A 50,925-nucleotide genomic window follows, 5' to 3' on the forward strand; every position below is an offset into this window, starting at 1 on the left:
CCCGTTCCCGATCGGCGAGTGTGGCCTCGTACAAGGAGATGGCCTGACGCAGGTCCCCCGCCGCCTGGTAGGTGTAGGCGAGGTTGTTGCGGGAGGTCAAGGTTGAGGGGTGGTCGGCGCCCAGCATCCGCTCGTGATCGGCAACCGTCACCTCCCGCAGGGCGACCGCACGAGCAAGGTCGGCCAGTGCGTACAGGTAGTGGCTACACCAACTAAAAAGCTCCAAAAGCTCGCTAGAAGGACCGTCCTTGAGGTGGGCATGCCGATAGAGAGCATCGGTCTGTTCGATGAATACTTCAACGGCGCCGCGTGCAGCCCAGGTGTGGACGCCGTCGGGCAGGGTGGTGTTGAAGGCGTGCAGCAGGTTGGTGGCCCGGCTCAGGATGGCGTCAAAGTCACCGTGGTGGGCGGCGCGGTCGCGTAGGACGCGCTGGACCAGGCGGTGCACCAAGATAGCGGAATGGTCCTCGCTGAAGGCGATCAGCGAGGTATCGGCCAGGTCGGCCAGCAGGGTTCGTAGCTGTAGCGGCTCGCCGTCGGGGGTGCTCCAGGCTTGCAGGACCTCCAGGGGGACGCCGGCCGGAGACAGCACCGAGAGCATCTCCAGCAGGTCGTGGGCCTGGGGTAGTGCGGTCTCGGCCTGGGTGACCGACAGCAGGATCGCCCCGGCGGTGCCGGCCGGGTAGGCGTCGCCGTGCTGGGCGGGCAGATACTCGGTGACGGGGAAGCCACGCAATAGGTTCAGGTAGTCGCTGTAGCTGAGGCCCAGCCGGGTGATCACGGAGGCGGCCTGGGCCAGCGCCAGTGGCAGGCATCCCAGCTCGCCGGCCAGTTGGGCGACATCGTCGGCGTCCTCGAGGCCGGTGCGCCGGCGCAGGAAGGCGTGGGCTTGGGCGGTGGTGAAGACTTCGACCTCAACGGGTTGGAACAGGCGCAGGAAGGCGCGGTTGCGGGTGGTGATGAGCACGCGGGTGGCGCCGGTGGCCGGGCACCAGCGGCGCACCGCCGCGGCGTCGGTGGCGTTGTCGAACACCAGCAGTGCCGGCCGGGTGGTGGCGGCCAGCCAATTCTTGGCTCGTTCGGCGGCGGCCGTGGCGTCGTCGTCGGCCTTGCGTTCGCCGAGCCGTTCGGCCAGGGCGGCCAGGCCGGTCAGGAGCTGGTCGGTGGTCTCGGCGGCAATCCAGGCGATGACTGGCCAGCGCGCGGCCTGGCATGCCCAGGCGTAGGAGGCGGCCAGCATCGTCTTGCCCACCCCGGGGGTTCCGGCCATCGCGCAGATCACCGCTGCCCCGCCGGCCACCTGACCGCTCTGGCCGGGCGCGGGATCGCCGAGCAGGCCGGCCACGCGCTGCAGCAGTTGCTCGCGTGGCTGGAAGCCGGGCGGACATTGCGGGATGTCGCCCTCGACGATCTGGCCCGACTCCGGCGCAGGTGGATAGTGGTGGTGCTCGCTGTGGTTGATGATCTGGTTGTGAGCTGCTTGGTACACCCGGCCGTGCTCACGAGCGGTGCCGTCCATCTGGATGTCCAGCAGCTCTTGGGGATCGTCTGGTGGGGTGGTCATCGTTCGTTGATGGTCTGGTCGCCACCTGCCTGGTACACCCGGCCCTGCCCGGAGGCCTCGGCCCGCATCTGCACGTTCCGCGCGCCGCCACCGGTGGAGATGATGCCGGAGTTGCCGCCGTCAAGGGCGACCGCCCGCTCGCCCGAGGCCGACACTGTGGGCGGCGTGGTCTGCTGCTCGGCCTGTGCCGGGGCGTGCTCGGCGCGCAACTGCGCCCGCAACGCCACCACGGCGACCACCAGCGCGGCCGCCCCCAGCGCCATGCCGGTGAACATGCCGACCACGCTGGCCCGCTGATCCAGTACCTGCAGCACCTGGTCGGGTAAGTGCAGTGGATCGGCGAAGAACCACAGCACCCCGGCCGCCAGGCAGACTGCCAGCACCACGACTGCGGCGATCGCCACGACCCGCCATGACCGCGAACCCGGCGCATGTCCCGCCTCGGGCGACGTCTTCGTCATGTTTCCAGGGTGCCCCGAACGGGCGGTAGTGGACCAGAAGTGGCGAAGGCGTTACCGGCCCTCCCCAGCTTCTGCGAATCGGTCATTTCTGCGAGCACACAGTCACCGCCATCGCGGACAGCTACTTTGCGGCTCGTCGGATGTTCCCGACCCCCAGGGCCCGCTCGGCGGGTCGGCAGAACGCGCTCGGCAGCGTCGACCAGTCCACCAACGGCCTTTGACAAGCGCACGGGGGTCACCTCCACCGGAGAGTTCCTAGGAGGGAAGGGTGAAGCCTTCGGGTGGGGAGCCTTCGACGAAGAGCAGCCCGACGCGGGCCTTGCCGTCTCGGATTTGCCTGGCCCGCCGGTACTCAGGGGAGTCGTACCACTGCCGGGCACGGTCCATGTCGGGGAACTCGATGATCAGGAGCCGGGAGGAGGCCCAAGTGCCCTCGGCGGGTTCGGGCACGGGGCCCGCGACCAGGTAGCGGCCGCCGTGGTCGAGGATCGACCGCTGGGCAACGGGGGCGTAGGCCCAGCCGGCCTCCTCATCGAGCACATCGACGTTGGCGATGACGTAAGCAGGCATGGAAACTCCGTTTCATTCGGACACGGCGTGTACTTTTGACCCGCCGAAGGCTAACGCATCCCTGTAACCTGTTCAAGGTGGGCATCGAACAGAGCGAACGCGCCGGGGGCATGATGAGCCGCCGGGAGCGGCTGCGGGTGGAGACGAGCCGGGAGATCAAGACCATCGCGCTGCGGCAGATGGCCGAAGGCGGCCCGGGAGCGATCTCGCTGCGGGGCATCGCCCGCGAGATGGGGATGACCGCGCGCGCGATCTACAGCTACTTCCCCACCCGGGACGACCTGATCACGGCACTGATCAGCGAGATCGCCGCCTCGCTCGCGGATGCGCTGGAGTCCGCCAGCAACGCGGTGCCCAACACCGACCCCGGTGGCAGGCTGATGGCCTGGGGTCGGGCGCTCAGAGAGTGGGCACTGGCCCATCCGGAGAGCTTCCGGCTCTTCTACGGACACCCCGTCCCGGGCTACCAGCCGCCCGAGGACGGGCCGGTCGACCAGACGGCCCGCCGTGTGTGCCGCGAGCTCACCCGCCTGGTGGCGGCCTCGTGGCCGCATGCCCGGCGCCACCAGCCCGAAGACACCTCCTGGTCCGACCTCCATCCGGACTACGCCGCAAAGATCCAGGAGGATCTCCCCGACGTGCCGCCCGCGGCGGCGGCCCTCGCGCTGCGCGTCTGGGGCCGGATGCACGGCCTGGTCGCCCTGGAGATCGACGGCCACATTCACCCCGTAGCAGGCAACCCGGCCGCCCTGCACCGCGCCGAAATGCTCGACCTGGTCAGGTCGCTGGGCCTGAGCTGAGCCACGTCTGATCACGCCATAAGAGTGACGGTTCGCTACGCACAGCTACTTTGGCCCTGGGGGCACGTTCGGGAGAACACCGCCGGTACGGGCTCGTGCCCGATTCCTCGGCGACCCACGCCACCGAACCCGCCTGGGACGGACGGCGGATGGTGGTCGCCTGCTCCGCCGATCACATGAGGCAGCTCCACGCCCAAGCGGCCGCCCGGCCCTGCATCGACGCCGAACCAGGGGCCAGGAAACTCCTTCGCGCGCTTGAAGTCGCCAGGCGGGACAACCGGACCGAGATCTCGACCGGAGACCTACAGAACGCGACCGGGCTCACCGAGGAACAATCCCTCGCCGCGGTGCAGTGGCTGGAGCGCGACGACCCGTCACCCCGGCGGCCCGCTGATCAGCCATAACCCGACGATGTCCAGTCGTCAGAGTCACCACACGGCTGAGTCGCTACTGGCCGTTCCGATCCTCTTCGCGGGCCAATTGGCGAATCGGCACTTCCGATCTGGTGGGTGGCGTCGCGCGCCAGTCCGCCTCGCCGAAGAGCGGGCGCACCCCTCGGATTCAGGCGGAGCCGCTGCTGCCCAGAGTCGGGGGGCAGAGTGTGGCGGAACGGAGAACGTGCACTGGGTCCCGTTCCCGCATCTCATCACTGGCGCAGATGAGGCTGCTTCCTACGTCATCGGGTGAGCTCCTCCGCGGCTGCGGATTCGGCTGTGGGAGCCGGCCGGTTCTTCATGGTCAGGGCCAGGAGGATTGCGCCGGCGGTGAATGCGGCTGCGACGGTAAATGCCTCGGTGACTCCCTCAGTGAGAACCTGGTGGGCCGGTCCGCGCGAAGCGCGCGTGGCCGCGCCGAACACCGTGACGAGGATGGCCAGCCCCAGCGCGCCGCCGATCTGCTGCATGACATTGAGCAGGCCGGAGGCGGCGCCGGCATCCTCGGCTCGGATCCCGGAGGACAACACGGTGGTTGCTCCCACCAGCAAGATGCCCATGCCAAGACCGGCGATCATCATGGGGCCGAGCAGCGCCGTGGCGTAGTCGGCCTGGGGCGTCAGCCGCGTCATCCACAGCAGAGCCAGGCTGATCAGCCCAGCTCCGACGCCGATCAGCGTCTTGGCACCCAGGCGCGGCAGCAGCCGGGCCGCCACACCGGAGGACGCAAGGATCACCAGGGCCAGCGGCACGAAGGCGAACCCCGCCTGCAGTGGGCTGTACCCGCGGGCCTGCTGCAGGAACTGGGTGAGAAAGAAGAACATGCCGTTGCCCGCGGCCAGGACAAACAGCAGCACGACGTAGCCGCCGGCACGGTTGCGGTCAGCGAACAGCCGCAGCGGGACGATCGGCTGCCGGGCACGGGACTCGACGGCCACGAACAGGACCAGCAGGATGGCGGCCACGCCGAGCGCGCCGAGCGTGACCACGTCACCGAAGCCCTGCTCGGCGGCGCGGATGAAGCCGTAGACGAGCGCGGTCATGCCAAGCGTCGAGGTCAGCGAACCCGCCACGTCGAAGCGGCCCGGGTGGCGATCGGTCTCGGTGATGAACAGCGGGGCCAGGGTCAGCAGGACGATGCCGATCGGCACGTTGATGAACAGCACCCACCGCCAGGAGATCCAGTCGGTGAGCATGCCACCGGCGATGAGCCCGATCGCGGCGCCGGAACCGGAGACTGCCGCATAAGCCCCCAGTGCCCGCGCCCTGCGTGCAGGGTCCGGAAAGCCTACGGTGATGAGGGCGAGCACGGTCGGTGCGGCAATGGCGGCGCCGATCCCCTGACCGGCACGGGCCGCCAGCAGCGTCCCAGCCGATGTGGCCAGCCCTCCGGCCAGTGAGGCGGCGGTGAAGACGACCACCCCGCCGATGAGAGCCCGCCGTTGGCCGGCGATGTCGCCCATGCGACCGCCGAGCAGCAGCAGACCGCCGAAGGCCAGCATGTAGGCATTGAGCACCCAGGACAGGCCGGCCGCCGAGAAGCCGAGGTCGTGCTGGATGTCGGGGAGGGCGATGTTCACCACGTTGGTGTCCAGGATGAACATCGTCTGACAGATCAGCACGATGGCGAGCACCAGACCGGGGTGGCGCTGCTGTCGGGCGGCACCGGCGGGCCCGGATCCCGCTCTTGCCACGTGCGTGCTCTGCTCGGTCATGGCACTCCTCAGAATGGAACCCAAAGAAACGAGGAAGTTCCTCGCTTGTGCTGAGCTAAGATATGAGGAGGTTCCTCGTTTTGGCAAATATGTGGAGGGTTCCCGTGGCGGACCGATCAACGCAGGCCCGGCCCGTAGGGCGCAAAGATGCGCGACGCAATTACGAGCGGCTCCTGACGACCGCCCGGACGGCTTTCGCCGAGCACGGCGTCGGCGCCTCCTTGAACGACATCGCGCGCACCGCCGGCGTCGGCAACGTGACCCTCTACCGGCACTTCCCGACCCGCCAGGCACTACTGGAGGCGTTGCTGGGCGAAAGCCTGCGCGGCCTGAAAGCCCGCTCGGATGAGCTGCTCGCCTCCCCATCCCCGCACCAAGCTTTGGCCACCTGGCTGACGGCCGCGGTCGAGCACGCCATGGCCTATCGCGGCCTGGTCGACGCTCTCGTCGACAGCCTCGCCGACCCCGCATCCGAACTCCACGCCACCTGCCAAGCCGTCAAGGCCGCTGGGGCGCAACTACTGGACAGAGCCCAGCACACGGGGACGATCCGACCCGATATTGACGCTTCTGCCCTTTTCTCCCTGATCGCTTCAGTCGCCTGGGCGGCGGAGCGGACCCCCGCACATCGTGATCGACTTCTGGCCGTCATGTTCGACGGGCTCCGCTGCCGAGTGGATGAGACGACCTAAGTGCCTGCTTCCGACTGAGCCGCGGCGACCTACGAGAACCTGCTGCGCCAGACCCGCCGGATCCACATGAGCTGGTCGCGCTGGACACCACCGGTGCTCGAGGAGAAGATCAGCGGCAAGCTCGCCACCGACGACCGGCCCGTCCTGCTGGACGCGCTGTCCTACATCCGCCGTGGGGACATGCTGACCGTCCAGGAGGTCGACCGGCTCGGCCGCAACCTCCTGGAAGGGCTCATCGTCCTCAACGACCTGTTCCAGCGCGGTATCGCGGTCAAGGTGCTGGAGGGCATCGCGGCCGGCGAGCACACCGAGCGCTCCCTGATCCTCGACCTGGCCCTGGCCCTGTCGGAGGACCGGCGCCGCGACATCGTCCGCAAGACCAAGAACGGCCTGGAGGCGGCCCGCCGCCGCGGCCGGGTCGGCGGCCGCCCCCCGGTGGTCGACGACGACAAACGCGCAGCGATTCTCGCCCGTCGCCAGCGCGGGGAATCCATCCGCACCATCGCCGCCGGCGTGAAGGTCTCCGTCGGCGTCGTCCACAAGACCCTCGCAGACGCCAAGGATGCGTAGGTCGTCGTTCCAGAGCCTGACGAGGGGCAGGTGTCGCAGAAATGCCAGGTTTTCGCGGGGAAAGCGGCGAGACGGTCCCGCGCGCCCGCGGCTGCCGTGGAGGCAGTGGGCGACGCGCTGGCCCGCTGGAGGCGGGCCTTCACAGGTCGCGGGTAGGCCAAGAGCTGCCGTGCCGGGTGGTGTCGAGCGTGCGTCCACCACGATGATGGATCGTTCGGGCTCACCTGGCATGACGATCAGCAAGTCCGGCGGTAAGGGATCTCGGGTATGAAGGTCTTCCAGTCCGCTTCGGACAGAGGCCCGGACTGGGCGCACAACGCGGCTTTGATCTTGTCGGGCGCGATGAGGTGGGTGCGGAGACGGGCGCGGTCGATGGTGAGCACGGCCGACCCATCCGGGGCGAAGGCCAGCGAGTTGAGTGAGCTGTCCCCGAGGGGATCTTCCGGGTGGAAGAAGCCGCTGAGCGGGAGCCCGAGGGGCTGGCCGGCGGTGACATCCCACAGCTGGATTTGGTCGGTTGCGTCTGCCACGGCCAACAGGCGGCCGTCGGGTGAGAAGGCCGCAGGGGAGCCGCCGACGCTCGGCGTGCCCACTTGTTGGAGCGATCTGCTGTCCCAGAGCGTGAGCTTGCCGTTGTAGTGGTTGTCCGCGAGGATTCCGTCCGCGCTCAGCGCCATGGGGACACTCACGCCGGAGTTGGGTGGGACCAGCCGCTTGCCGGTGGAGGTTTCGACGACGCCCTGGTCCGGGGCGGAGATGACCATCCGACCATCGCGGCTGAACAGGATCGGATAGACCATCTGAATGCTGAAGGGCCCATAGGTCCCGGCGGGGAACTGTCCGGTAACCGCAGCGCGCCGTGTTCCCGAGACGATGTCCCACAGTTCCAGCAGAGATGCATCCCTGCTGGCTTTAGTGAGCACGGCCAAGGTCTTACCGTCGGGTGAGAACGCAAAGCGGGACTCGCCCAGAGGGGGCAGGCCCGTCAGGGTGGTCTTCTTGGTCGCCGAAGCCACGTCCCAAATCTGTATCTCCCTGTTTCCGTTGCTGACCGCCAGGAGTCGGCCGTCTTCAGACAGCTGGTAGTCGGTACCGCTGACGTGCAGCGTGTTGCGGCGCACCACCTTGATGGGATCCCAGATCTCCACCTGCTCTCCAGCGTCGTTGACGAGAGCCAAAGTTGAGCCGTCGTCACTTAACACCAGGTTGTCACCCAACATCAGCATGTCACTTACCGCCAGGCCGGAGGGATCGGGGTGGAAGGTGACCGGGTCCAGGATCGCGGCGAGAGAGACGACAGTCGTGGTACCGCCTCCGGAGTCCTCGAGGCAGCGCAGGGTGCGGTCACCGGGTCCGAACGCGTAGTGGAAGCAGTTGGCGTTGGCGTACATGTAGATGGGTTGGTCGTCGTTGCTTCCCCACGTGAAGAGGTCCTTGGTGTCCCAGATGACGCCGTTGAAGGAGACGTATCTGCTGTCGGAGCTGAAGATGATCCCCTCGTTGGTGCCGCCGGTTTTGCGGATCGTCCGCCACTTCACCTGGGAGGGGCCGAGCTGGGTGAAGGGGACGACCCCCAGCCGGTTGCCCTGGGTCAGGGCGAGGAGCTTGCCGTCGGGGCTGAGCGTGATCTTTGAGATGCGTTCCTTGCCGGTGACGAGCCGCAAGGTGCGTGCCTTGCGGCCGGTGCGCAGGTCCCAGAAGTCCAGCGACGTTTCGTGCGGGGTGACCAGATGCTTCCCATCTGGGGTGATATCGGCCGACCCGAGAAGGTAGGGGATCTCCACCAGGCGTTCGCCGGAGGAGGTGTCCCACAGGCCGCTGGCGTCGCTCTCCGAGAGAAGCAGGTGTTCGCCTGTGGTGTCCAGGCCGAAGAACACCGTGGGGGCGCGGAAGGTCACCGGCCGCGGCCGTCCGGTCGCGGTGTCGAACAGGGCGATGGTGCGGTCCTGCCGGAGCAGAGCCAGGACTTTGCCGTCGCCGCTGAGCCCGGGCCCGGCGAAGAGCCGGGTGTCCAAAGGCCTGCCGGGGAAGGTGAACGACCGGATCACCCTCCGCGCGTCGACGTCGGCGACCTTCACCTCGTTGCCCCGGGCGTAGACCCGCAGACGGCCGGTGTCATCGCCATCGGTGCGCCAGCTCCCGTCAACCCCTGGGGGGCGATAGGTGTACAGCTCGGCCTGGTTGTACAGCGTCAGCAGTGTGCTCCTGGTCTCGAACGCTTCAGGGGCCAGGGTCGCGGCCGCCACCCCGAGCTGCTTGGCGATTATCGGGTCGGTAGGCGCCATCGCCGCGGCGAGGTTGGCGGCCCGCGCTCCGACTGCCTCGTCACGCTGTTTGGAGACGGTCCGGTTCTGAACGATCACAGTCCCGGCTGCTCCGATCGCGATCATGAGCAGGAGGGCCAGTACTGCGCTCAGCATCGTGCGGTTGCGGGCGCGCCGGCGGACTGAGTCCCGCTCGGCCTGGTCTTGCCGGGTGCCGGCGTCGAGGAAGTCCCGGGCGTCGTTGCCGAGCCTGTCACCGTCGTCTTTGCTGGCCTCTTGTGCACTGGCCAGCCGCAGGCCCCGGTACAGGTACGCCGCGTCGCGGCCCTTGCCGGCCCACGCGCGGGCGTCCCGGTCGAGCTGCTCGCGTACCAGGAGCGAGTCCCGGTGTTCCTCGATCCAGTCGCGCAGCTGCTTCCAGGCCCGGATCAGCGCTTCGTGGGTGAACTCGGCCGTGCTGTCCGCTCGCTCGCTGTCCACGGTCCAGTTCACCGTCACCAACCGGTGCTCGACGAACCGGTCGAGGACCTGACGGGCCGCCTCATATCCCGCACTGTCCTCGGGCCCGAGCAACTCGGTCAGCGCCACTTTGCGGCGCGAGGGCTCGCTCCCCTCTCCGAGGTGGACCAGCCGCGTCAGCATGCTCCGGGCGCGGTCGCGATGGGCCAGCCCCACGGTGTCCAGCGCGGTGTCGGCGGTGCGGGCCAGCGACTTGCTGACCCCGCCGGTCGCCTGATAGCCGGCCAGGGTGAGCTTGCGTCCCTCGCGGTGCCCCCATGTGGCGCGAAGGGTGTGTGACAGCAGTGGCAGGACGCCGCCGGGGTCGCTGGAGATCGCGGGGAGAACCGTGTCGTCGGTGGAGGCGGCTCCCAGGTCTTCCACGATCCGCTCCGCCAGCCCTGTCTCAAGGGTGAGTTCTGCGCGTTCGGCGGGCTTCTCGATGGCCTCGCGCAGTTGCGTCGTGGTCATCGGCCCGACCACGAGCGGACGGGCGAGGGCCGGCGCCAGTTCGGGATGGGCGGCGCAGTGGCCGAAGAAATCGGCGCGCATCCCGATCACCACCACCGCCGCAGGCGCCCCGCGCGCGGGGCTGCAGGCCGCGTGCAGCGCCTGGACGAAAATCCGGCGGTCATCCGCGTTGGCGCAGGTGCTGAAGAGCTCCTCGAACTGGTCGACGATCAGGAGCCTGCACCGGGCCCGCGTCAGCAGATCGTGCAGCAGGGCAGGTTTGCCGGCCAGGCGATCTCGTACGTCGTCCGGATCGTCCTGGCCGCAGAACTTGTCGGCGAGAACCCGGACGGGGTCGTCGGCCTGGGAGTGGACGGAGGTGCCGCCCGGCGTGAGGATCACGTGACCCTCTGGCCATTCCTTGCCGGCGGAGGGGATGAGACCCGCCCGCAACAGCGACGACTTGCCCGCTCCCGAGGGCCCGGTCACCAGCAGCGGCCCGTCTCGCCCGATTTGCGCCGATACCCGATCCCACAGCAATCGGGTCAGATCCCGGCGCCCGCAGAAGTACTTCACATGCTCAGGCTCGAAGACTTCCAGACCTCGGTACGGGCACCCGTCGTCGGCGCGTTCGGCGCGAGCGTGGGCCTGCTTCCAGGCCCCCAGGTCGGCTACGGCGATCCCGACGGCCCCCAGGACCTTACGCAGGTTCGCCCACCGCGGGAAGCTCTTGCCACGCACCATGTCGTGCACCGTCGCCACGCCGATACCCGCCGCAGTGGCCACATGCAGGTAGCTGCCCTCGAACTCCTCGAACAGCTGGCGCAGCGCCGCGTGCAGGTCCGCACGACTGTTGATCCTGGCCGGGTCGGCCATCAACTCTCCCGCTGGAGGCGTCTTTCCGGTTCGGCTATTCGGTTCCATTCGGATCGTAGAGCTGCCCATGCTCTCCTATCTGCCGTTTCCTGGGAATGTGCGATACCGGATGCGCCCGAACACCGCCGGACCCGACCGTGAACGTCATGACCACCACGATCCTCACCACGATCGGCGCAGCCGTCCTGCTCCTGCAGACCGCCACCCGCATCCCGCCCGCCCTCACCGACCTCCTCCGCGCCCTCATCCCCGTACGTGAGGCGCTACGCGAACTCCTGCACCGGCAGGACTCATCCCAGCAGCCCCCACCTCAACCAGAGCGCTAGCGGCCGGCTCCCCCCGACGGCGGCACCTAAGGCCACGCCCTGAACACCGCCGGCCGACGCCGAGCGCATCACAGGCGCCCACCTCGACAGTGAGATCGAGGCGGAGCGGGCCCCCGAGGTGACGGCGTGGTGCCTCCGGGCTGTCGCCGAGTACCTTGCACCCGCCTTTGACCCGGTCGCAGCCGACGTCGATGGGTTCCAGCAGCGCACCTGACCGCCCTGCCGCATCCTCAGATTCATACCTACCGAACATGGGGTGCCACCGGAATACGGCAGAAACGGGCCGCAGTCAGTCGGATCCGCAGGTCGGACAGTGAGGGCGTGCGGCAGCAGCCGCCGATAGTCAGGCCAAGCTCCAGGGGCCCATGGCTCGTCGGGACCTTCAGCGAAGGCTCACCCGGACTGCCGCACCTCGAGGCGAGGCTGGCTGCGGAGGAAGTTGCTACGCGTCCTTGCCGGGCTGGGCGCGAGTGGCGCGCTGTACAGGGGGTTGATCGCCCTTGTATTCGTCGCCACCGAGCAGGTCGGCTTCGTTGACGTGACGGGCCACTCCCCCGATGAGCGGCCGGCCTCCACCAGCCCGCTACGCGTGCTCTTCCCATGGCCTCACACCCCCACGCCTTGCCGGACGCCCGCTCCGCGGCCCCCAGACCAGGGCGAATTCAATTCGGAAACTCCTGAAACTCAACATCAGCACGCTGGGCATCGGCTCCCCGTACGGGTCCGGCGTCACCGGTAGTTCTACGGAATGCGCCGGTCACCAGGGACGGCACGCCGGGAGACATGCAAAACGTGAACATTTGGAGTGAAGAGTTCGGCGCCGAGACCGACGCGCCAATCCTGTTGATCATGGGTTCGATGTCGCAGGGCATCCTGTGGCCGGACGAGTTCGTCGGCCGACTGACCGCCGGGGGCCGCAGGGTGATCCGCTACGACCACCGCGACACCGGCATGTCGGGCACCGTCGACTTCGCGGCCGAGCCGTACACCTGGGACGACATCAAGAACGACGTCTACCGCGTGCTGGACGCCCACGGCTCGGACAGCGCGCACCTGGTGGGCCACTCGGCGGGCGGGCTGCTCGGCCAGCTCATCGCCGTGGAGGCGCCGGAGCGGGTGCGCTCGCTGACCGTCATCGCCTCCTCGCCACTCGGCGGCGGAGAGGGCCAGGTGCTCATGCGGGCCCTGACGGGGCAGCCGCAGTCCGAGGGCAGCCTGCCGGAGCCGGCGCCGGAGTTCGTGGAATTCTTCCGCGCGCTGATGGCCGCCCCGCCGCCGCAGGACCGGCGCGCGCTGATCAACGGCATGATCGCCGAGCAGCGCGTGCTGCACGGCACCGGGCTGCCGTTCGACGAGGACGCGGCCCGCCGGCTGCAGGAACGCATCTACGACCGGGCCCGCGACCTGTCGGCGGTGGCCAACCACCGGCTGGCCGCAGCGGCCGGCCCCGACTTCGAGCCGGTGGGCGTGCTCCACCGGGTGAAGGCGCCCACGCTGGTCATCGAGGGCAGCCACGAGCCGGTCAAACCGGGTCACGGCGCCATCATCGCCGAGCAGATCCCTGGGGCGCGGCTGACGATCGTGGCAGGCATGGGGCACACGCTGCCGCTGGAGACCCACCAGGAGCTGGCCGACGCGATCCTCACGCACACGGCCGAGTGAGGAAGCTCCTCTGTCCAGCTCAACCGCTCCACCTATGCCAACGACAATCTTTGCCCCTCACCGACCCCGACGGCCACAAGACGACCAAGCCGAAGAAGACTCAGTACGACAAATGCAAGAAGAACCTCAACAAGAAGGGCTTCGAGAAGTGTGTGTTCGGGACGAAGAAAACGACACAGCAGTGCGAGAAGGATGCCGTCCCCAGGGGTGTGTGAGGAGTATCGGCACAACGGCAACAGATGCGATGGCGCCGACCCGGTTTACGAGAAGTGCCGGGCCGGCGGGACATGACGCTCCGCCTGCATCGAAGGAAATGTCGTGTACGTGACATGCCGCAACCTGTACACCAAGGGCGAGGACGGCTCGAACGAAACGGCTGGGCGCCGTCGGGGCGGACTGGCTACAAGCAGTCGGCCCCCCGTCTGGCCAACTGCCATGTCCGAGGAGGCGATCCGAAGACCTGCTTCGGAGGAGGGCTCATTCACCTCGAATGCATCGTGGAAACCGGAAAGGTCCAAGGATGCGCGAAACTGCACGCCGACGCGAACGAGTGCATTCTCCACCCGAAGCGGGCTGGATATGACGACAGGCCGATCGAGACCTGCCTCAAGAACCCCAAGCACAAGTACGAGGAGCACTGCTACCAGAGCTACTCCCCCACGCAGATATGGATAAGAAGAAGGTACTGCGGGACAAGCAGCCTGGCTCGGTCAACGGTGTCTGTGGGACCATTGACGTGGTCAGTGGATTCCCGTGGGTCGATAAGATTCCTGTGGTCGGACGGTACAAGGGCGTGGTCGGCGACATCTGCAAGGGGTTGTCCGCCATAGAGAACATCCTGCTCGACCATGACGTCAGCTGGGAGAACAAGAAATGGAACCAGCTGCGCAAGAGCAACCCGGGCGAGTAAGTCACCCTCACGTTCGACGTGACCAACTTCCCGATCCTGCGGTCGATGGACCTGAGCCCCGCCCCGACTACTTGCAGATGGCGCGAGGAATGACGAATCAACGTGCTGCACGAGGTGGGCCGTGGTCAGGTCTTGGCCTGATCCTGCTGACAGGCGTGCTGCTGGTAGCGCTGGCCTGGGTGGTGGCCGACGGGCGTGAGAGCGCCAGGATCGCCACCGCCAGGGACCTGGCCCTGCAAGGGGTGAGGCTGCGTGATGTCGATGACCTGGCCGCGCGGCTCGTGGGCGCGGCCGCGGTCGAGCTGCACGCCGATGCCGGTACGCGGGCCGCGCTGACCGGCACGTTGCTCGCCGGGCGTCAGGGCAGTCTGCCGGGCGCGAGCGACGTGCGGGACCTCGCGCTGTCGGCCGACGGGCGGATCGCGCTGTCGGCGGACGCGCACGAGCGCGTCGTCCGGTGGGAGCTGGCGCCTCAGGGGCTTCCCGGGCGCGGCCTGCTGGTGACCGCGTCGAGCACGTTGCAGGATCGCCTGGACGCCTCCGCGGTGGCGCTCACCGCTGATGGCCGCACCGGCCTGATCGGTGGTCGTGACGGTTCGGTGCGCGTGTGGGCGATGGGCGGTCATTCCCGCTCGCGCATGGTCGTGGCGGGTGATGGCGTGCGGCCGGTGAGCGCGGTGGCGCTGTCGCGGGACGGCGGGAGGGCCGTGGCGGGCTTCGACGGCGGCGGGGTCGTCTTCTGGGACGCGGCCGGCGGGCAGCTCCGGCGGCCGTCGGCGGTGCACGCGTCGGCGGTGTTGTCGGCGGGGTTGAGCGCCGATGGGCGCAGGGCGTTGACGGTCAGCGAGGACAAGGCGGTGGTGTGGGACCTGGCCGATCCGGCGCGTCCGGTTCAGGCGGGGGTGCTGACCCGGCCGGGTGTGCCGTGGGGGGCGGGTGCGCTGAGCGCCGATGGGCGTACGGCGGTGACGGGGAATAAGGTGTGGGACGTGGGCGATCCGGCCAGGCCGCGGCGGCTGGCGACGTTGCCGGGGGTGCGGAGCCTGATGATCGGCGTGGCGTTGACGTCCGACGGGAGTGGCGCCGTGACGGGCGAGGACGGCGGCAGGGTCGGTTGGTGGGGGTTGCGTGACCGGCTGCGTCCGGTGCTGCTGGCCGAGTTGCCCGGGCCGCCGGGCCCGGTGGGCGCGGTGGCGTTGAGCGCCGACGGCGGGGTGGCCATGAGCGCGGCGGCCGGGTGGGGGGTGATGTCGTGGCAGGTCGGCGGGATCAGCGATGATCCTCTGCGTGACGTCTGCGCCGACTCGGCCCTGCGTGCTCTCCGGGTGACTCCGGAGACGTGGGCGAAGATCGCCGGTGGCGTGGGCTGGCCGGATGGACTTGGCGATCCAGGCCCCCACAACCCATGTCCTGCGCTCTGATCATGAGGAAACACCGAAAATGCGAGTAGTCAGGGCGTGCTGGAAGGGAGCGTAGGAGCTCCATTTCTTGAGGGGTGTCACCCGTGGGGACGACTGTGGAATGCCGCCACAGCGCTCGGCGTGATCGTGACGGTGATGGGCTGTGGTGCCAGCACAACCTCCCCAGGAGCGCCTTCACCGTGCCTTTCCGGCCGTACGTGCCACAGCGGCCCAGCACTGCGATCTGCCCAGCGATGCAGATATCCCCAGCCCGGATTTTCGGCGGCCAGGCGCAGCACCAGAGTGCGGATGGCAGGTCGGGATCGGTGGCCGTCCCGGCCCGTGCTTAAGGTAGGTCCAACGTCGCCTCACCAGGTCGGCGTGCCAGCGCAGGAGCGTCCGCGGGGTGACGAACAGGTGACTTCGGCGGCGTCGGTACAGGAGTCGCGCGAGCGCGGAAATGATGGCCCGGTCCGCCCACGACGGCCGGGGCACGGCGACCTTGCGCCGGAGAACAGCCAACTGACGCCGCGACACCAGGATCTCTGCGTCCTTGGACGCCTGTGATCGCGCAGGCAGCGCGATCGCCTCCGAACCGGCTCTCCCTCACGCCGCAGTTCCTGGGACCCGACCACCCCGTGCAACCGAACTCCGCGTACCGGCGCTAGGGGACGGCCTTGAGCAGCCAGAGCTCGTTCTCGTCATGACCGGGTTCGCGAACTGCACCACGCGTGCGCCCGGGTCGGTGGAGGCGTTCGCGACTGCCAGAACCTTGCCCGAGTGCTTGGCGATGTGCCGCCTTGTCTCCATAAGAGACGATTGCGCACGGGAGATCACCCTTCGACCGTGACCGCTTTCGGACAGGGTTTCCCACCGCACCTGGTCGTACCACCACTGGAACAGCTCGGCGCCTCGGCGACGAGTCCGGCCCCTCCCCCGCACTCCAGCCGATGTCGCCGCCGGGCGCGGCGACACGATCCCGGTCCGACCCGGGCCACCGGGTCACCGGGTCACCGGGTCACCGGGTCACGCGAGCTTGAGCAGCAGTTCGGTGAGCTCGTCCGGCATGGTGATCATGCAGTCGTGGCCCGTCGGCAGCTCCCACACCTGTGCGGGGCTGCCGTTGGGCTGCGTCGCCGGGACGGGCCGCCGCGTGATGCCCTCCGGCACGCCCGCGACGCAGTGGATGTGCGTCCGCGGGATCGCGTGCGTGACGGCGTTGTCCAGCCGGACCGGCTGCTGGAGGCAGAGCGCCGGCTGGTCCGACAGCATCGCCCGCAGCCAGGCCACGTCCGCCGGGTCGGTGACCCCGAACAGGCCCAGGGGCGGCGGCAGCTCGGGCATCGGCGGGATCCGCCAGCCGGTCCCGGACTGCGCGGCGCGGTCGATGAGGGCCCGGGTGACGGGCTGCACGTCCACCGCGCTCTCGCCGTCCTCCGGGACCATCGCGTCGAGGTAGACCAGGTGGGCGATGCGTTCCGGGATGCGGTTGGCGACGGAGGAGATGACCAGCCCGGCGTAGCTGTGGCCGACCAGGATCACGTCGGTGAGGTCGTTCGCGGTGATCAGCTCGACGATGTCGCCGGCGTGGGTGTCCAGTCCCACCTCGGGGCCGAGCAGATGGGCCTTGTCACCGAGGCCGGTCAGCGACGGCGCGACCGCCTGATGCCCGGCCGAGGTCAGGAGCGGGACCACCCGCTCCCAGCATCGTCCGCTGTGCCAGGCCCCGTGTACCAGCACGTACGTTGACATGTGCGGCTCCTTGCTCATCAAAGGGGTGTTCGTTCCCGAGTGAGGTTTCCGCTCGTCCGCCGGCGCAGCCAGAGCCCTCACGATCCTGGGGGTGAGGGGGCCAGGCACGCGCCGAGGTGCGCCGTTACCGTGGTGCGCATGGGCGGCGAATCCAACCTTCTGGGCGAATACGTACGCGCCCGCCGGGAGCTCGTCACTCCTGAGCAGGCCGGCATCCCTTCCGTGGGCGTACGGCGGGTGCCGGGCCTGCGCCGGGAGGAGGTCGCGATGCTCGCCGGCATCAGCGCCGACTACTACCTGCGCCTGGAGCAGGGCCGCGACCGCAACCCGTCCGCGCAGGTGCTGGTGTCCCTCGCGCGCGTGCTGCGGCTCGACGACGACGCGACGGCCTATCTGCTGCGCCTCGGGACGGGCGATCCCCGGCGGCGACGGCGGCGGCCCCGCAAGGAGAGCGTTCCCACGGGCATCGCCAAGCTCGTCGCCGCGCTCGCGCTGCCCGCGTACGTGGAGGGCCGCTCCTTCGACGTCCTGGCCGCCAACGCGCCGGCGACCACCCTGTCGCCGCGGCTCGCGGCGGGGCGCAACCGCCTGCGGGACGTGTTCCTCGACCCCGCCGAGCAGGCTCTCTACCCGGACTGGGAGAACGCCGCGCAGGGCATGGTCGCCGGCTTCCGCAAGTCCGTCGGCGCCGACATCGACGATCCCCGGTTCGTCGAACTCGTCGGCGAGCTCTCCCTCGCCAGCCCGCTGTTCAGCAGGCTCTGGGCCCGTCACGACGTGAACACGTGCGAAGGCGCGGCCAAGCGCCTCGACCATCCCCAGGTGGGTGAGCTGTGGCTGAACCGGGAGAGGCTGGGCGTGAGCGGCGCGGCGGGCCAGACGCTCATCGTCCTGCACCCGGACCCCGGCACCGACAGCGCCGAGAAGCTGGCGCTCCTCGCCTCCGTCACGCCTTCCCCGTAAATCACCCGGAGGCTCGCCGACCGGCTCGGCCGCGCGCATCCGCCGCTGGAGTTCGGCCTGCGCGTCACCACCGCCGGCCGGCGCCGCCTGCCGTGGCTCAGGCGGAGGGGCGCAGGCGGCGCTCGGCCGGTGGGATCAGCAGCACCTCCAGCGCGCGGGCGCAGGCCCGCGCGTGCGCGGCGAACCAGTCGATCCGCGCGTCGCTGATGACCAGCGGCGTGGAGCGCACGGCCAGCGCGTAGCGGACGTGGTTGTGCCGGTCGAGCACCGGCACCGCGACGGTGCGGATGCCGTCGCCCGACTCCCCGTCGTTGAGCGCATACCCCGACTCGCGCACGCGGACCAGTTCCTCGCGCAGTTCGGCGTGGTCCACGATGGTGCGGCCGGTCAGCGCCGGCAGCGGGCCGAGCGCCTCCAGGTCGGCGCTGCCCTCCGGGTCCCAGGCCAGCAGCACCTTGCCCAGCGCCGTGGAGTGCAGGGGGCGGCGCAGCCCGGCGCCGCTGTCGGGGTTGAGCGAGCCGCCGCTCAGGATGACCGCGTGCCGGTCGTTGCGGACGGCCAGGTCCACGGTGGCGGAGGTGATGCGGGCCAGCTCGGCCAGTTCGGGGGTGATGCGGTGCAGGCCGCGCCGGTGGAAGGAGAGCTGCCCCAGCTCCGTGATGGACGGCCCCAGCCGGTAGCGGCCGGTGCGCGCCTCCTGCTCCAGGAAGCCCGTGGCGGCCAGCGTCCTGGCCAGGCGGTGGGTGGTCGAGGTGGACAGCCCCATCCTGCGCGCCAGGTCGGACAGGCCGAGCGAGGCGTCACCGCCCCCGAAGCAGCCGAGCAGGCCGATCGCCCTGCGCACCGACTGGACGCTGTCGTCTGTTGCCATGCGGGAAACTCCGTCTTCCGAGTAGGGAGATCGGGGACCAGGTGGAAGCCGGTCCAGCCGGGAACGCTTCCCGCATCGCGGGACAATCTTTGCATTCCCTACCAATTTACAAGCAAACTCTGGCCCATGACCACAGCCGCACTCGACGCCATCTGGTTCACCCGCTGTCCCGTCCCCACCGCCACAGGCATCGCGGCCGACCAGGGCTGGCTGGCGGGAGAGTTCGCCGGCGACGGGATCGAGGTCCGCTCGCTGCAGGACGACGACCCCGGCGTGCCCCGCGAGACCCACTACACCCACGCTCTGACCGGCCTGTTCCGCGAGGGCGGCAACGTACCGGCGCTGTGGGCGCGCTCGCGCGGCGAGGCGACCAGGCTCATCGGTCTCACCTGGATCGAGGAGCGGCAGGTCGTGCTGGTGCGCGGCGGCACCGCCCTGGAGAGCCCCGAGCAGCTCAAGGGCCTGCGGCTGGCGGCGCCCCGGCACCGCATCGCCATCGACTTCTGGCGGGCCATGGCCCTGCGCGGCTTCCACGGCGCGCTCTCCCTGGCCGGGCTCGGGCTCGGTGACGCCGAACTGGTGGACGTCGAGGCCGAGCCAGACGGCGGCCAGTGGGAGGCGGAGCTGGCCGCGCTGGCCGCCGGCCGGGTGGACGCGGTCTACGTCAAGGGCGCGCTCGCCGTCGAGGCCGCCCTGCGCCACGGCGCGGAGGTGGGCATCGACCTGGACGCCGTGCCGGACCGGCGCGCGCGGATCAACAACGGCACCCCCCGCCCGATCACCGTCCACCAGCGCCTGCTGGACGAGCATCCGCAGGTGGTCACCCGCTTCCTGGCCGTCCTGCTGCGCGCCGCGGACTGGGCCGCCGCGCACCCGTCCGAGGTGGCCAGGATCCTGGGCGCGGAGACCGGCGCCGGCGCGACCGGCGTGGCCGCGGCCTACCGCCCCGGCGCCTCGCTCCACCTCGACCTGTCCGCCGAACGCCTCGACCTGCTGGCCGAGCAGGAGCGCTTCCTGCGCGGCCACGGCTTCCTCGAATCACCCGTGGACGTCGCCGCCTGGGCCGACCACACCCCGCTCCAAGGAGTCACCCATGCGTAAGCTGCTGCTCGCCCTTCCGCTCGCCCTCCTGGCCACGGCCTGCGGCGGCCCGGACACCACCACCACCGCCGCCGGCCAGGAGCAGGTCGTCGTGCGCATCTCCGACCCCGGCAACAGCGGCTTCCTGGCCGTCGCGAAGAAGGACGGCAGCCTGGACGCGGCCCTGGCCAAGGTCAACGCCAAGGTCAAGTGGGCCGGGGACTTCTCCGTGTTCGCCCCGGCCGCCCAGGCCATCAACGCGGGCTCGCTCGACATCGCCACCGGCTCGATCACCTCCGGCGTCACCGCGCTGGCCGTCAAGCCCAGTTTCAAGATCTTCGCCACCGTCCCGCCCGACCTGGCCGGGGAGGGCATCGTGGTGAAGAAGGACTCGCCGATCAGGTCCGTGGCCGATCTGGCCGGGCGCAGCGTGGCCGTCGGGCACGGCGGCACCAGCGAGTACCTGCTGCTCAAGGCGTTGCAGACGTTCGACGTGCCGGTCGAGAAGGTCAAGCGGGTCTATCTGCCGCCGCCGCAGACCGCGCCGGTCTTCGGCTCGGGCGAGGTGGACGCCTGGTCCACCTTCTCCACCTTCCTCATCCCCGCCGTCACCCAACTGGGCGCGCGCGTCCTGGCCGACGGCGAGGCGATCAAGTCGGACAACTACGTGATCTACGTGGCCGCCAACAAGCTGCTGCAGGAGCATCCCGAGGTGGTCAAGGCGCTGTTCGCGTTCATCAAGGAGGGCAGCGCCAAGGAGATCGCCGATCCGGCGGCGTACCTGAACGTCTTCACCCAGACCGGCCCGCAGGCCGTGCAGGGCGAGCAGAAGGAGCTCGTGGTCGGCATCCAGAAGAAGGGCAGGCCCGTCCAGGCGGTCACCGCCGCCGAAATCACGAAATATCAGGACGTGGCGAGGTTCTTCCTCGACCAGAAGGTGCTCACCGCGCCGCTGGACGTCTCCCAGCACGTCGTGGACGTGAACACGCTCGGGAGCGCGCGGTCATGAGCGTGGCCACTCACGCGGAGACCGGCGTCGAAGGGCTCGTCGCGCCACAGCCGCCGCGCTCGTCCGGCCGCCATCCGGCCGTCACGCTCGCGCTGCGCGCCACCGGCCCCGTCCTGCTGCTCGCCGCCTGGTACGCGGCCACCGCCACCGGCGCCCTCACCCAGGACGTGCTCGCCGGCCCTCAGGACGTCGTCGACACCTTCGGCGAGCTGTGGGCCGACGGCCAGCTCCCCGAGGCGCTGCGCGTGTCGGTCACCAGGGCCGGGCTCGGCCTGCTGCTGGGCGCCTCCACGGGGCTGGCGCTGGGCGTCGTCTCCGGCTTCACCCGGCTCGGCGAGGAGCTCGTCGACTCCTCGATGCAGGCCCTGCGCGCCATCCCGTTCCTGGCGCTGACCTCGCTGTTCATCGTCTGGTTCGGGATCGAGGAGGCGTCCAAGATCCTGCTGATCGGGGTGGCCTGCACGTTCCCCATGTACATCAACGTCTCCAGCGGGGTGCGCAACGTGGACCGCAAGGTCGTCGAGGCGGCCCGCTCGTTCGGACTGGGCCGGCTGGCCGTCGCCCGCGAGGTCGTGCTGCCGGGCGCGCTGCCGTCGATCTTCGCCGGGCTGCGGTTGTCCACCACGCTCAGCGTGATCGCGCTCATCGCCGCCGAGGAGATCAACGTGACGGCCGGGCTCGGCTACCTCATGGCCCGGGCCACCGACTACCTGCGCACCGACATCCTCGCTCTGTGCGTGCTGCTGTACGCGGTGATCGGGCTCGCCGCCGACCTGGCCCTGCGGCTGGCCGAGCGGGTCACGATGCCCTGGCGCAGGGCGGTGACGATCCGATGAGCCTCGCCGTACGCACCCGGGGGCTGCGCAAGGTCTTCGGCGAGCGGGCCGTGCTCGACGGGGTGGACCTGGACGTGCGGCGCGGTGAGTTCCTGGCGCTGCTCGGCGCGAGCGGCACCGGCAAGACCACGCTCCTGCGCATCCTGGCCGGGCTGGACGCGGCCGGCGGCGGGAGCGTGCTGGTGCCGCCGGTGCGCACCGTCGTCTTCCAGGAGCCGCGGCTCGTCCCGTCCAAGCGTGCCCTCGCCAACGTGATCATCGGGCAGGGCCGCGCCGCCCGTGCCAAGGGCCTGGCGGCCCTGGCCGAGGTGGGGCTGAGCAGCCATGCCGACGCCTGGCCCGCGACGCTGTCCGGCGGCGAGGCCCAGCGGGTCGCGCTGGCCAGGGCCCTGGTACGCGAGCCGGAACTGCTGCTGCTCGACGAGCCGTTCGCCGCGCTGGACGCCCTGACCCGGCTGCACATGCAGGACCTGATCGCCGAGCTGTGCGCCCGGCACCGCCCGGCCGTGGTGCTGGTCACGCATGACGTGGAGGAGGCGATCCTGCTCGCCGACCGGATCGCGGTGCTGCGCGCGGGCACGTTCGTCACCGATGCGCGGGTCGAGCTCGACCGGCCGCGCGACCGCACCGACCCCGACTTCGTCGAGCTGCGCCGCCGGCTCCTCGCCGACCTCGGCGTGGACGCCCCCGCGGGAGCGGCGCCATGACGGCGCCCGGGAGCAGTGCCGTGAGCAGGGCCGTGAGCAGGGCCATGACGGCGGCGGGCTGGATCGCCGAGAACGCCGCCGCGCTGACCGGGCTCGCCGACCGGATCTGGGCCTACGCCGAGCCGTCGCTGCGCGAATGGCGCTCGGCCCTGGCCACCGCCGCGCTCCTGCGCGCGCACGGCTTCACGATCGCGTGGGGCACGGCCGGCCTGCCTGCCGCGTTCGTCGCCACCCACGGCGACCGGGGGCCGGTGCTGGGCTTCAACGTCGAGTACGACGCCCTGCCCGGCCTGTCCCAGCGGGCCGGCGCGGCCCGGCACGAGCCGGTCGCGTTCGAGGGCGACGAGTACGCCCCCGCCTACGGCCCCGGCCACGGCTGCGGCCACAACGCCCTGGCGGCGGCGTCGGCAGGCGCGGCCATCGCCGCCGCCACGGCACTGGGGAACCGGGCCACGATCAAGGTGTTCGCGTCCACCGGCGAGGAGCATCTGGTCGGGAAGGCGTACGCGGTGCGCGACGGCGCCTACGACGGGCTGGACGCCTTCCTCGACTGGCACCCCGCCCCCGTCACCGGCACCGGCTGGGACGTCACCAGCGCCCTGTACTCGGCCACGTTCTCCTTCCTCGGCTCGCCCGGCCACGGCTCGAACCCGCTGGGCACCCGCAGCGGCCTGGACGGCGCGCTGCTGCTGACGGAGATGGTCGAGCGCCTGCGCGCCGGCCACGTCTCCCCCTCCGGCCGCGTCAGCTACACGATCAGCGGCGGCGGCGCCCCCAACGTCACCCCCGACCTGCGGACGGTCTGGGTCTATGTCCGCGAGTCCACGGCCGCCGCCGCCAGGACCCTCTACGACCAGGTCGTGACCTGCGCCCACGCCGCCGCCGCCGGCAGCGGGACCCGGCTGGAGCACCGCCTGGTCACCGCCATCCGGCAGGGGCTCGGCAACCGGGCGGGCGCCGAGCTGCTGCACCACACGATGAGCGAGCTGGGGCCGCCGGTGTTCACCGACGCCGACCACGCGTTCGCGCGGCGGCTGCAGGCGGCGATCGGCCGGCCGCCCGCCGGCCTGGCCGGCGAGGTGCTGCCGCTGCGCCCGCCCGCCGGTCCTGACCTCGGCGGCCCGTCCAGCGACACCTCCGAGGTGAGCTGGACGGCGCCGCACCTCAGCCTGGTCGCGGCCGTGGTGCCGCTCGGGGTGCCCCTGCACTCGTGGGCGGCCACCGCGGCGACCGGCACCCCGATCGCACACGCCGGGCTGCTGGCCGCCGCCCGCTACCTGGCCACGGCGGCGGTCACGCTGGTCGACCAGCCCGAGACGCTCGCGGCGGTCGGCGCGGAGTTCGACTCCCGCGAGCGGGAGCCCGCGCTCCTGCCGGCCGGCGCCGAGCCGCCGTACCACCTGCCGCCGCCCGGCTTCCTCGACGAGACGGGCCAGTCGCCGCGGCCGACCCGGACGCCGCCCGTTTCCGCTGAACCCCTAGGAAAGATCTGACATGTCCGTCCTGCTCATCTCCGGCAGCCCATCGGCCGCCTCGCGCACCGTACACCTGCTCGACCACCTGGCCGGGCGGCTGGACCGGCCCGCCACCGTACTGCGCCTTCGTGACCTGCCCGCCGAGGCCCTGTTGCGCGGCGACACCGCCCATCCCGAGCTGGCCCACGCCACCGCGCAGGTGGCCGCGGCCGACACGATCGTCGTCGCCACCCCGATCTACAAGGCGTCCTACACCGGCCTGCTGAAGGCGTTCCTGGACGTCCTGCCGCAGGGCGCGTTCGCCGGCAAGACGGTGGTGCCGATCGCCACCGGCGGCACCCCGGGCCACCTGCTGGCCGTGGACTACGCCCTGCGCCCGGTGCTGAGCGTGCTCGGCGCGCGGCACGTCACGCGCGGCCTGTTCGTGCTGGACAGCCAGATCGAGCCGCTGGCCGGGGAGCTGCTCCCGCGCATCGACGCCCTGCTGGAAGAGGTCCCGCTGGGGGCGGCGGCATGACGGCGCACCGCACCGGCCGCTTCCACCTGGCCCTGCCCACCCGGAGCCCCGCCCCCACCCCGTTGCCGGGCTTCGTCACCGACGTGCGGCCGGCGCTCACCGACCCCGCCGGGCGGGCCGCCGTGGCCGCGGACCTGTCCGGGTGGGCGGGCGCGCTCTCGCCCTTCGACCCCGCCGGCCAGGAATCTCTCGCCGTAGCCGCCAACGCCCTGCGCCGCACCCGCCACCTGCGGGTCGTGGCCGAGTTCCACCCGGCCGTGGCCACCCCGGTCTACGCGGCCAAGCTCTCGGCGTCCCTGCAGCGTTTCTCCGCCGGACGGCTCGGCTGGCGGCTCGCGGTGGATCTGGACCCGGCCGTGGCCAGGGCGCAGGGCGACTTCCTGACCGGCGCCGCCCGGTTCGCCCGCGCCGACGAGTTCCTCACCGTGGCCAAGGGCGTCTGGGGCGGCGGCCCGTTCGACTTCGCCGGGGACTTCTACGAGGTGGTCAAGGGCGGCTTCGGCGCGCCGCTGTCGTCCCCGCCCTTCCCCGAGGTGCACCTGTCGGGCGTCTCGCCCGAGGCCCTGGAGCTGTCGCGCCGCCACGCCGACGTGCACGTCTTCGGGGCCGGTGACGACCTGGCGGCCCTCGTCCCCGAGCTGCCCGGCCTGCGCTACGGCGTGCACCTGCCCACGATCGAGGCCGCCGACGAGTACGCCGCGCTCGGCGTCACCGAGTTCTTCCTCCAGACCGAGGACGTCTACCGCCTCGGCGAGCACGTGAAGGAGCGGTCTGTTGACCGTTGACATCTACTGGCGCATTCACATGGAGGGCGACCAGCCCTCGCTGCGCCGCCGCGTCCGCAGCCGAGGCGGTTTCGCCCCCGGCGGCACCGCCCCCGGCACCAGGGACGGCCGGGACGACGGCTACAGCCACGCCGACTACATGGCCGAGGTCGCCAGGGCCGCCGAGGACAGCGGCTTCACCGGCGGGCTGCTGCCGAACTTCCCGCACACCGACGACCCGTGGGCCGCCGCCGCGACGCTGGCCCGCGAGACCACGTCGTACCGCTTCATGGTGGCCTTCCAGCCCGGCTTCCTGCACCCCGTCCAGGCCGCCCGGATGACGGCCACGCTGCAACGGGCCACCGGCGGCCGGATCGTCTACAACGTCATCTCCGGCGGCGGCGGCCCGGCGCAGCTGTGGTGGGGCGACAAGGTGGACCACGACGACCGCTACGCCCGCACCTCGGAGTTCCTGGACGTGCTCAAGGGAGTCTGGCAGGGCGGGCACACCCACCGTGGCCGCTTCTACCAGGTGGAGAACGCCGGGCTGCCGGAGGAGCTGGCCGGGCAGCCGTTCCCCGAGATCTTCTTCTCCGGCTCCTCCCCCGCCGCCATCGACGCCGCCGGACGGCACGCCGACTACTACCTGTCCTGGCTGGAGCCGTTCGAGGCGCTGGAGGAGAAGTTCGACGCGGTGCGCGCGCACAGTGCCACGCCGCCCCGGTTCGCCGTGCGGGTGGACCTGCTGGCCCGGGAGAGCGAGGAGGAGGCGTGGGCGGAGATCGAGGCCGGCTGGCGGGCCCGGCCGCGCGAGAGCGACGCCGGCGAGGGCGACTCCGTCGGCGTGCGACGCAGCCGCGCCTTCCTCGCCGGAGCCGGTGACGACCCCCGCGCCCTGGAGGTCGCCCCCCACGTGTGGGGCGGGTTCAGCCAACTGCGCGACGGCCCGGCCTTCGGCCTGGTCGGCGACTACCACCAGGTCGCCGACCGCCTCGACCGGCTGCTGGACCTCGGGGTGGACGCCCTCATCCTGGCCGGGATCCCCCATCTCGAAGAGGCCCGCCGCGTGGGCCGCCACGTTTTGCCGCTACTGAAAGGACGCTCCTGATGACCACCAAGGTCGGCTTCTTCCCGCAGAACAACACGCTCTGGGTGACCCGCCACCGCGACCTGCTGCCCGGCGTCGAATGGGTGGACCTGAACGCCCTCGGCCGGGACGAGCGCGTCGATCCCACCCGGGCCCTGCCGTCCGCACACGGCGACCACCTGTTCGACGGCGGATACGACTTCATCGGCACCGGCTCCACGCCCCCGGTCACCGCCCAGGCCAAGGGGCACGACATCGTGTACGTGGCGATCTCGGGGCCACGGGTCGAGAACGGCCGCCTGGTGGTGCGGGACGACTCCCCGATCGGCTCGGTGGCGGAGCTGAGGGGCAGGCGGGTGGCGCTCGGGCACGGCTCCTGGCAGACCACCCTGCTGCTGCTGGCGCTGGAGCGGGCCGGGCTCGGGTGGGGCGACATCGTCCCGGTGGACGCCTACGGCAACGCCGCCGAGCTGCTGGTGAACGGCGACGTGGACGCCTGGGTGGGCTCCTACCCGTACCTGACGCCGGTCGAGTCGCGCACCCGGACGCTGGTGGAGACCGAGGGCCTGTTCAGCCACCGCTCACTCTGGTTCACCCGCCGCGACTTCGCCCAGGAACGGCCGGAGGAGCTGGCCAGGATCGTCACCGCGCTGCAGCGGGCGGACAACTGGACGGAGGAGCACCCGCGCGAGGCCGCGGCCCTGTTCGACGGCGACCTCGACGCGTGGGAGCACGCGCTGCGCACCCGCCCGTGGGGGCTGCACCCGGTCAGCGCGGAGTTCGTCGCCGAGCAGCAGCACGCCGCCGACCTGTTCCACGCCAACGGGCTCATCCAGCGGAAGATCACGGTCGCGGACGCCGTCCTCCCCGAGATCGGCGAGCTGGTGACGCGAACCCGGTGACTTCTGTCCTCTCCGCCGCCCACGCGGCAGCGGAGAGGTTTCCTGGATCAGCCGCGTGCTTCGGGCGGCACGTAGGCGAAGGTGGGACCGGCGCCGCCGGGCAGCGCCATCAGGGCCTGCGCCTGGGCCCTGAGCGTGAACATGGTGCGGGTGGCGTCCGTGAGCCGCTTCGGGTCGCCGTTGAATGCCTGCTCCTGCAGGTTCAGCAGGGTGCTGTAGGTGGTGTCGAACAGATCCTGCGCCGCCCGTACGGCACTGCCCGGCTCGGCGGGCCGCGGGTTGGGTGTCATCGGCAGCACGCCGTCCGGGTCGACGCCGACCTTCTCCCCGGTCGGGCCGGTTTTCGGGGTGTCGCCCCGTTGGTAACGGCGGCCGAGCTTGAGCTCCTGAAAGCGGTAGTAGTGGGCGACCTCTTTCCGCTCGGGGTGGAGGACGTCCTGGTCACCGTCCCAGACCTCACCGCGGGCGGTACCCTCCCCCTGCTCGACGATCTCCTTCAGCGCGCCGAGCGCGGACTCCAGATCCTCGACGGCGAACAGCGATCCGGCAGTGTGGCGGAAGTGGGCGCCGCTCACCTGCCGGGCCGGGTCGCCGCAGAACACCTCCTTCTCGCCGAGCGTTTCGCACAGGTAGCGCAACCCCTGCTCGATCGCGGCGTAGAACTGCCCGATCGTCTCGTAGCCGTCGTCCTCCGGCGGTGCGCCGGGCGGCGCGGGCTGTTCCAGGCGCAGGAACATCTCCAGCGCCTCCGCGCCGAACGGCACCAGCGACACCTCCAGATCACCATGAGGCAGCTTGCGCGGATGCGGCGGCAACATCCCCGGCATGTCCAGACGCGGCGTGCCACCGACGGCGTTGAGCAGGTTCGCCGCCAGCGCCAGATGCAGCATCTCCTCCACGAAGACGCCGCTCACCACCTCCACAGCCGCCGGGTTACGCTCCGGATCAAGCGAGTACAGCGCCGTCAAGTACGGCGGCAGCGTCGCGTGCTCCAGCTCGATCGCCCACTGCAGGTGCTCACGCAGGCTGCCGAGCGTGCCGATCCGAACCGGTCGTTCATGGTTCATTCGTGTCAAACCTCGGGTTGTTGGCATGGCGGATCGGACCGCCGGCCGGTGGGCCGGCGGCCTGGTTCGATCCTGGGATCAGGCAGCGACGACGGCAGCCGGTGCCGTCACGCTGCGGATACTTCGCCGGGGTTCAGGACGGGCGTGGCGCGCGGCGGTCCTTGCGCTGGGCCAGCTCGGCCTCTTCCACCAGCGTGAACATCGGCTTGCCCGGCTCGCACAGCATGGTGACCGTGAACCGTACCGGGACATCGTCGCGATTGTTGCCGTCCTGGTAGTGGATGACGTCGCCACCCGGCTCCCAGAACGCCTCGCCGGCGCGGATCACCCGCTCCGGCTCTCCTTCCAGCTCCATCAGCATCTCGCCCTCGAGGACGACGCCGAAGGCGGGACCGGGGTGGCGATGCGGCGGCGCGCCAGGGTCTCCGGGCGGGTACTCGATGACCACGGTCATCGCGTGCGCGCCCTCGGGGATGAACGGAGGCTGCGCCTCCTGCAGCACGGTCAACGCCGTCTGCCACGCGGTCGATCGCGGCTTGTCCATCGCCCCGCCCTACTTCGCGTCGGACTGGTCGAGCCAGTCCTTGTAGGTGATGGTGCCGAGCTGCGCGCCGTCAGCGGGCACCAGCGACCGCTCGCCGAGCACGCTGCCGAAGTAGCGCGCCTGCGGGTCGACGACGACCTCGCGGGTGTCGCCCCAGGCGGCCAACGCCTTGCGGAAGAACTCGTCCATCTTGTACTGGGTCGGTCCAGCGATCTCGATCCGGCCGTTCAGCGGCGTCCCCATCGCGGTCCTGCCGACCGCCTGGGCCACGTCGTCGCCCGCGATCGGCTGGAACAGCACCGGCGCGATGTGCACCTTGCCGTCGATCGTGCCCTCGTCGGCGATGCCGCGGGCGAACTCGAAGAACTGGGTGGAGTGCACCAGCGAGAACGGGATCCCCGACTTCTCGATCAGCTGCTCCTGGGCGATCTTCGCCGCGAAGTAGCCGTTCTCCGGCATCCGCTCGGTCCCCACGATCGACACCGCCACGTGATGGCCCACCCCCGCGGCCGCCTCGGCCGCCAGCAGGTTGCCGGTGGAGGTCTGGAAGAACTTCATGACGGCCTCGCGCTCGAACGAGGGCGAGTTCGACACGTCGATCACGACCTGTGCGCCCTTCAGCACCTCGGCCAGACCTTCCCCGGTCAACGTGTCGACGCCGGTGTTCGGCGACGCGGCCACGGCCTCGTGGCCGTGCTCGCCCAGCTTCTTCACCAGCTTCGACCCGATGAGCCCGGTCCCGCCGATCACCACGATTTTCATTGCTGGCACCCTTCTGGCTCTCTGGACGCTGTGGTGCGCCCCTGTCGTCAGCTAAGACAAGGCAGCCCCCTCGGTTGTGACAGGCGGCCTCGTGTTCGAGGAGGAGCCTGGTGATCCCGAGCTTGGTGCAGGCGTGCCGGAGGTGCGTGGTGACCTGCGTGGCCGCTGGCCCGCCCGGGGGAGGAGCTGCCGGCGGTCACGGCGACGCGCGTGGAGTAGAGCGGCCTGAATTCCACCCCGTCGTCGTCGTGTCAGTGGAGAGGATCTGGTCGTGCACCGGTATGCCCTTCAGTGCCAACGCTGGAGTTTGTCGGGGTTCAGGGTGATCCACACCGCCGTGACCTCGGCTCCGGTCACGCTCACGCTGACCACCGCCACGACCTTGCCCGTCCGCCGCAGCACGAGCCCCGTCCTGCCGTTCACCGATCCGATGGCCGGCTCGGTTCCTGGCTGGTCGATCAGCAACGCCGTGACGACCCGCGCGACCGCGTCCGCACCGTAAGTCGGCCGTACGGCGACGCGCACCTTGCCGCCGCCATCGCTGACGACGGTCGCGTCGGCGGCCAGAACTTCCCGCAGCGCCTCGGTGTCACCCGCCTGGCAGGCCGCGGCGAACCGGCGGGCCACCCGCTCGTGCCTGGCGAGCATCTCCGGGCCGTACCCGGCCTGGTGCGAGGCGGGGTACGGCACGGGCTGGGCCCGCGTCACCCGGCCGCCGGGCACGTGGTCGGGGTCGGGGTCGGGGTCGGGGTCGGCGACGAGCTCCAGGCAGATGCTTCCCGCTGTCCGCGTCAGCCAGGCGCGCGGCACCGCGATGGCGGCGCGCTCCTCCTCGTCGAGGGCGTACCAGCGGCGATAGGTCTCCTGGACGACGTGGTCGGCCGTGGTGTCCGAGCCGAACATGCACAGAGCGATCTCGAGCAGGTGCTGCCGTTCGTCGAGCATCTCCGCCAGCGACTCGGCGCTCGCCTCGGTCATGGTCTGCCGCCTCCTTCATCGTTGGCAGATAAGACCGGACAGCCCGTTACGTTGTGACACAGCGGCTGCGAGACCGCTCGAAGGCCTCGATCTTGGCCGGGTTGAGAATCCACAGCAGGTGGTGGATCCCCTCCTGGGAGGCCTCGATGGCGAGTAGGGCGACGCCGCTGCCGTCCCGGGTGACGAGCACGCCTGGCAGCCCGTTCATCTCGACCCACGTGACGGCGGTGCCCGGCCAGAACCGCGGCGAGAACGCGGCCACGAACCTGGCCACCCGCTCGTTGCCCAGCACGGGGAACTTGGCCGATCCCCTGATGCCGTCGCCGTCGGAGGAGCTGACGACGTCGGCGGCGAAGAGCTTCTCCAGGGCGCCGACATTTCCCGTCTGGGCGGCGTCGAGGAACGTCTCCAGGAGGCGCCGGTGCTGGAGCCTGTCAACGGGCTCGTGGCGGACGGCGGTCACGCGCCTGCGGGCACGGCTCACGACCTGCCTGACATTGACCGGGGTGAGCTGCAGGATCTCCGCTATCTGCGGATAGGGGTAGTCGAAGGCCTCGCGCAGGACGTAAGCGGCGCGCTCGGTGGGATTGAGCCTCTCCAGCAGGAGCAGAAAGGCCAGCTCCAGCGCTTCGCCGCGTTCGGCGCCGACAGTGGGGTCAAGACTGGTGTCCACGGGTTCCGGCAGCCAGGGGCCGATGTAGGACTCCCGCCGCACGCGCGCCGACTTCGCCAGGTTGATGGCCAGCCGGGTGGTGACCAGCGCCAGGAAGGCCGGCGGGTTCTCGATGGTCTCGCGGTCGGTGTCCTGCCAGCGCAGCCAAACCTCCTGGACGATGTCCTCGGCCTCGGCCGCGCTGCCCAGCATCCGGTAGGCGATGCCGAACAGCCGCGGGCGCAGCTCGATGAAGGCGGACGCCGCCCGATCGAGAGCGTCCGCCTGTTCCAGGGATTCCGTGTTCATGTGCCCCACCTCGATTCACCCGTCGGCCTGGGCAGGGGTTCGTCAGCCTCGCGCGTGGTCGGCAGCGTCGAGGATAGTCGCAGTCACGGCGTCGGGCTGGGAGGCCGCGAGCGCGTGGGAGGCGCCGGCGAGCTCGCGAGTGCCGCGCGAGTCCGCGCGCTCGGCCATGAAGCGCAGTGCGGCGGCCGGGATGTTGAGGTCCTTGTCGCCGTGGACGAACCAGGACGGGACAGTGCGCCAGGGTGCCTCGTCGACGGCGAGCCCGTCGGACAAGGCGCGCTCGGTCACCGGCCGCTGGGTCGCGGCCATCAGCGCGGCCTCCTCGGTGTCGAGGTCGGCACAGAACTGGCGGTGGAACTTGGCGGGGTCGATACGGAACTCGTTGCCGCCGGAAGCCACCGGGTAGGCCTGCAGCGCCTGGCCGAGCGTGCTGCCCTCGAACTTGCTCGACAGCAGCAGCGCGCTCTCACCGGGCTCGGGGGCGAAGGCGGCGACGTAGACCAGGGCACGCACGGCCGGGTTGCCCGCCGCCGCCTGGCTGATCACCATGCCGCCGTAGGAATGGCCGACAAGGACGACAGGGCCGCCGATGCCGTCGATCACGTCCCGCAGGTAGGTGGCGTCGCCCTCCACGCCGCGCAGCGGGTTGGCCACGGCGACCGTGGTGAGCTGTTTGCCGCGCAGGCGCTGGATGACGCGGTTCCAGCCGGCCGACTCGGCGAAGGCGCCGTGGACGAGGAGGACGACTGGTTGGTTCATGGGTTTGCCTCTCTGGTTGTTCACTCGTGAAAGCCGATCTCGCGGTGGGTGCCGTCGCAGAGCGGTTTGTTGCCGGAGTGGCCGCAACGGCACAGCGTCATCCGGTTCCTGGTCTCCAGCGGTAGGCCGTCCGATCGGGTGACGGGGATTCCACCGGTCACCCACAGCGCGCCGGCGAGGCCGTCCTCCTCCTCCAGCACCGAGACGGCGCGCGGGAGGTCGGCCTCGATCGTCTCGCCGCCGCGTTCGAGGGCATAGCTGTAGGAGCCGGAGGGGCAGTGATCGATGCGACCCATGACGTCGGAGCGCACGTCGCTGTCGGCGGTGTCGTCGAGCATCCTGGCGATGGGCCTGGTCCGGCCGATGCAGAAGGCGGCGTGCACGCACAGCTCGCCCACCCGCTGCGCGGAGATGCCGACGCCGTCGTGCACGTGCTGCAACTCCTGGTAGGGCCGCATCGGCGCGGCCTCCGTGCCGTCGAAACCGATCACGGCGTGAGTCCCGTCGCAGAACGGCTTGGCGCCCGAACGGCCGCAGCGGCACAGCGCATAGGTTTCCTCGGTCTCCAGCGGCTCGCCGGTCCTCCAGGTGAGCGCGTTCTTCTGCTCGGCGGAGACGATCTTCCGCTTGCGCCGCAGGGGGACGCGACCGTACACGACGTACGGCCCGTCCCGGAGCACGACGATCCGCTGATGGTCGCCCGCGCTCCAGCGGCGCAGCTCAGGCGGGACGTACTCGAAGGTGAGGCCGCCCCGCCGCATCAGCCCCTGCGCCTGGGCCTTGAGCGCGTACATCTCCCCGGTGGCGACGGCGAGCATCCTGGGGCTGCCGTTGAAGGCCAGCTCCAGCAGATGGAGGATGGCGCAGTAGGTGTGGTCGAACTCCTCCTGCGCGGCGCGGTCCGCAGGGTCGGGCGTCATGGGGAACACCCCGGTGAGATCCAGCGACAGCTCTTCACCGGTGGGACCGGACTCAGGGGTGTCCCCGCGCCGGTAGCGGCGGCCGAGCTTCAGCTCCATGAAACGGTAGTAATGGGCGACCTCGTCCTGGTCACCGTCCCAGACCTCGCCGCGGGCGGTACCCTCTCCCTGCTCGACGATCTCCTTCAGCGCGTCCAGCGCGGAGGCGAGGTCGGTGACGGCGACGAGCCTGCCGCCGGTGTGACGGAAGTGGCCGCCGCTCACCTGCCGGGCCGGGTCGCCGCAGAACACCTCCTTCTCGCCGAGCGTTCCGCACAGATGGCGCAGCCCCTGCTCGATCGCGGCGTAGAACTGCCCGATCGTCTCGTAGCCGTCGTCCTCCGGCGGCGCGCCGGGCGGCGCGGGCCGTTCCAGGCGCAGGAACATCTCCAGCGCCTCCGCGCCGAACGGCACCAGCGACACCTCCAGATCACCGTGGGGCAGCTTGCGCGGGTGCGGCGGCAACATCCCCGGCATGTCCAGACGCGGCGTGCCACCGACGGCGTTCAGCAGGTTCGCCGCCAGCGCCAAGTGCAGCATCTCCTCCACGAAGACGCCGGTCACCACCTCCACAGCCGCCGGGTTACGCTCCGGATCAAGCGAGTACAGCGCCGTCAAGTACGGCGGCAGCGTCGCGTGCTCCAGCTCGATCGCCCACTGCAGGTGCTCACGGAGGCTGCCGAGCGTGCCGATCCGCGGCTCAGGCAACGTCGTCACCCGGCCGCGAGCCGCCTTCCAGCACCTCGACCGCGTCGCGCAGGCCCCGCAGAGCGATCTTCTCGCGATCGACGTCCGTCGGGTCGTACAGCCACTCGGTGACCGGCTGCCCCACCTCCTCCTCCGGGTGGCTGGCCTCGGCGATGATCAGCTCCTCCTCGATCTCGACGTGGAGCTCGTACAGGAACTCGTTCTCACCGTTCGGGGTGCTCATGTCTCCTCCAAGGGATCTATACGGCGATCTGGCGGGCATCGACTCGATCAGGATTGGCCGGACCCCGAACCGCCAGCTAAGACAGGGCAGCCTCGGCATTTGTGACAAGATCCGGCTATTCGACGAGCTTTCCCACGGTTGAGACCTCGCGCATGAGCGCCGCGATCTCGGCGGGAATCGGCGGGATGCTCTCCCGCTCCACCGATCCGGGGCCGGACCACACGAGGTTGACCTGCAGTGCGGGGTCGAGTTCCGGGTAGTCGGAGCGGTTGTGGCAGCCGCGGGTCTCGCGGCGCTCGATCGCGGTTTCGATGGTCGCGCGCGCGGCGAGCGCCGCGGACTTCAGATCGAAGGCGTGGGCCAGGTCCTGGAAGCCGGCGATGTCCGGGTGCACGCCCATCCCGCTGATGCGCGCCTCGACCCCTGCCAGTTCGGCGAGGCCTTTTCGCAGGCCGCCCTCGTCGCGTACCACTCCGGCGTGCTCCGTCATGATGTCGCGGAGCGCTCGCTGCAGCGACCGCACGTTCTCCGGGCCGTCGGCGGACAGGCGCTCGTCCACTTCCTGCCGCGCCGCGGCGAGCGCCTCGGCGGAACGGCGCTGCGCGCCGAGACCCGCGGAATACTCCGCCGCCGCCCGGCCGACGATGCGGCCGAAGACGAGCAGCTCGATGAGGGAGTTGCCGCCCAGGCGGTTGGCGCCGTGCAGGCCGCTGGCCGCCTCCCCGATCGCGTACAGGCCGTCGACGTCCGTGCCGTGGTCCTCGGGACGTACCCGGACCCCGCCCATCGAGTAGTGCGCGGTCGGCGCGACCTCGATCGGCTCCTTGGTGATGTCGAGCATCTGCAGCTCCAGGAGCGTCTGGTAGACGCGCGGCAGCCGCGTCATGATCGTCTCGCGCGGCAGATGCGACACGTCCAGCCACACACCGCCGTCCGGGGTGCCGCGACCTTCCTTGATCTCTGTGTACGCGGCCAGCGCGACCCGATCGCGCGTGGACAACTCCATCCGCTCCGGGTCATATCGGGACATGAACCGCTCGCCGAGCCGGTTGCGCAGGACCCCGCCCTCGCCCCGCGCCGCCTCGGAGACGAGCGTGCCCGCCGCGTTCTCCGGCGCGATGAGACCAGAGGGGTGGAACTGCACCAGCTCGGGGTCGCGGATGCGGCAGCCGGCCAGGACGGCCAGGCGGAAGGAGTCGCCGGTGTTCTCATCGCGCCGGGAGGAGGTGCGCCGCCAGATCCTGGTGTGGCCGCCCGCGGCCAGGATCACCGCATCGGCATGGATGACGTAGCGGCTGCCGTCGGTCAGGTCGAACCCGTACGCGCCGAAGACCGCGTTGCCGCGCACGAGAATCCGCGTGATGTACACCGTGTCGAGGACGCGGACGTCGAGCTGGGCCGCCCGGTTGATCAGCGTGCGCTGGATCTCCAGTCCGGTGTAGTCCCCCGCGTACGAGGTGCGCCGGAAGGTGTGGGCGCCGAAGAAGCGCTGGGAGATCCGCCCGTCCTGCTCGCGTGCGAACGGCATGCCGTACCGCACGAGGTCCTCGATGCCACGCGCGGCCCCCTCGGTGACGATGCGCACCGTCTCGGGGTTGGCCAGCAGGTAACTCTCCTTGAGAGTGTCGGCCGCGTGCTGCTGCCAGGTGTCCTCGGGGTCCATCGTGGCGAGGGCCGCGTTGATGCCGCCTGCCGCGAGCGAGGTGTGTGCGTCCGCCTTCGGCCGTTTGCCGACCGCGAGGACATCCACCCCGCGCTCGGCGAGTTCGACGGCCGCCCGCAGCCCGGCCCCTCCCGTCCCGATGACCAGGACGGACGTGGCGATTCTGTTCTCTGACGCGTACATGATGCTCCTTCAGCTACGTGCCGCCCAGATGGCGACGGCGACCAGCGCGACGCAGGCCGCCGCGATCAGCGCGACCACGGCGGCCACCCCGATCCACGGCGCCGCGAGCGGCGACAACACGACGGCGCCGACGCACCCTGCCACGGCAGTGCGGGGGACGACGGAGTCCGCGTCGACCAGCGCATGCACCGCCCGGAGCAGGATGAGATACACCCCGACCGGGACGGCGACCGCGTAGCCGATCGCCATCGGCGATGCCGCCAGCTGGCGCCCGCTCTGCTCCACCGCCACCTCCAGCCCGGCGCCGAGAGCCGCCAGCGCGGCGAAGATGCCGAAGTGGCCGTACCCCCACCAGTACGACCGATGACGCCGCTCGCTGAGCCCCTCCCCTGCCTCGACCAGGAAGTACAGCCACCACAGGGCGAACAGCAGGACGAGACCGGATCCGGCGATGACGACGAGGGGAGCCGCTTCGAGCGCCCCTTCGACCCCTCTGCTCGCGGCCAGGACACTCTCGCCCAGCAGAATGATCGTGAACAGGCCGTAGCGCTCGGCGATGTGCTGCGGGTGCCAGGTGGTCGCCCTGACCCGCTCCGCCCACCACGGCACCGCCAGCTCCAGGGCGACCAGGCAGGCGAAGAACGGCAGCTGGAGTGAGGCCGGCAGGAGGCCGGCGTCCAGGAGAGCGAGCCGGAGCAACCAGCCCAGCTCGACCAGACCTATGCCCGCGGCGTAGCGGAGCCCCGTACGGCGGCTCGCCGGGTCTTCGAACGCGGCCCTCAGCCATTGGGCGACGAGCCCGATCCTCATGATGAGGTAGCCCAGGGTGATGATCCCGTAGTCGGAGTGGCCGGCCGCGGCGGGCACGCCGACGGCGAGGACCAGCACCCCCGCCATCTGCACCATGGTCAGCAGCCGGTAGGGAACGTCGTCGGTGTCGTAGGACGAGGCGAACCAGGTGAAGTTCATCCACGCCCACCAGATGGCGAAGAACACCTGGAGGAACGGGACCAGCCCGGTCAGGCCATGACCTTCGGCGATGACGTGCGCGAACTGCGCCGTGACGGCCGCGACCGCGACCACGAAGGTGAGATCGAAGAGGAGCTCGAGCTGGCTCGACGCGCGATGCGGCTCGTCGACGGGCCGTGAGCTCATCCTGACCCGGATCCGGATGGTGGTCATGGTCGAGGGCACGCTCACGCTCCTGTCGCTCTTTCGGCGTCCGATTCACCCCGAAAGACCGGACGGCGTCGTGATCTGTGACAGATAGCCGCGACAGCGATCGAACTCAGCGGACGATGTCGGCGGCGAGCACTTCTTCCAGCGCGGCGAGGTCGCCGGACTGGGCGGCGGCGACGAACGTCCGTACGAGGCGCCGGTGCGCGATGGTGCTCACCTGGTGGCGTCGCCCGGTGGCGAGGTGGTTGCGGGCGCGTCGCAGGAGTTGCCGCGCATGGTCTTCGCCGAGGTGGAGGAGCTCGGAGATCTGGCGGTAGGGGTAGTCGAAGGCCGTGCGCAGGAGATAGACGGCTCGTTCGGCGGGTGTCAGCCTCTCCAGCAGCAGCCGGATCGCGGTGCCGACCGCCTCTCGTCGTTCGGCCGCCGTCTCGGGCCCGGCGGAGAGGTCAGCCGTCTCGGGGAGCCAGGAGCCGGCGGAGGTCTCTCGGCGCCTGCGGGCGGACCGGGCGACATTGATGGCGAGCCTCGTGGTGGTCAGCGCGAGGAACGCCGGCGGGCTGACGACGACCGACCGATCGGCACGGGCCCAACGCAGCCATGTCTCCTGCACCACGTCCTCGGCTTCGCCCACGTCCTGCAGGACGCGCAGACCGATCGTGAGAAGCCGGGGCGCGGCGCTGACGAACGCCGGATCGTCTCCGTCCCCATGTGTGATCGACCGGTCATGGGTCTGCTCTGCGTGGCCTTCGCACGACTCCAAGAGGCTCATGGTCACGATGGCGGCTCCGTTCGACAGCTGGCATCCGGTGATGCCACTGCGATCACGGTCGCCGCGCGTGCTGCTCCATCGCGCCCTGGGAACACCGTGGTCGGTACCCTGGCCCGCACCGTGGCGGGCGTCGGGGCAGCGGAGGCGCTTCGGACAGCGGGATGCTCCGCGACCACCCGGCTCACCCTGCGGCCGGTGTCACCAGCAGATTGCTGGGCTTAATGGCAGAACGGTAGGTTACGTCTCCATCTAGGATGTAGCGCCGGTTTCTCCCCATGTTCAGCGGTCATGGGGCAACGAACAGATGATCGTCGGGGGCAGTGCCATGGCAAGCAGAGGTCCCGGGTCGCAACTTCGCGGGCGGCAACCAGAGTGCGAGACGCTGGATCAGCTCGTGGCGACGGTGCAGGACGGCCACAGCTCGGTCCTGGTTCTGCGCGGCGAGGCCGGCATCGGCAAGACGGCGCTGCTGGAGTACGCGCGGGACAGCGCGTCCGGCTGCCGGATCAGCAGAGCGACCGGCGTGGAATCCGAGATGGAGCTGGCCTTCGGCGGGCTGCATCAGCTGTGCTCCCCGTTCCTGGAGCATCTGGGTCGCCTGCCGGGCCCGCAACGCGACGCGCTCGGGACGGCGTTCGGCCTGAGCGCGGGAACTCCTCCGGACCGCTTCCTGGTCGGGCTCGCGGTGCTCAGCCTGCTCGCCGACGTGGCCGAGAAAGGGCCGCTGGTCTGCCTCGTCGATGACGCGCAGTGGCTCGACCAGGTCTCCGCGCAGACCCTCGCCTTCGTCGCGCGGCGCCTGCTCGCGGAGCCGATCGGGCTGGTGTTCGCGGTGCGCGAGCACCACCTCGGACCGGAGCTGAAAGGGCTGCCCCAGCTCGACGTGGGACGGTTGAGCGACAGCGACGCCCGCGCCCTGCTGGACTCCGTGACTCCTGGACGACTCGACGAGCAGGTCCGGGACCGGATCGTCGTCGAGACGCAGGGAAACCCGCTGGCCCTGCTCGAACTGCCCCGGGGGCTGGCGCCGGCGGAGCTGGCGGGTGGATTCGGGCGGCCCGACGCGCGACCGCTGGCCAGTCAGATCGAGCAGGGCTTCCTGCGGCGGGTCCGGGCGTTGCCGGCCGAGACACAGCGGCTGCTGCTCATCGCGGCGGCCGAGCCGGTCGGGGATGTGACCCTGCTGACTCGCGCGGCGGAGTTGCTGGGCATCGACGTGTCCGCCGCGTCGCCGGCCGAGGCGGCGGGGCTGATCGCCATCGGTACGCGGGTGCGTTTCCGCCATCCCCTCATGCGCTCGGCGGCCTACCGCGTCGCGTCCCCGCAGGACCGGCAGGACGTCCACCGCGCGCTGGCCGACGCGACCGATCCCCGAGCGGACCCCGATCGCCGGGCGTGGCACCTCGCCAACGCGACGGCCGGCCCCGACGAGACGGTGGCCGCCGAGTTGGAGCGCTCGGCCGATCGGGCGCAGGCGCGCGGCGGAGTCGCCGCGGCGGCGGCGTTCCACGAGCGGGCAGCCGAGCTGACCCCCGATCCCGGGCGCCGCGGCGCCCGGGCCTTGGCGGCGGCACGGGCCAAGTACCAGGCCGGCGGGTACGACGCCGCGCTCGAACTGCTGGACGCAGCCGAACTCAGCACTCTGGACGAACGCGAACTCGCCCAGGCGGACCTGCTGCGCGGTCAGATCGCGTTCGCCTCCAGGAGCGCCGGTTCCGCCTTCCCGCTGCTGCTCAGAGCCGGTGAGCGCCTGGCGCCGCTGGACGCCGGGCTGGCCCGCGAGACCTACCGCGACACGTTGAACGCGGCCATGAACGCGGGCCGGCTGCCGAGCGGCGCCCAGGTGGTGGACATCGCCGAGGCGCTGCTCGCCGCACCGCCGGGGCCGCCGCCGGAGCGCAACGACCTGCTCCTGAACGGCGTGGGCGTGGCGCTCACCGACGGTTCCGCCGCGGGCGTGCCGATGGTGCTGCGGGCCCTGGAGTCCTTCCGCGCCGAAGGGGTCTCCAGGGAACAGGGCCTTGGCTGGCTGCCGTTCGCGTCCCGGATGGCCCATAACGTCTGGGACTTCGACAGTTGGTCGGTGCTCTCCGCGAGACTGGTCGATCTGGCACGCGAGGCGGGCGCACTGTCGGTGCTGCCCTCAGCCCTCCACATGCTCGTGTCGAACAGGGTCCTCGCCGGTGAGTTCGCCCTGGCCGACGCGCTGGTCGCCGAGGCGGTGACGATCGGCGAGGTGACGGGCAGCCGCTACCTGGCCCAGTACGCGGCCCTGATACTCGAGCCGTGGAGAGGACGAGAGGCCGCGACACGTCAGGTGAGCGCAGCGATCATGCGGGACCTGGCCATTCAAGGGGAAGGCAAGGTGGTGACCGCCACCCAATGGGCGAGCGCGGTGCTCTGCAACGGCCTCGGCCGGTACGAGGAGGCGTACGTCGCCGCCGAGCGAGCCTTCGAGCACCCGCAGGAGCTCGGCGGGACGGCCATCAGGTCCACGGTCGAACTCGTCGAGGCCGCCGTCCGGAGCGGGAGGCCCGCTCGGGCGGCCGAGGTCGCCTGGCGCCTCGACGAGATGGCCCGAGCCAGCGGCACCGACTGGGCCCTCGGGACCTCGGCGTGCGTACGGGCCCAGGTGAGCGACGGAGCGGACGCCGACGTTCTCTACCGCGAGGCGATCGAGCGGCTCGGCCGCACCGAGGTCCGGACGACGCTCGCCCGCACCCGGCTGCTCTACGGCGAGTGGCTGCGCCGGGAGAACCGCCGCCTCGACGCACGCGAGCAGCTGGGCATCGCATACGAGCTGCTCGGCGACATGGGGGCCGAGGCGTTCGCGGAACGCGCCCGGCGCGAGCTCCAGGCCACCGGTGAGACGGTACGCAAGCGCACCGTCGAGGCACGCGCCACTCTCACCGCCCAGGAGGCGCAGATAGCGCGCCTGGCCGGCGACGGGCTGACGAACCCCGAGATCGGCGCTCAGCTCTTCATCAGCCCGCACACCGTCGAATGGCACCTGCGCAAGGTCTTCGCGAAGCTCGGCATCACGTCACGCAAGCAGATCCGCACCACGCTGCTCGAAGGCGCGGCGCTCACGGCCTGAGGATCCGCGGCCCGCCGTCGTCCGCGAGCGGGATGGTGATGTGACGAGCGTCATGTCACGAGCGGCCTCCCGCACTTTGTCTCTGTAACGACGGTCCATGAGTCACCGCCGGGCCAACGGCGCGATGGTCGTCGATTCGAGAGACGATGCGGGAGAAGAGATGTTCGTCAAGAAGAGGTTGCTCATCGCGGCCGTGTCGCTGATCGCCTCCGCCGGTGGAATGACGGCGCCGGCCTCGGCCGACGACGGCGGCGCCTCGATCAGCTCCTGGGGCTTCCCCGGTGAGGGGTCCGACTGGCAGCCGGTGACCTACGCCGGCGGGCAGATCACCAGCAGGTCCACTCCAGGAGAGGCGCGCGACGACCGCGGCAACATCCTGCACGCCTGGCGCGGCGCGGACAACGACTCCATCTGGATCTCGTTGAACAACGGGCCCGCGTACTCGCTGCCCAACGCGCAGACATGGACGCCTCCGCGGGTGATCTGGACCGATGACGGGGGCCGCGGCAACTTCCGGATCTTCCACACCGGCACCGAGGGCCACGTCTACCAGCACCGCGTCCAGCTCAGCCCGAGCTACCAGCTACCCGCCACCCTGCCCAGCTGGACCAGGATCCCCAACGACACGCGCACCACCGACACCGAGCCCGTGGCGGCTGCCGCGCTCCCCGGCAACTCCTTCATGCTCGCCTGGAACAGCCAGTCCACCGACGACATCTGGACGATGTACTACAACGGCGACACCGGCACCTACAGCTCGCCCAGCGTCGTGCCGGGCGCGCGGAGCAAGGACGCGCCGGGACTGGCCGCCCAGGTGGGCACCAGCGCCGACCCCGCTCCCTGGAACCAGGTCGTGCTCGCCTTCACGGGCACCGACAACTACGTGTACATGTCGCGGCAGCGGTACGGGACCGGCAACTGGACGAATCCGTTCCGGGTCTATGCGACAGGCACCCCGGGCTACACGAGGAACGGCCCGTCCGTCGCGCTCTCCCGAAGCGGCTACGGCGTCATCACCATCACCGAGGACCGTGACAACACCATCGGCAGTTACATGATCTCGCGCGACGGCGGGTGGAGCGGCTACTACGAGGAGAACAGCTTCGCGCTCTCACCCGGCAGAACCCCGCTGGCCGTGGTGGCCGGTACCGATCTCTACTACGTCATCAACGGTTCGGCCGGCGGCAAGAGCGGCGTGCTGTGGAAGAAGGTCTACGACTTCGCGGCGATGCCCACGCCGTCGGCCCCGCAGTGGTGAAGCCGGCGAACGCTCAGCCGGATGACGTCATCGCCACCGACGCCGGATCCCGGCGTCCGCGTCCTTCTCGGAGAGATCACGTGAGAATGGTCCGACCAGCGGCGGCCATGGTGTGCGTCCTGCTGCTCTCGTTGTCGTCGCCGGGCATCACCTCGGCGGCGTGGGGGGCGTCCGCCTCCCCGACGTCCGTGACCGCACCTGCCACGGCGGAGGACCCGCCGTGGGCCGGGCCTGGAGCGTTCGGCCCTGACCTGAGTCACACCAACCGCACAGCCCCGCCGGCCGGTCTGCCGGACTGGTCACGAGCCGGGTACCGAGGCGGCCAGGAACTGCCTGAGGGCGATACGGATCTGACCGACGACGCCTCCTGCCGTATCTCGCCGGGAGAGCTCGCCTCCTCCTACGGGGTGACGGCGGACGACGGGACCGACGACACCGCCGGACTGCAGAAGGCGATCGACCACATCAAGAGCGACTGCTCGCCGAACGCCAACTTCAACCGGCTCTCGCTCATCGAGCTACCGGCAGGCCGGATCGACATCACCCGGCAGATCTACGTAGATGCCAGCTTTCTGATCGTACGGGGCAAGGGCTCCGGCGACGGCGGCACCCGGCTGGTGTTCAGGCCCGGCCTCCAGACCCGCTACGACCAGGTGATCAACGGCCGGTGGGACCAGGAGAGCATGATTGCCGGCACCGCCCCCGACATCGGCAACGGTGGCTGGATCTGGCCCGGGCGTGGCATGTTCCGGGTGCAGACCCGGGAGGTGGCGACCCGGTACAAGGACGACTGGGAGCTGGCCTCCAGCCTGCCCATGCGCAAGGACCTCTACGAGGGCAGCGTCAACCAGCACTGGGCCTCCGGCTTCAAGGTGGCCGCCGCGGCCGATGACCCGGGCTTACCCTTCGGGTGCGGGGACGCAGCCCGGCAGCAGTCGCCTCAAGACCAAGACGTTCGCCCGGTCCGAGCAGAGCGCGCACAATTTCCGGTTCCTGGCCGCCGGTGACGACCCGGGACACTATCGCGTCCTGCACAGCCTCACGCGTACCTATCTGGGCCAGGAATCCGGACTCGGCGACGCGCCGGTGATTCTCCAGGGCTCCGACGAGGGCGACTCCCAGCTGTGGCGATTGCTCGACATGGGAGACGGCACCTGGATATTGCTGAACAAGGCCACCGGCCAGGCGTTGACCGCCCTGGATCGCGCTGACGGCGAAGAACTGGTGGGTCGTGACCTCGCCGACGAATTCGATCCCGACCAACGCTGGTTCCTCCAGGACGCCGAGAACGAGGCGCTGGACGTCGATGAGATCGTCACCGGCGCGGGATCGGCCATGACCGTACAGGACTCCGATCCGGAACCGGGCACGCCGGTGGCGCTCGAACCCGACAGCGACGATTCCGAAGAAGAATTCATGCCCATATACGCCGACAAGACCGAGGATTATTACTGCTATTACCTGGTCCACAAGGGACTGTATGTCAATTCGACGGCCACCAACCCCGCGGTCGGCGACGGCAACCTGCTCACGCTGAACGAATTCCGTCCCAATGACGGCGGCTACATGTTCTGCACCCCGCCGGCCGACAGGCACGCCTCGCAACTGACGGCGGTGGGCCAGTACGACGCGCAGGGCCGCTTCCTCAACCTCGGCGCTGTCGGCCCGGGTCTGCTGGCGCTCAGCGCGTCCTACGGGCTCACCTGGAACTGGAAAGCCATCGCAAGCTGACCGCCGGCGGCATCGCGCCTGCCGATCACCACACCAGATCACGACCCATGACGACCCCCTTCGCCGGGCCGCGGAAACGGCCCCGCAATGCCGTACGCGCGCCCCGGCGAAGGCCCGGCATCTTCGTTTCTCGCCATGCCCCGGCGCGGGAGCGTGATCACAACGAGCAGTCCCGCTCCCGGTGCTCGTCGAGCGCGCGGAGCACGTCGGCGCATGCCTGCGCGAAACCGGCCAGCCGCTCGGGGCCCAGCACGTCGATGAACAGGGCGTGCACCAGCTCGGTGTGCTCGGGGACGGCCTTGTCGATCGCCGCGTAGCCCTTGTCGGTGAGCCGCACGTCGGGATAGCGACGGTCGTCGGTGTCCACCCGCTCGACCAGCCCGCGCTGCGCCATCCGGGTGAGCTGGTGGGACAGGCGGCTCTTCTCCCACTGGGTCGCGGCGGCCACCTCGGCGACGGGCATCTCCCGCCGCTCCGACTCCGTGAGCCGGACCAGGACCTCGAAGTCGGCCGCGGACAGGTCGCACTCGCGCTGCAGGTGCTGCTGCAGGTGTGAGCCGAGGTGCTTGGCCATTTCGATGTACGTGCGCCACATCCGGTCGGCCTCGCCGAGGTCCTGCTCCCATCCCATGACACTCACTCTACCGGTTGCTTGACGTATCAACCTGGCGCTGTATGGTGGCCTGGTTGATACATCAACCTGAGCACATGAGGGGACCGTTTCTGTGAGCGAGCAGCAGATCATCGCCGTGGTGGGCGCGACCGGAGCGCAAGGAGGCGGGCTGGTCCGCGCGATCCTCGACGACCGCAGTGAGCGGTTCGCCGCGCGGGCCCTGACCCGGGACCCGGGTTCGGCGCGGGCCAAGGAGCTGGCCGCTCTGGGGGCCGAGGTCGTGGGGGCCGATCTCGACGACGCGGGCAGCCTGCGCAGGGCGTTCGACGGCGCCCACGGCGCCTTCGTGGTGACCAACTTCTGGGAGCCGCGCACGCCCGAGGAGGAGCGAGCACGGCCCGCGACCATCAAGGAGCAGGAGCAGGCCGGCAACGCCGCGCGGGCGGGCCGGGAGGCCGGCGTCCGGCATTTCGTCTGGTCCACGTTGTCCGACACCCGCGGCTACTTCCGTCCGGACGACGGGACGCCGAGCTTCGAGGGCACGTACAAGGTGCCGCACGCCGACGGCAAGGCCGAGGCCGACCGGTTCTTCCTGGAGTCGGGCGTGCCCACCACCTTCCTGCAGGCGAACGTCTACTACGAGGCCTTCCGGGACATGTTCGCGCCCCGGCGTGACGAGACGGGCGCGCTGGTGCTGCCGCTCGGGTTCGGCGAGGCGGGGGTGGCCGCGCAGGCCGCGGAGGACGTCGGCAGGACCGCGCTGGGGATCTTCCGCCAGGGGAACGGGATGGCCGGCAGGCGGGTGAGCGTCGCCGGGGCCGTGCTCACCGGCGCGCAGTACGCCGCCGCGCTGAGCCTGGCGCTCGGGGAGCCCGTCACGTACCAGGCGGTCAGCCCCGACATGATCCGGGCCGCGGGGTTCCCGGGCGCGGGCGAGGTCGGCAACATGCTCCAGTACCTGATCGCGGCCGCCCCCGACATCGCCGAGCTCATCGACTTCGACCTGCTGCGTGAACTCAATCCGCGACTGCAGACGTTCGACGCGTGGCTGGCCACTCACCGGGACACCATCCCGCACTGACCGGCGCCCGCCCCTCCCCGCCCGCGGCCGCCCCGGCATTCGGGGCCACCACAAGATCGAGAGCCACCCTGTCCGCGCATGCGACCCGGCGAGCCACGGCGATGCGGATCAGGGCCGTGAAGCCGCCGGGCGAGGCGTCGGCCATAGCCTACGGACAGAGCCTTGGATCGAGAGTAGTCGAACGATTACCATAAGTGAGGAAATTCACTGTCTCCGAAGGGGGCTCACATGCAGGCATTCCGCCGAACCCTCACCCTTTCCATGGCGGCGGTTTCAGCGGGCACGCTTCTCACGGCCGCCTCACCCGCCGGCGCCACGGCGACCAGTTCCGGGTTCTGACGGCACGTTACGGGGCGCACGAGCACGCACCGAGCACGCACCGAGCACGCACCGAGCACGCACCGAGCACGCCCGCGGCCATCCTGCCGACCACGACAGGCCATCGTCTCTCACATCAGGTCGGAAATTTGGCAGACAGCCTCGGCTGCAGCCTTCACGGACCACTCATATGCGGCTTGAACTGCATGGATGGAGTTCTCGGCAGCCGCAGAACCGATCATCTCGGCGACCGACATGGGAGGGGGTGGCCGTGCGTCACCATGCTGCGGTCACGGTCGACCGCCATGGAGACCCTCACCGGCGAATGCCATTGCCCGAAGCGCCGCGACCTGGACAGGTCGACCGCTTCGTGCTCCTCCAGAGTGCGCCGGCAGAAGTCGCCGTAGTCGTCGTCGCCGAACCTGGCGGCCGGCGACGTGCGCAGGGCCGGCCGGCTCGTCGCGGTGGTCGCCCGTCTGCGTAGCCACCAGTGTTCGGGCACCTATCCTTGCTTGCATGGGTGACGTACTGAAGGGGCGAGGTTGCGCGTGGGAGTTCGAGGACGGTGGGCTGCGCATTACGCCTGAGCCGGGTAAGGCGTCGAAACTGAGCATGGAGCTCGGAGAGCGGTTCGTGCCGTACGACGCGCTGGCCGATGTCATGCTGGAGCCTGGTGCACGCGGCAGGGTGGTGTTGCGGGTGGTTCCCCGGGAGGGAGCCGATCCGGTCATGTCCGCGGCAACGGGGCAGCTCCAGGAGTCGCTCGATCCGTACCGGCTGGTGCTGCCCGCCGCCACGAAGACGCTGGCCGACCAGTATGCCAACGAGGTGCGCGCGGCCCTGTCCCAGCGCGGTCCGGCTGAGCGGTTCCTGATCGCCGGTCCTTCGGTGCCGCGTCGTTTCAAGGCATGGGACGGTGAGGCCGCCTTCGACGGGCAGGCTGTCACCTTCACCTGGTTCGCGTCCGGAGCTTCCCCGGCCAAGTACACGGCAGGTGACCGGCGTTACCCGATCACCGAGATCGAGGGCGTCGAGTGGAATGCACTGGAGGACGCTCGCGGGTCATTGCGGTTGCGCATCCGTGGGCACCAGGCCCTCTCCAACCCCAACAACGATCCCGCCTCCGTGGTGTTCGGCATTGGCTGGGGAGCCACGCATCACTCCCTGCCCTTCGCCGCCGCCGTGCTGGCCGCCGTACAAGCTCCCATGATCGAACAGGTCACGGCGGAAGGCTGAACTGCTGTCCCGTATGTGACTTTGTGCGCGTTGGCGCCTTGGAACTCACGGCACCCGACGGCACGCTTTCGTCCGGGAAGAACCGCACCATCAGCACGGCATCCGCTCGGAAATACGGTTTCGTACTGTGAGCTGGAGTTTTGCTGCATGATCAGGGCAGCGACTGCGACCATCGCGAGGTGTGCCGCTCGAATATTAAGTTTCGTGGGCTGAGCTGTGATTAAGCGGCGTGGTGGTATTCGCTCATCACGCCTGCGACGACGAGCCTTCGGCGGATGGATCGCAGGCCATTGAGTTCGGTTACGTCGCGGGCGGACTGCGTTGCGGTGTCTGGCGGCCGTTGGCGCCGGGACTGGTGCGGCCGGTGCCCCTTGTAGTGGTTCAGGTACTCGCGGAGCACGAGGGCCAGATGGCGTTCGCTGAGGATCAGCATCCGGCCCAGGAGTTCGCGGCGCAGGGCGCCGATGGCCCGCTCGCAAATGGCGTTCATCCTCGGCGTCTGCGGCAGTGTGGTGATGGTCCGCAGCCCATTGGCTGTGAAAACCTCCCGAAGGGCGACGGTGAAGAGCGGGTCCCGATCGTGGATCAAGAATCGTGGCCTGGCGATGCGCTCCCCAGATCCATGACCAAGTTGCGGGCCTGCTGCACCGTCCACGCCCCAGTCGGATGCGCGGTCACCCCTGTCCGGTGCCAGAACTGACTGCAGCGGGTCTGACCTGGTCTTCTAGGCTTGCCTCTCGTGCTGTTTCGCCTTCTGTATCTGCTGGTGGTCAGGGTGTTCGGCTGGCTGGTGCTGCTCGCACGGGGCAGTGCCTCCAAAGAGGGCTGTTACCCGCTCGTCTTCGACCGCATCGCAGCGTAACGCCCGGCACGCTGCTGGCCTGGCATCGCAGGCTGGTCAAGAAGAAGTGGACCTACCCCGCCAAACAGGGCCGGCCCCCGATCGCTGAAGAGATCCGCGATCTGATCGTCCGATTGGCTCGGGAGAATCCACGCTGGTGACATCGGCGCATCCAGGGTGAGCTCCTCGCTCTTGGCTACAGGGTGGGGAGAGGGGACGGTCCGCCGGATCCTGGCGGCGGCGGGATCGGGGCCCGCGCCACGCCGGGCTTCACCGACCTGGCGCCAGTTCCTCATCTCTCAAGCCTCCGGCATCCTGGCATGCGACCTTCTCCACATCGATACGGTGTTCCTCAAGCGCCTGCACGTGTTGTTCGTCATGGAGATCGAAACACGGCGCGTGCACATCCTCGGTGCCACGGCAAATCCAACCGGCGCCTGGACGGCGCAGCAGGCACGCAATCTGCTGATGGGACTGGGCGAGCGAGCCGACAGGTTCCGGTTCCCGATCCGGGACAGGAACGGCAAGTTCGGCAGAGCATTCGACGAGGTGCTCATCGGCGCGGACGTGCGCGTCCTGAAGATTCCGCCGCGCTCGCCACGGGCGAACGCGTTCGCCGAGCGAGTCGTCGGCACACTTCGACGCGAATGCCTCGACCACCTGATCATCTATGGTGAACGGCACCTGCGTACAGTTCTGGCTGCCTATGAACGCCATTTCAACCAGCATCGCCCGCATCAGAGCCGTTCGCTCCGCCCGCCGACGCACGACCCCAGCGAAGTGATCGACATGACCACCCGAATCCACCATCGAAGGAGTGTCACCGGACTGATCAGCGAGTACCACAGAGTAGCCTGACCGCCTTGCAAATGCCGCAGCTCAGCAACAGCATCGGCGTTTTGGCACCGCACAGGCGCTCGAAGCTACTCAGAGCCGATCCGTTGCGGATCGACGCGTCGTCAGCGGCGCACCTGTTCGTTCATGATGAGGAACGCGCCCAGCCCGTGGAAGTCGTTGACCGGCCTGGCCCGGCCGAAGTAATAGCCCAGGGAGTCGCTCGCGTTGGTCCCCTCGCTGATGTCCGCGATGTTGGTCCGGCCGTCGCCGCCCACCGACAGCGTGGCCAGCACACCCTGGTATCCGCGGTCGGCGTTGACCTGGTAGGAGGCGTCCACGTACCCGCGTTCGACCGACTTGGAGATCGTGTACGTGTACATCGCCGAGCAGGACGTCTCGGTCCAGTTGGCGGCGTTCGACGGCTCGGTGACCACCTGCCACCAGCGGCCGGTCACCGGATCCTGCCAGCGAGCGTAGGCCGGGACCAGGTCGCGCAGGATGCCGACGAGCGCCGCCCGGCGCGGATGGGTGGCCGGGACGAGGTCCAGCACGTCGACGACGGCCATGCCGAACCAGCCCATCGCCCGGCACCAGGAGACGCCGTTCGTGTTGCCGATCGACGGTTTGACCCACGGCGCGGTCAGGCCGCCGGGCTCGTCGTAGGCGTGGTACAGCAGTCCGGCCGCCGTCCCGTCCGTTCGACGCAGGTGACTCCAGTACACCTCGAGCTGCCTGGCCGGTTCCGCGCCGGTGAAGGAGTCGGCCTCGACCCAGGATCCGTATCTGGCCAGGAACGGGTCGACCATGTACACGCCGTCGCCCCAGAGCTGTCCCTGACGTGAGTCGGAGGTCGAGTGCCACCAGCCGCCGTCGGAGGTGCGCGGGTAGGTGTTCAACCTGGTTCTGATCTTGGCGGCGGCGGTCCGGTAACGGGCCTGGCCGGTCTCCCGGTACAGGGCCAGCAGGACGTTGCCCGCCTGCATGCTGTCCAGATTGTTGAAGCTCTGGGAGATGCCGCCGGAGGCGTCCACGAACCGGTCGGCCCAGTCCTTGATGTAGCTCAGGTAGCGAGGTTCGCCGGTGCGCCGCCACACCAGGTATTGGGCCCAAAGGTACAGGCCGCGGGTGTAGCTCCAGCCGCCCAGCGTGCCCGGCGTGTACCTGGCCATGGTCGAGTCGACCACGGCGCGGGACCAGTCAATGGTCGGGGCGTCGTCGTCCACTGTCAGCGAGTCGAGGTTCGGCCCGCCCGCTGCGGTGGCGGCGGCGGCCCGTACAGTGTTCGTGCCGGCGTCGAGCGAGGCCCGGACGGTCGCGGTCCGCCAAGTCGTCCAGGCGCCGGTGCCGGGAAACGACTGGGACACGGCGACGCCGTTGACCGTGATGGTCATCGACCGGTCGGTGGTCGTGCCGTTGGCGAAGCGGAAGACCAGGGCATGCGCCCCACCCCCCACGGCATTGACCTGGAACTCCACGGACGAGCCCACGGCGTTGTCGTAGTTGACGAACCCGGTCCCGGTGTACCCGGCATGGTCGGAGTCGACCGTCCCTTGTGAGATCGTCGCGTCCTCCGCCTCGTACAGGGTGGCGGTGAGGGCCACGGCCGCGGGGACGGGCGGGATGAGCAGTAATCCCGTCGCGACGAGAGCGACCGCACGATGTCGGTTTCTGAGCGGCATGATCTTGTCCTCCTGTCGAACGGCGGCGAGCACAGGTCCGATCTCATGCCTGCTTCACCCATACATCTCCGGCAAATATCTGTCCACATCCGTTTGCACATCGGATGTATCGCGGCAACCCCCACCGCGAGAGTTAGGAAAGTTTCCTAAACTTGGATCGTTCCAAGATTGTTTATCTGTTGACGGGTGTGACTCCTTGTGGGAACACGATGAGGAGCCGCTAACCCCTCAGGAGCCACCCGATGAACCTGTGGAAGTCCCGGTTGTGCGTCCTCGCGCTGGTCGCGGGCATGCTGGCCGTACCCGCCGGCCCAGCCGACGCCG

Annotated in this window: 48 protein-coding genes; 26 read left to right on the forward strand and 22 right to left on the reverse strand. The window is 70.0% G+C overall.

Annotated features, from left to right (window positions below):
• The 3 genes from AB0J97_RS39795 to AB0J97_RS39805 all read right to left on the reverse strand — a co-directional run.
• The coding region (locus tag AB0J97_RS39795) for a tetratricopeptide repeat protein (RefSeq protein WP_364098973.1) at positions 1-1,564 on the reverse strand (1,564 nt) is incomplete at its 3' end.
• Positions 1,561-2,025 carry a hypothetical protein gene (locus AB0J97_RS39800; RefSeq protein ID WP_364098976.1) on the reverse strand — a complete coding sequence of 155 codons (465 nt, stop codon included), beginning with the start codon at positions 2,023-2,025 and terminating at the stop codon, positions 1,561-1,563. The genes AB0J97_RS39800 and AB0J97_RS39795, both read right to left, overlap by 4 nt.
• A 255-nt stretch (positions 2,026-2,280) precedes the next feature.
• Positions 2,281-2,595 (reverse strand): DUF1330 domain-containing protein, encoded by a 315-nt coding sequence (locus AB0J97_RS39805; protein ID WP_352364639.1) that lies wholly within the window; start codon positions 2,593-2,595, stop codon positions 2,281-2,283.
• Between the two features lie 77 nt (positions 2,596-2,672).
• Here AB0J97_RS39805 and AB0J97_RS39810 point away from each other — a divergent pair, with 77 nt between their 5' ends.
• Complete coding sequence (locus tag AB0J97_RS39810; protein ID WP_364098979.1) at positions 2,673-3,395, forward strand: TetR/AcrR family transcriptional regulator; 723 nt, start codon at positions 2,673-2,675, stop codon at positions 3,393-3,395.
• A 676-nt stretch (positions 3,396-4,071) separates the two neighbouring features.
• On the opposite strand, the gene AB0J97_RS39815 is transcribed toward AB0J97_RS39810, so the two are convergent.
• Complete coding sequence (locus tag AB0J97_RS39815; RefSeq protein WP_364098982.1) at positions 4,072-5,544, reverse strand: MFS transporter; 1,473 nt, start codon at positions 5,542-5,544, stop codon at positions 4,072-4,074.
• 104 nt (positions 5,545-5,648) lie between these two features.
• Here AB0J97_RS39815 and AB0J97_RS39820 point away from each other — a divergent pair, with 104 nt between their 5' ends.
• Both AB0J97_RS39820 and AB0J97_RS39825 read left to right on the forward strand, forming a co-directional pair.
• The gene (locus tag AB0J97_RS39820; RefSeq protein WP_364098984.1) at positions 5,649-6,236 is read left to right on the forward strand and encodes a helix-turn-helix domain-containing protein; all 588 of its coding nucleotides are present in this window, start codon (positions 5,649-5,651) and stop codon (positions 6,234-6,236) included.
• 66 nt (positions 6,237-6,302) lie between these two features.
• On the forward strand, positions 6,303-6,806 hold the full coding sequence (locus AB0J97_RS39825) for a recombinase family protein (protein WP_357700240.1): 504 nt from the start codon (positions 6,303-6,305) through the stop codon (positions 6,804-6,806).
• A 236-nt stretch (positions 6,807-7,042) separates the two neighbouring features.
• On the opposite strand, the gene AB0J97_RS39830 is transcribed toward AB0J97_RS39825, so the two are convergent.
• Positions 7,043-10,894, reverse strand: a complete 3,852-nt coding sequence (locus AB0J97_RS39830; protein WP_364098987.1) for a hypothetical protein — start codon at positions 10,892-10,894, stop codon at positions 7,043-7,045.
• Positions 10,895-11,040: 146 nt separating this feature from the next.
• Between AB0J97_RS39830 and AB0J97_RS39835 the strand changes: the two genes are divergently transcribed.
• The 5 genes from AB0J97_RS39835 to AB0J97_RS39855 all read left to right on the forward strand — a co-directional run bounded on the left by AB0J97_RS39835 (position 11,041) and on the right by AB0J97_RS39855 (position 15,213).
• Entirely contained in the window at positions 11,041-11,220 is a 180-nt protein-coding gene (locus AB0J97_RS39835) for a hypothetical protein (protein ID WP_364098990.1), read from the forward strand.
• A gap of 849 nt (positions 11,221-12,069) precedes the next feature.
• On the forward strand, positions 12,070-12,882 hold the full coding sequence (locus tag AB0J97_RS39840) for an alpha/beta fold hydrolase (protein WP_364098993.1): 813 nt from the start codon (positions 12,070-12,072) through the stop codon (positions 12,880-12,882).
• Between the two features lie 50 nt (positions 12,883-12,932).
• Positions 12,933-13,097 (forward strand): hypothetical protein, encoded by a 165-nt coding sequence (locus AB0J97_RS39845; RefSeq protein ID WP_364098996.1) that lies wholly within the window; start codon positions 12,933-12,935, stop codon positions 13,095-13,097.
• Between the two features lie 557 nt (positions 13,098-13,654).
• Positions 13,655-13,792 carry a hypothetical protein gene (locus AB0J97_RS39850; RefSeq protein WP_364098999.1) on the forward strand — a complete coding sequence of 46 codons (138 nt, stop codon included), beginning with the start codon at positions 13,655-13,657 and terminating at the stop codon, positions 13,790-13,792.
• Positions 13,793-13,947: 155 nt separating this feature from the next.
• Complete coding sequence (locus AB0J97_RS39855; protein WP_364099002.1) at positions 13,948-15,213, forward strand: hypothetical protein; 1,266 nt, start codon at positions 13,948-13,950, stop codon at positions 15,211-15,213.
• A 1,005-nt stretch (positions 15,214-16,218) separates the two neighbouring features.
• On the opposite strand, the gene AB0J97_RS39860 is transcribed toward AB0J97_RS39855, so the two are convergent.
• Positions 16,219-16,944: an alpha/beta hydrolase gene (locus AB0J97_RS39860; RefSeq protein ID WP_364099005.1), complete on the reverse strand. Its 726-nt coding sequence runs from the start codon at positions 16,942-16,944 to the stop codon at positions 16,219-16,221.
• 138 nt (positions 16,945-17,082) lie between these two features.
• On the opposite strand from AB0J97_RS39860, the gene AB0J97_RS39865 reads away from it, so the two are divergent.
• Positions 17,083-17,907: a helix-turn-helix transcriptional regulator gene (locus AB0J97_RS39865; protein WP_364099008.1), complete on the forward strand. Its 825-nt coding sequence runs from the start codon at positions 17,083-17,085 to the stop codon at positions 17,905-17,907.
• A 97-nt stretch (positions 17,908-18,004) separates the two neighbouring features.
• Here AB0J97_RS39865 and AB0J97_RS39870 read toward each other — a convergent pair whose 3' ends face one another.
• Positions 18,005-18,778: an IclR family transcriptional regulator gene (locus AB0J97_RS39870; RefSeq protein ID WP_357700211.1), complete on the reverse strand. Its 774-nt coding sequence runs from the start codon at positions 18,776-18,778 to the stop codon at positions 18,005-18,007.
• A 126-nt stretch (positions 18,779-18,904) separates the two neighbouring features.
• Between AB0J97_RS39870 and AB0J97_RS39875 the strand changes: the two genes are divergently transcribed.
• The 9 genes from AB0J97_RS39875 to AB0J97_RS39915 are packed head-to-tail and all read left to right on the forward strand — an operon-like array spanning position 18,905 to position 27,155.
• Positions 18,905-19,879: an ABC transporter substrate-binding protein gene (locus AB0J97_RS39875; protein ID WP_364099012.1), complete on the forward strand. Its 975-nt coding sequence runs from the start codon at positions 18,905-18,907 to the stop codon at positions 19,877-19,879.
• Positions 19,872-20,867, forward strand: coding sequence for an ABC transporter substrate-binding protein (locus tag AB0J97_RS39880; protein WP_364099015.1), 996 nt, complete (start codon positions 19,872-19,874; stop codon positions 20,865-20,867). The genes AB0J97_RS39875 and AB0J97_RS39880 overlap by 8 nt, the downstream gene beginning before the upstream one ends.
• A complete protein-coding gene (locus AB0J97_RS39885; RefSeq protein ID WP_364099018.1) occupies positions 20,864-21,703 on the forward strand; it encodes an ABC transporter permease subunit in 840 nt (279 codons plus the stop codon). Before AB0J97_RS39880 ends, AB0J97_RS39885 begins: the two co-directional genes overlap by 4 nt.
• Complete coding sequence (locus tag AB0J97_RS39890; RefSeq protein WP_364099021.1) at positions 21,700-22,410, forward strand: ABC transporter ATP-binding protein; 711 nt, start codon at positions 21,700-21,702, stop codon at positions 22,408-22,410. Before AB0J97_RS39885 ends, AB0J97_RS39890 begins: the two co-directional genes overlap by 4 nt.
• A 20-nt stretch (positions 22,411-22,430) precedes the next feature.
• Positions 22,431-23,903, forward strand: coding sequence for a hypothetical protein (locus tag AB0J97_RS39895; RefSeq protein WP_364099024.1), 1,473 nt, complete (start codon positions 22,431-22,433; stop codon positions 23,901-23,903).
• 1 nt (position 23,904) lies between these two features.
• Positions 23,905-24,402 (forward strand): NADPH-dependent FMN reductase, encoded by a 498-nt coding sequence (gene ssuE, locus AB0J97_RS39900; protein WP_364099027.1) that lies wholly within the window; start codon positions 23,905-23,907, stop codon positions 24,400-24,402.
• On the forward strand, positions 24,399-25,187 hold the full coding sequence (locus AB0J97_RS39905) for an LLM class flavin-dependent oxidoreductase (protein WP_364099030.1): 789 nt from the start codon (positions 24,399-24,401) through the stop codon (positions 25,185-25,187). Before ssuE ends, AB0J97_RS39905 begins: the two co-directional genes overlap by 4 nt.
• Complete coding sequence (locus AB0J97_RS39910; RefSeq protein WP_352356221.1) at positions 25,177-26,274, forward strand: LLM class flavin-dependent oxidoreductase; 1,098 nt, start codon at positions 25,177-25,179, stop codon at positions 26,272-26,274. The genes AB0J97_RS39905 and AB0J97_RS39910 overlap by 11 nt, the downstream gene beginning before the upstream one ends.
• Complete coding sequence (locus tag AB0J97_RS39915; protein ID WP_364099033.1) at positions 26,274-27,155, forward strand: ABC transporter substrate-binding protein; 882 nt, start codon at positions 26,274-26,276, stop codon at positions 27,153-27,155. The genes AB0J97_RS39910 and AB0J97_RS39915 overlap by 1 nt, the downstream gene beginning before the upstream one ends.
• 47 nt (positions 27,156-27,202) lie before the next feature.
• On the opposite strand, the gene AB0J97_RS39920 is transcribed toward AB0J97_RS39915, so the two are convergent.
• The 11 genes from AB0J97_RS39920 to AB0J97_RS39970 form a co-directional block, all read right to left on the reverse strand.
• Positions 27,203-28,222, reverse strand: coding sequence for a ferritin-like protein (locus tag AB0J97_RS39920; protein ID WP_364099036.1), 1,020 nt, complete (start codon positions 28,220-28,222; stop codon positions 27,203-27,205).
• 133 nt (positions 28,223-28,355) lie between these two features.
• Positions 28,356-28,766: a cupin domain-containing protein gene (locus AB0J97_RS39925; protein ID WP_225289041.1), complete on the reverse strand. Its 411-nt coding sequence runs from the start codon at positions 28,764-28,766 to the stop codon at positions 28,356-28,358.
• A 9-nt stretch (positions 28,767-28,775) separates the two neighbouring features.
• Positions 28,776-29,528, reverse strand: coding sequence for an SDR family oxidoreductase (locus AB0J97_RS39930; RefSeq protein WP_364099039.1), 753 nt, complete (start codon positions 29,526-29,528; stop codon positions 28,776-28,778).
• A gap of 288 nt (positions 29,529-29,816) precedes the next feature.
• Positions 29,817-30,506, reverse strand: coding sequence for a hypothetical protein (locus AB0J97_RS39935; protein ID WP_364099042.1), 690 nt, complete (start codon positions 30,504-30,506; stop codon positions 29,817-29,819).
• Between the two features lie 46 nt (positions 30,507-30,552).
• Positions 30,553-31,467 (reverse strand): RNA polymerase sigma-70 factor, encoded by a 915-nt coding sequence (locus tag AB0J97_RS39940; RefSeq protein WP_364099045.1) that lies wholly within the window; start codon positions 31,465-31,467, stop codon positions 30,553-30,555.
• 42 nt (positions 31,468-31,509) lie between these two features.
• On the reverse strand, positions 31,510-32,226 hold the full coding sequence (locus tag AB0J97_RS39945) for an alpha/beta hydrolase (protein WP_364099048.1): 717 nt from the start codon (positions 32,224-32,226) through the stop codon (positions 31,510-31,512).
• Positions 32,227-32,246: 20 nt separating this feature from the next.
• Positions 32,247-33,902, reverse strand: coding sequence for a ferritin-like domain-containing protein (locus tag AB0J97_RS39950; protein ID WP_364099051.1), 1,656 nt, complete (start codon positions 33,900-33,902; stop codon positions 32,247-32,249).
• Complete coding sequence (locus AB0J97_RS39955) at positions 33,886-34,116, reverse strand: hypothetical protein (RefSeq protein ID WP_357700177.1); 231 nt, start codon at positions 34,114-34,116, stop codon at positions 33,886-33,888. Before AB0J97_RS39955 ends, AB0J97_RS39950 begins: the two co-directional genes overlap by 17 nt.
• Positions 34,117-34,231: 115 nt before the next feature.
• Positions 34,232-35,962: an FAD-dependent oxidoreductase gene (locus AB0J97_RS39960; RefSeq protein ID WP_364099054.1), complete on the reverse strand. Its 1,731-nt coding sequence runs from the start codon at positions 35,960-35,962 to the stop codon at positions 34,232-34,234.
• A gap of 9 nt (positions 35,963-35,971) precedes the next feature.
• Positions 35,972-37,156, reverse strand: coding sequence for a low temperature requirement protein A (locus tag AB0J97_RS39965; protein ID WP_364099056.1), 1,185 nt, complete (start codon positions 37,154-37,156; stop codon positions 35,972-35,974).
• 94 nt (positions 37,157-37,250) lie between these two features.
• Positions 37,251-37,910, reverse strand: coding sequence for a sigma-70 family RNA polymerase sigma factor (locus AB0J97_RS39970; RefSeq protein ID WP_364099094.1), 660 nt, complete (start codon positions 37,908-37,910; stop codon positions 37,251-37,253).
• A gap of 325 nt (positions 37,911-38,235) precedes the next feature.
• Here AB0J97_RS39970 and AB0J97_RS39975 point away from each other — a divergent pair, with 325 nt between their 5' ends.
• The 4 genes from AB0J97_RS39975 (at position 38,236) to AB0J97_RS39990 (ending at position 43,996) form a co-directional block, all read left to right on the forward strand.
• Positions 38,236-41,007, forward strand: a complete 2,772-nt coding sequence (locus tag AB0J97_RS39975; RefSeq protein ID WP_364099058.1) for an AAA family ATPase — start codon at positions 38,236-38,238, stop codon at positions 41,005-41,007.
• Between the two features lie 160 nt (positions 41,008-41,167).
• Entirely contained in the window at positions 41,168-42,265 is a 1,098-nt protein-coding gene (locus tag AB0J97_RS39980; protein ID WP_364099061.1) for a hypothetical protein, read from the forward strand.
• 86 nt (positions 42,266-42,351) lie between these two features.
• The gene (locus tag AB0J97_RS39985) at positions 42,352-43,272 is read left to right on the forward strand and encodes a hypothetical protein (protein ID WP_364099064.1); all 921 of its coding nucleotides are present in this window, start codon (positions 42,352-42,354) and stop codon (positions 43,270-43,272) included.
• Positions 43,154-43,996, forward strand: coding sequence for an RICIN domain-containing protein (locus AB0J97_RS39990; protein WP_364099067.1), 843 nt, complete (start codon positions 43,154-43,156; stop codon positions 43,994-43,996). Before AB0J97_RS39985 ends, AB0J97_RS39990 begins: the two co-directional genes overlap by 119 nt.
• A gap of 157 nt (positions 43,997-44,153) precedes the next feature.
• On the opposite strand, the gene AB0J97_RS39995 is transcribed toward AB0J97_RS39990, so the two are convergent.
• The gene (locus AB0J97_RS39995; RefSeq protein WP_364099070.1) at positions 44,154-44,627 is read right to left on the reverse strand and encodes a MarR family transcriptional regulator; all 474 of its coding nucleotides are present in this window, start codon (positions 44,625-44,627) and stop codon (positions 44,154-44,156) included.
• A 94-nt stretch (positions 44,628-44,721) separates the two neighbouring features.
• Between AB0J97_RS39995 and AB0J97_RS40000 the strand changes: the two genes are divergently transcribed.
• A complete protein-coding gene (locus tag AB0J97_RS40000; protein ID WP_364099073.1) occupies positions 44,722-45,690 on the forward strand; it encodes an NmrA/HSCARG family protein in 969 nt (322 codons plus the stop codon).
• Positions 45,691-46,246: 556 nt separating this feature from the next.
• Here AB0J97_RS40000 and AB0J97_RS40005 read toward each other — a convergent pair.
• On the reverse strand, positions 46,247-46,510 hold the full coding sequence (locus AB0J97_RS40005) for a hypothetical protein (protein WP_364099076.1): 264 nt from the start codon (positions 46,508-46,510) through the stop codon (positions 46,247-46,249).
• A gap of 14 nt (positions 46,511-46,524) precedes the next feature.
• Between AB0J97_RS40005 and AB0J97_RS40010 the strand changes: the two genes are divergently transcribed.
• Positions 46,525-47,244 carry a DUF4429 domain-containing protein gene (locus AB0J97_RS40010; RefSeq protein ID WP_364099079.1) on the forward strand — a complete coding sequence of 240 codons (720 nt, stop codon included), beginning with the start codon at positions 46,525-46,527 and terminating at the stop codon, positions 47,242-47,244.
• A gap of 220 nt (positions 47,245-47,464) precedes the next feature.
• On the opposite strand, the gene AB0J97_RS40015 is transcribed toward AB0J97_RS40010, so the two are convergent.
• Positions 47,465-47,833 (reverse strand): integrase core domain-containing protein, encoded by a 369-nt coding sequence (locus tag AB0J97_RS40015; protein ID WP_364099082.1) that lies wholly within the window; start codon positions 47,831-47,833, stop codon positions 47,465-47,467.
• 150 nt (positions 47,834-47,983) lie between these two features.
• On the opposite strand from AB0J97_RS40015, the gene AB0J97_RS40020 reads away from it, so the two are divergent.
• On the forward strand, positions 47,984-48,106 hold the full coding sequence (locus AB0J97_RS40020) for a hypothetical protein (RefSeq protein WP_364099085.1): 123 nt from the start codon (positions 47,984-47,986) through the stop codon (positions 48,104-48,106).
• 156 nt (positions 48,107-48,262) lie between these two features.
• On the forward strand, positions 48,263-48,943 hold the full coding sequence (locus AB0J97_RS40025) for an integrase core domain-containing protein (protein WP_364099088.1): 681 nt from the start codon (positions 48,263-48,265) through the stop codon (positions 48,941-48,943).
• A 101-nt stretch (positions 48,944-49,044) separates the two neighbouring features.
• On the opposite strand, the gene AB0J97_RS40030 is transcribed toward AB0J97_RS40025, so the two are convergent.
• Positions 49,045-50,601 carry a glycoside hydrolase family 88 protein gene (locus AB0J97_RS40030; RefSeq protein ID WP_364099091.1) on the reverse strand — a complete coding sequence of 519 codons (1,557 nt, stop codon included), beginning with the start codon at positions 50,599-50,601 and terminating at the stop codon, positions 49,045-49,047.
• Positions 50,602-50,925: the final 324 nt, after the last annotated feature.

Origin of the sequence: Nonomuraea sp. NPDC049607 (genome assembly GCF_040675375.1) — a bacterium.
Taxonomy (GTDB): domain Bacteria; phylum Actinomycetota; class Actinomycetes; order Streptosporangiales; family Streptosporangiaceae; genus Nonomuraea.

What these genes read in the sequence shown, in the direction of transcription:
- AB0J97_RS39985 (WP_364099064.1), top strand. Translation starts at nt 42,352, where the DNA reads ATGGTCCGACCAGCGGCGGCCATGGTGTGCGTCCTGCTGCTCTCGTTG.
- AB0J97_RS39815 (WP_364098982.1), bottom strand. Translation starts at nt 5,544, where the DNA reads ATGACCGAGCAGAGCACGCACGTGGCAAGAGCGGGATCCGGGCCCGCC.
- AB0J97_RS39925 (WP_225289041.1), bottom strand. Translation starts at nt 28,766, where the DNA reads ATGGACAAGCCGCGATCGACCGCGTGGCAGACGGCGTTGACCGTGCTG.
- AB0J97_RS39860 (WP_364099005.1), bottom strand. Translation starts at nt 16,944, where the DNA reads ATGTCAACGTACGTGCTGGTACACGGGGCCTGGCACAGCGGACGATGC.
- AB0J97_RS39995 (WP_364099070.1), bottom strand. Translation starts at nt 44,627, where the DNA reads ATGGGATGGGAGCAGGACCTCGGCGAGGCCGACCGGATGTGGCGCACG.
- AB0J97_RS39905 (WP_364099030.1), top strand. Translation starts at nt 24,399, where the DNA reads ATGACGGCGCACCGCACCGGCCGCTTCCACCTGGCCCTGCCCACCCGG.
- AB0J97_RS39935 (WP_364099042.1), bottom strand. Translation starts at nt 30,506, where the DNA reads ATGACCGAGGCGAGCGCCGAGTCGCTGGCGGAGATGCTCGACGAACGG.
- AB0J97_RS39830 (WP_364098987.1), bottom strand. Translation starts at nt 10,894, where the DNA reads ATGGCCGACCCGGCCAGGATCAACAGTCGTGCGGACCTGCACGCGGCG.
- AB0J97_RS39960 (WP_364099054.1), bottom strand. Translation starts at nt 35,962, where the DNA reads ATGTACGCGTCAGAGAACAGAATCGCCACGTCCGTCCTGGTCATCGGG.
- AB0J97_RS39930 (WP_364099039.1), bottom strand. Translation starts at nt 29,528, where the DNA reads ATGAAAATCGTGGTGATCGGCGGGACCGGGCTCATCGGGTCGAAGCTG.
- AB0J97_RS39940 (WP_364099045.1), bottom strand. Translation starts at nt 31,467, where the DNA reads ATGAACACGGAATCCCTGGAACAGGCGGACGCTCTCGATCGGGCGGCG.
- AB0J97_RS40030 (WP_364099091.1), bottom strand. Translation starts at nt 50,601, where the DNA reads ATGCCGCTCAGAAACCGACATCGTGCGGTCGCTCTCGTCGCGACGGGA.
- AB0J97_RS39955 (WP_357700177.1), bottom strand. Translation starts at nt 34,116, where the DNA reads ATGAGCACCCCGAACGGTGAGAACGAGTTCCTGTACGAGCTCCACGTC.
- AB0J97_RS39945 (WP_364099048.1), bottom strand. Translation starts at nt 32,226, where the DNA reads ATGAACCAACCAGTCGTCCTCCTCGTCCACGGCGCCTTCGCCGAGTCG.
- AB0J97_RS39975 (WP_364099058.1), top strand. Translation starts at nt 38,236, where the DNA reads ATGGCAAGCAGAGGTCCCGGGTCGCAACTTCGCGGGCGGCAACCAGAG.
- AB0J97_RS39800 (WP_364098976.1), bottom strand. Translation starts at nt 2,025, where the DNA reads ATGACGAAGACGTCGCCCGAGGCGGGACATGCGCCGGGTTCGCGGTCA.
- AB0J97_RS39835 (WP_364098990.1), top strand. Translation starts at nt 11,041, where the DNA reads ATGACCACCACGATCCTCACCACGATCGGCGCAGCCGTCCTGCTCCTG.
- AB0J97_RS39890 (WP_364099021.1), top strand. Translation starts at nt 21,700, where the DNA reads ATGAGCCTCGCCGTACGCACCCGGGGGCTGCGCAAGGTCTTCGGCGAG.
- AB0J97_RS39865 (WP_364099008.1), top strand. Translation starts at nt 17,083, where the DNA reads ATGGGCGGCGAATCCAACCTTCTGGGCGAATACGTACGCGCCCGCCGG.
- AB0J97_RS39980 (WP_364099061.1), top strand. Translation starts at nt 41,168, where the DNA reads ATGTTCGTCAAGAAGAGGTTGCTCATCGCGGCCGTGTCGCTGATCGCC.
- AB0J97_RS39880 (WP_364099015.1), top strand. Translation starts at nt 19,872, where the DNA reads ATGCGTAAGCTGCTGCTCGCCCTTCCGCTCGCCCTCCTGGCCACGGCC.
- ssuE (WP_364099027.1), top strand. Translation starts at nt 23,905, where the DNA reads ATGTCCGTCCTGCTCATCTCCGGCAGCCCATCGGCCGCCTCGCGCACC.
- AB0J97_RS39920 (WP_364099036.1), bottom strand. Translation starts at nt 28,222, where the DNA reads ATGAACCATGAACGACCGGTTCGGATCGGCACGCTCGGCAGCCTGCGT.
- AB0J97_RS39805 (WP_352364639.1), bottom strand. Translation starts at nt 2,595, where the DNA reads ATGCCTGCTTACGTCATCGCCAACGTCGATGTGCTCGATGAGGAGGCC.
- AB0J97_RS39825 (WP_357700240.1), top strand. Translation starts at nt 6,303, where the DNA reads ATGAGCTGGTCGCGCTGGACACCACCGGTGCTCGAGGAGAAGATCAGC.
- AB0J97_RS40010 (WP_364099079.1), top strand. Translation starts at nt 46,525, where the DNA reads ATGGGTGACGTACTGAAGGGGCGAGGTTGCGCGTGGGAGTTCGAGGAC.
- AB0J97_RS39885 (WP_364099018.1), top strand. Translation starts at nt 20,864, where the DNA reads ATGAGCGTGGCCACTCACGCGGAGACCGGCGTCGAAGGGCTCGTCGCG.
- AB0J97_RS39840 (WP_364098993.1), top strand. Translation starts at nt 12,070, where the DNA reads ATGGGTTCGATGTCGCAGGGCATCCTGTGGCCGGACGAGTTCGTCGGC.
- AB0J97_RS39875 (WP_364099012.1), top strand. Translation starts at nt 18,905, where the DNA reads ATGACCACAGCCGCACTCGACGCCATCTGGTTCACCCGCTGTCCCGTC.
- AB0J97_RS39970 (WP_364099094.1), bottom strand. Translation starts at nt 37,910, where the DNA reads ATGAGCCTCTTGGAGTCGTGCGAAGGCCACGCAGAGCAGACCCATGAC.
- AB0J97_RS39990 (WP_364099067.1), top strand. Translation starts at nt 43,154, where the DNA reads ATGACCCGGGCTTACCCTTCGGGTGCGGGGACGCAGCCCGGCAGCAGT.
- AB0J97_RS39915 (WP_364099033.1), top strand. Translation starts at nt 26,274, where the DNA reads ATGACCACCAAGGTCGGCTTCTTCCCGCAGAACAACACGCTCTGGGTG.
- AB0J97_RS39870 (WP_357700211.1), bottom strand. Translation starts at nt 18,778, where the DNA reads ATGGCAACAGACGACAGCGTCCAGTCGGTGCGCAGGGCGATCGGCCTG.